Below are 55976 nucleotides of genomic sequence, written 5' to 3' on the forward strand. Positions count from 1 at the left end.
CCAGGGGTGGGCTCGACGCGTATCCGCACCCGGAAACAAAAACGGCGCCCCCAGGGGCGCCTTTTTTGTTACCCAAAATGCGGCAGCGGCATGGTTTCCTGACGAGGCGTGGCGGGCTCGATCAGCCATGGACCGGCAGCGCAGGAGCCACGCCGCGGCGACCAATCAGGTGGACGCAGGTCAGCAACTCGCGGCAATCGAGCTGTTTTAAGCTATTCACCCCCGAATATTCGATAAGGACCGACGGGTCGAAGACGTTGACGGAGTGGACGATGCCGGCGGTGACCGGCGTCCACGCAAGATCGCTAGCGTGCGGAGACTTCTCTTCCTTGCGTCTGCTCTGGTCGGTCTCGTGACCGTCGGTCTCGTCGTCGACTCTGTCCCCTCGGACGCCGCCGCCGGCACCGTCCCGCCCCCGGCGCGGATCGTGTGGCCGAGCGCGAGCGCCACGGCGTCGAACCCGGCCCCGGTGCGGGCGAACCCGACCGTGCCCAGGAACGGGGCCATCCCGACCCGGGGAACGGCGCCGGTGCAGAGGGCCTGGACCCCCAACGACCTCCGCCACCTGCCCAGGGACCGGCCGCTGCGCATCCTCGGCTGCTGCGACAGCATGACGCCGGGCTGCACCAACACCGACACCGACCAGGGGTACTGGACGGAGCTGGGGCGGCTGCTGGACGCCGCGGGTGTGCGGTACGAGTGCAGCAACGCCTCGATCGGCGGCCAGAGCACCGTCGACGTGGTCGGCTACATCCGCAACGTGGTGCGGGCCGCCCGGCCGGACGTCATCCTGATCAACGTCATGACCAACGACGCCGCCGGAGCTGAGTCCAAGGCGCGGTACCAGAGGATCCTCGACGACATCTTCGCGACCGACCCCAACGTGGTGGTGGCGCCGACGCTGATCGAGATCTCGCGCGTCCCACCCGCGCCCGCGTGGCTGGCGAACTCCGAACCGGCGAACAACGCCGCGATCAGGGACGTGTGCCTGGACGGGAACGGCGCCCCCAGGCACCCGCGCATCGTCGGACTGGGCAACATGTCGAAGATCCCCAACAACACGAAGTACGTGGACGGCGGCGGGATCCACTTCACCCCGGCGGGCCAGGTGATGGCCGCCCGCGAGTGGTACCGGACGATCACGCCTTGGTTCGGGCTGCCGCCCATCCCCCAGGACGTGTACTGACCCGCGGTCAGCCGGCGGCGGTGTCCGCGACCACGACGAGCATCTCGGCGGCGACGACCGAGCCGCCCCGGGTCCGGAAGTCCTTGGCGGTGAAGACGGCGCGAGCGGACCGGCGCGACCGGGTACTACTCCGGGGCCGGCTGGAGCTCGGCGGCCCGGCCGGCGAGGTCGGCGCAGGCGGTCCGGTCGAGGGCGCCACCGGCGACGAACGCGTCGTAGCGCAGGGTCAGCTCGTCGCCGTCGGCGAGCGGGTACTCGCGGCTGAAGAACGGGGCGGGGCAGACGCAGGCGAACGGCTGGCTGCGGACGAACCACCGGGTCGGGTACTCCAGGTTGGCCGGGTGGTCGACGAAGACCAGCGTCGAGCTGCGGCCGTGTCCGTCGTGCCGGCCGGTGAAGGCCAGCCAGGGACCGCGTACCCCCATCAGCTCGTCGCCGCCCTCGCCGTCGGGCATGAGTACCGCGCCGCCGGTGAACGAGCGTGGTCCACGCCAGAACAGCCCGCTGTAGCCGGCGTTGTCGCGGCCGGAGGTGGTCGGGCTGCCGAGCGGGATGGCGGCGCCGCTGACGTTGCGCATGGTGGTCCGGAAGGCGAGCTGCCACGCCCCGGCGCCGGGCAGGACCGCCACGCCCACCCGTCGCCGCTCCTCGATCCAGGCCGCGCCGGCCTGGGTGACCCAGGTCAGCCGCTCGTCGAAGCGCAGCACCCCGTCGTGGACGCCGAGCGCGTCGAACCCGTCGTGCCGCATGCGGCCGTTGTTGGGCAGTTGCCGGTACCCGTCGGCGCGGGTGTAGCTGACCCCGCCCCAGAAGTTCTCGGGGCCCACATTGGACAGCGACCAGGCGATGCCCTTGTGCCACACGTGATCGTGCGGCCGGTACAGGCTGACCACGTCGCCGTCGAGGGTACGCAGCGGGTGGAGGTACGGGCGGGGCGACTCGAGCTGCGGCTCCCAGGGCCGGTACACGTAGCGGAGGAGCTCGTTGCCGTGCCACGCCGCACGCAGCGACCGGCCCTCCTCGTGCACCAGGGCCAGCCCGTCCGGCGGGGGCTCCGCACCGGGGTACACGGCGCCTACCGAGTCCCGCGCCGGCGGCGCGGTACCCACGTTCGCCTGGGTTTCGTCCTGGCATGCTGCTGCGTCGTCGCGTCCCCGCCGGGCCGCTCCAGCTCCGCGAACGAGAACGTCGGGCTGCCGGCCGCGGCGGCCGAACCGGTGTCGTCCTCGCCGCTGAGGACCTTCTCCGCCTGCGAGCCGAGCTGGTTGAACAGCCGCTCGCTGAATCCGAGCAGCACCGCCAGTCCCAGGACGGCCGGTGCGGGAGCGTCGCGGAACGTCGTCTCCGGCCTGATCAGGGACGAGAGGTCGAGCACGTGCAGCGCCTGAAGCGTGGCGATGAACTGCAGCCCGGCCCACGCCGTCAGCGCGCCGAGCAGCGGAGCGAGGAACAGCGGCACCCACGAGATCCCGTACGCCGTGGGCCAGCCGGCGCCGTACACGACGCGCTGCACCCGGCTGATCAGGCCGCCCACCGAGCCGGCGATCAGCACGTAGCCGTACCCGGCGACGAGAAGCGCGATGACCGGAAGGTACGCGGCGAGCACCAGCCAGCCGGCCTTTCCGTAGAGGCTGACGAGCTGGTTGTAGGTGGCGTCGCGGGCGTTGAAGAGTTCCGCGAGCAACTGCGACAGCTCCGCCCGCCACCGGGTGTGAGCCGCCGCCTCGGCGCCCTCCACCCGGCGGGACGCCTCCTGTAGCTCCGCCCAACGGCGCTGCCACGCGTTCTGTCTGACCGGCGGCAGCTCGTCGATCTGGCCCATGGCGCGGGCGAACCGGGCCTGGACCGCGGCGTCCGGCAGCCGCCACACCTCGAGGCGCTGCGCCTCGTGCAGCCGTACCCACTGGGCAATCTCCGACGAACCGATCCAGTTGCGCAGGCTCCGCCCGCGCTCCGGGCCGTCGTTCAGGTTGTGGAAGTCCGGCACCAGGCGGTCGATGGCCTTGGCGAGCGCGTCTGCGTCGACGGGGGAGTCGGGCGCCGAGGGCCGTGCGTTCGGGCGCGTCCACCGGCGGGCGCGAACCGATGAGGCGATCTGCGGTAGCTGTACCTCGGCGCGTCCGCGAAAGGCGGCCTGGTGCGCCCGCAGCCATCGAAGATTGGCCAGCCGGATGTAGGAGCTCGTCACCAGGAACATGACGATCAGGTAGACGAACAGCAGGGTGCCGCCGAGCAGGAGCTGAGCGTGGTACGCCGACATCTGCACTCCTCACGTCGTCTCCCGGGGGGAGGAGACGGGTCATGACTTTGAGACTGCACACCCGCGCCGGGCTGACCTGTCGGGTTGCCGATCGTCCAGTGGCGCGAAGCCGACAGCGCGCGATCCCGCCGCCGACCGTTCGGCAGGGTTGACATGCAGCCGTTCGGCTGCCTAAGTTTAGGCAGCTAACCGGCTGCATGTTCGAGGTGACGCGGGATGGACGAGGTGTTCAAGGCGTTGGCCGATACCAGCCGACGCCGGCTGCTCGACAGTCTGAACGCCCGCAACGGGCAGAGCCTCCGCGAACTCTGCGCCGGCCTGGACATGGCGCGGCAGTCGGTCAGCAAGCACCTGGCGGTCCTGGAGGCGGCCAATCTGGTGACCACCGTGTGGCGCGGCCGGGAGAAGTTGCACTACCTCAACGCCGAGCCGATCAACGCCATCGCCGAGCGCTGGATCAACCGGTACGACCGCGAGCGGGTCAGCGCGCTCGCCGACCTGAAGAGAGCACTGGAGGAGAAGCCGATGGGCAACCACGAGTTCGTGTACACGACGTACATCAACACCACGCCGGAGCGGCTCTGGCAGGCGTTGACCGATCCCGCCTTCACCCGCCGGTACTGGGGGCTCGCCTTCGATACGGACTGGCGCGCGGGATCGCCGATGGCCTGGGAGATGGGCGGAATGAACCTGGCCGATCCCGAACAGGTCGTCGTCGAGTCCGAGCCCCACCGTCGGCTGGCCTACACCTGGCACAGCCTCACCCCCGAGTGGGCCGAGGCTTCCGGCGTGGGCGACGAGGTCTTCGCCAAGATTGCCGGCGAGCGCCGGTCGAAGGTGACCTTCGAGCTCGAGCCGGTCGGGCCGCTGGTGAAGCTGACCGTCGTGCACGGCGACTTCGACGCCGACAGCACCGTGCGGGAGATGGTCGGCCAGGGGTGGCCGGCGATCCTGTCCAACCTCAAGACGCTGCTGGAGACCGGCGCGACCCTGCCCCAGCCGGAGCCCGCCGGCCAGGGCGGCTGAGGTCACCCGGCCACGCAGCCCGTGGGCGAGAACGGCTGACCCTGCCGTCAGCCGTTCTCGGCGGCCAGCAGCATCCGGCGCAGGAGGTCGGCAAGCTGCTGCTGCTCCCGGCGGGTCAGGACGCCCATGAGGCGTTGCTCCTCGGTACCCTCCTCGCTCATCGCGGCGAGCCATGCCTGCCGGCCGGCGTCGGTCAGCTCGACCACGACCTTGCGCCGGTCGGTGGGCGACGGGGTGCGGCGGACGAAGCCGCGCTGTTCCAGCGCGTCGAGGCGGCCGGTCATGGCGGCAGGCGAGGTCCGGGTCTCCTCGGCCAGTTCGGTGGGTCCGGCGCGGTACGGGTCACCGCGGCCGGCGAGCGCGTGCAACGTCTCGAACTCGAAGTTCTGCAGCCCGTGTTCGGCCAGCAACGTCTGACGGACGCGCTTGAGGTGCTTCACCAGGAAGGACATCCGGGTGACCGCACCCTCGACGCACGGGTCGAGGGCGGGCAGCACCGCGCTCCACCGTTCGATGTGCCGGTCCACGGAATCCCGCGCGCCATTCTCCACGCGGACAGCGTACCTTCCGTACTTGATATTCCTTTGACGAATATTTCGATACCGAAATATCATCGCCGGATGGGTGCCAACTTCCGGCTCATCTGGCTCGGCCACACGCTGTCTGCGCTCGGTGACTACGTCGTACCCGCCGCGCTGACCCTGGCGATCGTGCGGGCCACCGGCTCCGCGAGCGCGCTCGCGCTCGTACTGGCCTGCGCCACCGTGCCGCGACTGGTACTGCTGCCGCTGGGCGGCGCGGTCGCGGATCGCTGGCAGCCGCGGCGGGTAGCGATCGCGGCCGACGTCGTGCGCTGCGTGGCGCAGGCGACGGTCGCGATCGAACTGATCGACGGCCGGTTCCGCCTGACCGACCTCGCCGTGGCCGCGGCGGTCAGCGGAGCGGCCTCGGCCTTCGCGCTGCCCACCGGCTCCCCGATGATCGCCGCGGCGGTCGACGCCCCGACCCGTCCACGGGCCAACGCCCTGCTCGGCGTGTCCAACAGCGTGGCCCGCGTACTCGGTCCGGCGCTGGGTGGCGGCCTCGTCCTCACCGCCGGGCCGGGGTGGGCGTTCGCGGCGGACGCCGCGACGTTCGCCGTCAGCACCGTGGTTCTCGCGCTGGTGCGACTTCCCGCCGCGACGCCTTCGGTTCAGCGCCGCCCGCTACACCGCGATCTCGTCGAGGGCTGGAGCGAGGTGCGTCGCCACGACTGGTTCTGGATCAGCCTCATCGGTCATGCCACCTGGAACATGGCCATGGCCGTCCTGCAGACTCTGGGCCCGCTGATCGCGGTCCGCCACCTCGGCGGCGAGATCGTCTGGGTGGCCTTCCTCCAGGCCGGGGCCGTCGGCCTGCTCGCCGGCTCGCTGCTGGCCACCCGGCTGGGCGCGGGCGGACGACTCGGGATCCGGGTGAGCCGGCCGGTGCTGGCGGCCAACCTCAGCCTGTCGCTGTTCGCCGTCCCGCTGGCGCTGCTCGCGCTGTCCGTACCCGCACCGGTGGCGATCGCGGCGTACGGGATCGCCCTGGCCGGGCTGGGCTTCCTCGTCCCGGTGTGGCACACCGCGGTCCAGCAGCAGGTACCGACCGACAAGCTCGCCCGGGTCACCGCGTACGACATCCTCGTCTCGCTCGCGGCGATGCCGCTCGGCTATGCCGTCGCGGCGCCCGCCGCCACGGCCTTCGGGAACGCGGTACCGCTGCTGACCGCGGCCGCGCTGGTGGCCGTGACCACCGCCGGCACCGCGTTGACGCCCGGTGTCCGCGGGCTCCGCACCGCCACCGCGGTCTAGGGAACGTCATACCGGCGGCGGTGGGAGGCCACCGCCTCGCCGGTATGCGTACGCCGCGCCGACGGCCGGTTCCGCTGGCTGCCTTCCGTTTTCCCCTAATGAGCGGCCCGTCGCCGCCGATGGCCGGGGTGGAGTCCGAGTCGTGGATTCCGCTGTCATAGGGGAGGTGAGTTCCAGTAATGGGACTTGGATTGACATCGGCGAGGGTGGGGAAGGCCCCGCCGCGACTGCGACGGACCGTGCTGGCCGCTACGGCCGCCGCGGCGATCGCGGTCACCGCGGCGCCCGCGTCCGCCGGAACGAGCCCGAGCGGGGCCGCGCCCGGCTGGCAGGACGTCGTCGTGACCGGTTCGAGCGCCGACGGCGCCGCCCAGGCCGTGTCGGCGGTGGGCGGTCGCATCCTGGCGTCCCTGCCCCTGGTGCACGGCGTTGCGGCGCAGTTGCCGCGAGGCGCCGCGCTTGACCCGCAGTGGCTGGTGGCGCCGCAGCGTGAGCTGCGGGTCGCGGCCGCGACCGTACCGGCCGGCGCCGGCTCCTCTTCCACCGTCCGCAAGACGCTGGGCCTGCCTGAGAACGGCGACGAAGGCCGTGGCATCACCGTCGCCGTGGTCGACACGGGCGTCGCCGACGTGCCGGATCTGGCGGGGAAGGTGTCGGACCGGGTCGACGTGACCGGTACCGGCCGTGGTGACGGGTTCGGTCACGGCACCTTCATGGCCGGTCTGATCGCCGGGTCCGGCGCCGCCTCGGGTGGCGCCTACCAGGGCGTGGCGCCGGGGGCGAAGCTGGTCGACGTCAAGGTCGCCGACGCGCAGGGCCGCACCGACCTCATCACCGTGCTGCGTGGCCTGCAGTGGGTCAGCGAGCACGCGCGTGACGTACAGGTGCTCAACCTGTCGCTGTCGTCGGGCAGCCCGTTGCCGTACCAGATCGACCCGCTGACCCAGGCGCTGGAGTCGCTGTGGCACCGGGGCGTGACGGTCGTCGTGCCGTCGGGCAACGACGGGCCGGGAGCGGGCACGGTGACGTCGCCGGGTAACGACCCGGTGCTGCTCACCGCGGGTGGCCTCGACGAGTCGGGTACCGCCGGCCGAGGTGACGACACGGTCGGCACGTGGTCGGGTCGGGGACCGACGTGGCAGGGAGACGCCAAGCCGGACCTTGTCGCCCCGGGCGGTCACGTCGTCAGCCTGCGGTCGCCGGGAAGCGTCGTGGACACGTCGAATCCGCAGGCGCGGATCGGCAGTGACTACTTTCGCGGTTCGGGTACCTCGATGGCCACCGCGGTGACCGCGGGCATCGTCGCCGACGCGCTCGCGGTGGCGCCGAAGCTCCGGCCGGACTCGGTGAAGAGCCTGTTCACCGGTACCGCCTACACCGCTGCGGGCCTCACCCGGGCGGCCGGTGCCGGAGCGGGCGGCCTCGACGCGGCACGCGTCCTCGCGGCTGCGCCGGATTGGCGTAGCAAGCCGTCCCAGTCGCAGTCCGACAAGGACAACCAGGTCGTCGGCCGGGACGCCAAGCGCTGGGCGGCGTTCGAGAAGGCCGTCCTGGACGGCGACGGCGTCGCCGCCGAGGCCGCGTGGAAGGCGCTGAGCCCCGCCTCCCGGGACTGGGCGGCCCGTGCCTGGGCGCAGCTGGACCCGGCGGCTCGGGCCTGGGCGGCGCGGGCGTGGGCGGCTCGGGCCTGGGCCGGCGCCGGCGACGAGTGGGCGGCGCGGGCGTGGGCTGCTCGGGCGTGGGCGGCGCGTGCGTGGGCGTCCGACGACTGGGCCGCTCGGGCCTGGGCGTCCGACGACTGGGCCGCTCGGGCGTGGGCTGCCCGTGCCTGGGCCGATGTCGACTGGGCCGCTCGTGCCTGGGCGTCTGAGGACTGGGCCGCTCGGGCCTGGGCTGCTCGTGCCTGGGCGTCTGACATCTGGGGGGCCCGAGCGTGGGCCTGGCTGCCTGAGGCGTGAGCAGCGACGTGTCGAGTGCCGGCCGCCCGGGTGTCACCCGGGCGGCCGGCGCCCTGCGCGCCCGGTTCCGGGATCCGATCCTGCGCCGGGTCGTGGCCGTCGGCCTGCTCGGCGCCGCTCTCACCACCGCCGTGGTCGTCCTGCTGCGCGACCACGGCAGCGTCCTGCACGGCGTCGGGCCGTCCGGCGCCTGGCTGCTGCCGGGCCTGGCCGTGCTGACCTGCCTGGCCGAGCTGGCGACCGTCCGGCTGCGCCACGGCGACGCCGTCGAGGAGCTCACCCTCTACGAGGCGGCCGTCATCATCGACGTCCTGCTGCTGCCGCCCCAGCAGGCCATGGCCGCGGCCGGGCTCGGCCTCGTCGCCGCGAGCGTCCTCCAGCGGAGGCCGCCGGTGAAGACCGCGTTCAACCTCGGCATGTACCTGGCGGCCGTGTCGCCGCTGATCGGAGTCGTCCACCTCGTCGGCGGCACTCCAGGTGCCCTCACGATCGGCGTACTCGTCGGCGTACTGCTGGGTACCGTCGTCTTCACCGCCGTCAACCTGTGCTGCCTGGCCCAGATCATCGGCGTCGTCAACAGCACGTCGCCCTGGAGTGTCATCCGTTCAGAGGCGCGACTCTCCGCGTACATGGCGGTCGGTACCGTCGCCACCGGGCTCACCACCGCCGCGATCGGCCTGCACGCGCCGCTGCTGCTGCCGTTCATGGCGATGCCCGCGCTCGCCATCACCTACGCCTACCGGGCGGCGGCCCAGGAGGCCGACGAGCGGGCCCGGTCGGTGTACCTGCTCCAGCTCTCGAACGCCCTCGCCGAGCGGGACGACGTGGTACGGCGATTCCTCCGCCTCGCCCGTGAGGCCTTCGACGCCGACCTCGCCGTGGTCGTGCTGGACGGCGCCGACCTGGCCCTGTCGGTGGACGCGGTGGCGTCCGGCGAGCTGTCCGTCGACCCGGTCCCCGATTATCTGGCCGACCTCCGCGGTACCGATCGCCCGATGCTCGCCGGCGAAGATCTGCCGCAGGATCTGCGGCGGATGCTGGTCGTACCGTTGGAGAGCGGCGGCCGCCGGTTCGGGATCATGGTTCTGGCCATCCGCGGGCGCCGCCACGGGCGGCTGTCAACCCGCGACCTCACGGTGCTGACGCCACTGGCCAATGCCCTGGCCGCGGCCATGCGCGGCGCCGAGCACCTCGACCGGCTCGTCGAGGAGACCAGCAAGCTGCAGGCGATCGTGGAGCAGTCCACCGAGGGCATCCTCATCGTCGACGGCGATGGCCTGGTACAGATGTGGAGCCGCGCGATCGCCGAGCTCGCCGGCGTGCCGGCCGTGGACGCGGCCGGCCGTCGGCTCGCCGACCTCCTCGACGTACCCGATCCGGAGCAACGTCGGCTCCTACTGCCTGTGACGGCCGACCAGCCCACGTCGGCGGTCGAACTCACCATCCGGCGACCCGACGGGGAGCCGCGCCGGCTGCGGCTCGCCCACTCGGCCCTCTTCGCCGGCGGGAGTCTCGTCCGCGACGTCGTCGTCGTCCACGACCTGACCCGCGAGCATCGCACCGAGCGGCTCAAGGCCGACTTCATCGCCACGGTCTCCCACGAACTGCGCACACCGCTGACCCCGATCATCGGCTACCTCGGCCTCCTGCGTACGCGCGGCGACCGGATGCCGGCCCAGAAGCGCCAGGACTGCCTGGACCTCATCGCCGACCGGGCGGCGCACATGTCGCGGCTCGTCGAGGACCTGCTGCTCGCCTCCCGGATCGGTGACGCCGACGACGACCTGGGCCTGCATGTGTCCGTCGGAACGCACGACCTCACCGCGATTGTCCGCCAGGTCGCCGACGACCTCGACACGAGCCGAATCAAGATCGACGTTCCCGGCCACCCCGTACCCGTCGTCTGCGACGAGGGTCGGACGCTCCAGGTCCTGACCAACCTCATCGGCAACGCGCTCAAGTACTCGCCGTCCACCGAGGACGTACGGGTACGCCTGCGCGTCGACGCCGACCGCGTGCACGTCGACGTGTCCGACCACGGCCGTGGCATTCCGGCCGACCAGTTGGAGAAGGTGTTCGAGAAGTTCCACCGGGTCGAAGACCCGATGACGATGAGCACCAGCGGTACCGGGCTGGGTCTGTTCATCGCACGCCGGCTGGCGCAGGCCATGGGCGGCGACATCGCCGTCACGTCGACGCTGAACGTCGGTTCCGTCTTCACGCTCACCCTGCGGCACGCCGGCCGACCCGTGTCCGGCGCGGACCGGACGCCGGTGGCAGCGCCGGGATAGGTGTCCCAAGACACTAAGGACCGCTGTGCCCTGTCCGATGAAATGGGCAATCCGCAGTGCATGAGGCGCGCGGCTCAGCGAGACAGGAAGCGTCCATGGCGGACAGGCCCCGAATTCTGTGTCTGGACGACGAGGCGTACGTCCTGGACGGACTGCGGCGGTACCTGCGCGTCAACTACGACGTCGTGACCACGACGCAGCCGCAGGAGGCTCTCGACCTGCTCGGTGCCGACGAAGACGGCTCGGTCGCGGTGGTCGTGTCGGACATGCGGATGCCGCAGATGAACGGCGTCGCGGTCCTGGAGCAGGCCCGGCGTATCTCACCCGACACCACGCGGGTGCTGCTGACCGGAGACGCCGACCTCCATAGCGCCGTCGCGGCGATCAACCAGGGCAACGTCTTCCGGTTCATGCTCAAGCCGTGCCCACCCGACGACCTCAAGGCCACCGTCGCCGCAGCCACCGAGCAGCACCGGCTCGTACGCGCCGAGCGGGAACTGCTCGAGGCGACGCTCAAGGGCTGCGTGGACGCGCTCATGGACACCCTGGGAATGGCGCAGCCCGCGCTGTTCAGCCGGGCCGGACGGCTGCACCGCCTGGTCGAGCGGCTCTGCGCCAAGCTGGGCGTTGCCGACGCGTGGCAGATCGAGATGGCCGCCCAGATGGGCGAGATCGGGGCCATCACGCTCCCGCCCACCGCGATCCCGGTACTGGAGGGCGGGACACCCAAGAGCGACGCCGAGGCCGAGATGCTGGCGAGGCTGCCTCATCTCGCCGACAGTGTGCTGGCGCGGATCCCACGGCTGGAGGCGGTACGCGAGATCGTGCGTCATCAGCTGCCGACCGACCGCAACCCCATGACGCCGCTGCCCGAGGACGCCCCGGAGGGCGCTCGGCTCTTACAGGCGGTACGCGAGTACGACGCGCTCGTGTGGCGCGGCATGCCGCCGGACCTCGCGGTGGCCACCCTGTCGTCGCGGAAGATCCACGACCGGGAGACGCTGCGCGTCATAGCCGAGGTGGGTGGCCTGCGCCTGCCCAATGAAGCGGTACGTGAGGTCACGATCGACGACCTGACCATCGGCCACGAACTGGCCGGCGACGTGTACAGCGCCAAGGGGATGCTGCTGGTGGCACGGGGCCAGGTCATCACCGAGCGACTGCTGATCCGGCTGCGCAACTACGAGATGACCACCGGTCTGCAGGGCCGCATCCTCGTCGTCGACCTGTAAGTTTCTTGATCGTTACAACGTCCCGGGCGTGGCAGGAAGTGGTGGACGCGGCGCAGTCAGGGTGATGAGCCGCCGGAGGGAGACGTGCCGCACCGCCGGCGAACCCGGGCGGCATGACGGCCTCAGATCTCCAGGCGGGACTCCTCCAGGTCGAGGTCGCGCTGGACGCGATTCAGGACGTCGGTGCTGATCTGTCCCCGGTCGCGGAGATCGACGATGGTACGGCGCTGCGCCTCGATCAGTTCGCCCACCAGCTGCCGGTACGCGAGCGAACGGCACTCGACGTCGGTGTCGTTGATCATGCCGACCTGTGCCGCGAGTCGCCCACGCCGCAACTGGAGCAGGCGCCTCAGCCGCTGGGCGGTACCTTCGTCGCGGGAACGAGCCTCGGTGAGCAGTTCGTCCAGCCGGGTCAGTGCCGCGTCGGTGGCGGCGAGCCGGGCCAGCGTCTCCTCGCGCGCCGCCGCGCCCTCGTCCCGCACCCCGAGGCGGCGGATCAGCACGGGCAGCGTCACCCCGGGCAGTACCAGCGTCGTGAAGATCACGACGTAGGTCACGAAGACGATGAGGTCCCGCTCGGGGAACGGCCTTCCCGTCTCCGTGCCGGTGGGCAGCGCCAGCGCCACGGTGAGGGAGACGGCCCCCCGCATCCCGCTCCAGGCGACGACCAGCCGCTGTCTCGCGTCGAGACCCGGGCCACCGCGGAGCCGGCGCGGGACGAGCGCGCTTGAAAGGTACGGAACCGTGAAGTGCCAGGCGACTCGTACCGCGATCACGACCGCGGAGACCAGCAGCGCCAAGCCGAGCAGCTTGGTGGCCGGCCGCCGGGCCACCCCGGTCAGGATGGGGTGGAGTTGGAGCCCGACGAGAATGAACAGAACGGCGTTGAGCAGGTAGTCGAGTACCTCCCAGAACGCCATCCCGATCAGCCGGGTGGACGGGGACATGACGGTCGGGGCATGCCAGCCGACGTAGAGGCCGGCGGTCACGGCGGCGAGCACCCCGGAGACACCCAGCCACTGGGCGGGCAGATAGGCGGCGTACGCGGTGGCCAGCGCCAGTGAGGTTTCGACGAGTGGGTCGTCGACGCGGCGGCGTACCTGTTTGGCCAGCCAGCCGACGACGAGGCCGATCACCACGCCGCCGGCGAAGCCGAGCACGAACTCGGTGACGACCTGCCATGCCGTCACGGTGGCGCCGAGGGCGACGCCCACGGCGATGCGGTACGCGACCAGCGCGGTCGCGTCGTTGGCCAGGCCCTCGCCCTCGATCACCGTGACGACGCGGCGCGGCGCCCCGAGCCGACGGGCGATGGCCGTCGCGGCGAGCGGGTCGGTCGGGGAGACGATCGCCCCCAACGTCAAGGCCACCGGCCAGGGCATGTCGGGTACGAGCGCGTGCGCGGTCACTGCGACCGCGCCCATGGTGGCCAGGGTCAAACCGACCGCCAACCGCGTGATCGGGATCGCTTCGGCGCGCAGGTCGTGCGGCGAGGACAGGAAACCCGCCGAGTACAACAGCGGCGGCAGAAAGAGCAGAAGTACCAGGTCGGGCGGCATCTGTACCGGCGGCATCCCCGGTACGAAGCCGAGCATCAGACCGCCGAGCACCAGCAGGATGGAGTACGGGAGGCCGATCCGGCGGGCCAGCACGCCCAGGCCCGCGACCGCCACCATCAGCGCCAGCAGGGCCAGATCAGCGTTACCCATACCGGCCACACCTGCCCAGTCGGTGCGACGAGGAACGGGAGTTCCGCGGCTCGCGCCGCGCCGGGTCAAATCTGGTTGCTCAGCCAAAATGGGTGTGCCACGGTCTGGCGGTGACGGACTACCGTACGGTCAACCGCGCCACCTGGGACGAGCGGGCGCCCGCGCACGCGGCCTCGCCCGACTACGCCTTCGCCCGTTTCGTCGACGACCCGGCGTTCCTCAGCGACGTGGTGCGCTTCGACGCGCCGCGGCTCGGTGACCTCACCGGTCTGCGAGCCGTACACCTGCAGTGCCACATCGGCACCGACACGATCTCGCTGGACCGCCTCGGCGCCCGGATCACCGGCCTCGACTTCTCCGGCGCGTCCCTGGCGCAGGCCCGAAGCCTGGCGACCAAGGTCGACGCCGAGGTCGACTTCGTCGAGTCGGACGTGTACGACGCGCCCGGTGTCCTCGAGCCGGGCGGCTTCGACCTCGTCTACACCGGGGTGGGCGCGCTGTGCTGGCTGCCGGACATCCGGCGCTGGGCGCAGGTGGTCAGCGCGCTGCTGCGGCCCGGCGGCCGGCTGTTTCTCCGCGACGGGCATCCGATGCTGGGTACGCTCGCCGACGCCCGCGACGACGGCCTGCTGGTCGTGGAGTACCCGTACTTCGAGCGCCCGGAGCCGCTCGTGTGGGACCAGGACGGCACGTACGTCGAGACCGACGTGACGTTCACGCACACGGTGACGCACAGCTGGAACCACGGCCTCGGCGAGATCGTCACCGCGTTGCTCGACGCCGGCCTCGAGCTCACCATGCTCGAGGAGCACGACAGCGCCCCGTGGGACGCGATGCCCGGCTGGACGGTTCGCGACGAGCACGGCGAGTGGCGCCTGCGGGACAGTCCCTGGCGGCTGGCGCAGACCTTCACCCTGCAGGCGCGCAAGCGGGCCTGATCGACCTACCGGGCGGCGTCCTCGGGTGCGGCGTCGACGAGTTCGGCGTCGGCGAGTTCGGCGATGACCTCCGCGTGGCACGGCTCGGGTACGCACCAGCAGCCCAGTCGCCGGCCGCGCAGGTCCGGGAGCAGGGCCAGCAGGTCGGGCCGGTCGAGCAGCCACCCGCGGTACGCCTCGAGCACCTGCTCCCGGGTGCCGTCGCGGCCGGGGCGGAACGGGCTGGCCAGCGGCGAGCCGTCCAGGTTCCAGCCGCCGCGGCGCATGGTCCGCCCCACGTACACCACGTCGGCGTAGTCGGGATCGCCGAGGTGACCCTTCAGGTTCACGACAGTCGTCCGGTTCATGACGCGATTCTCCCAGCGCGGCCCTGTCGCTGTTGGTGTACCGGTCGAGCGGCTCGGCGGTGCGGACCGCCTCGGTGGTCGGCCCGGATAGCGTGGGCGGATGGACGCGCTCGAACTTGCCGACTACCGCGAAGCGGTCGCGCGGCTGTACCTGTCGCCGGGTGGGCTGACCGAGTTCCGCGCCGGTCGCGACCGTCTGTTCACCACCCACCCGCAGTCGCCCATCCCGCCCGCCGAGCGGGCGACGTTCTCCGGGGTGCGGTACTTCCCGCCTTCGGACGAGGCTGTCGTGGAGGTCGCGCTGCGCGAGAAGCCGGGACGGCTGGACCTCGACACCGGCGGACCGGACGGGGTGGTGCGCTACGAGCGGGTCGGCGTACTCGACACCGCATGGGGCCCACTCTCGCTGTGGTGGATCGCCGCGTACGGAGGCGGGCTGTTCCTACCGGTACGCGACGGCACGAGCGGACGCGAGACGTACGGCGGCGGCAGGTATCTCACCGACACCGTGAAGGGTACGCACGGCAGAGGCGTCGTGCTGCTGGACGGCGGGCGGGTACGGCTGGACTTCAACTATCTGTACAACCCGTCGTGCGCGTACGACAGCCGATGGACCTGCCCGCTCGCGCCGCCGGAAAACCGGCTGGAAGCTCCCATTCGGGCCGGTGAGCTGAGCTACCACACCGCTGGGCAGTCAGTCGCCTTCCACCAGGGTGCTGTAGAGGCCGGTCTGGTGTAGCTGGGTCGTGATGAACGGGCTCGGGTTGCGCACCCTGAAGCCGATGCCGAGGGATCGGGCCGTGTTGCGGCCGGCCACCAGTGCGCCGATGCCGGTGGAGTCGATGAACGTGAGGTGCCGCAGCTCCACCATGACCTGGGTCGGGCGCGTCTCGGCGACGTCGACCAGGATCTGCCAGAGCTCGGGGGCACAGCTGATGTCGACCTCGCCGTGAATTTCGACCACAGCAGTGCCATCGCCGGTCCGGCGAGTGTTGATCAATGTGCCCGCCACGCTGCTTCTCGACTCTCCGCTCGACATCGATGTCGTGAAACAAACGGTACGGCGGCGGCCCGTCATAGGACGAATCGCCCGTGTGTATCCGGTCGGCCGGTTGGGGGACCACCGGTGCCGAAGGGTGAGGCGGGTCACTGGCCCGTCGGTGGCCGGGGCGCCGCTCACGGGTGCCCCGGCCGGTACCGGTGTCGCGCCGCGGCCCGGAGCGGGTCAGGCGGGTGGGTTCGTCACCGGGGTGAGGGCTTCCGCATCGTCGCTTCGGCGAGGGCCGGGCAGGCGGGGGTGCGGCGCGCCGGTCGGTGCCTGCGTCAGGTGTTCGTAGACGCCGCTGAGCTCGAGCGCGCGCCGCACCTCGGCGCCGCAGCTGACGATCGTCACAGCGACGCCGTGCCGCTGGGCCTGTTCGGGGGCGGCGGCGAGCGCGGCGACGCCGGAGGAGTCGACGGAGGTCAGAGCGCCGAAATCAAGGAGGACTCGGGTGAGTCCGGGTTGGGTGAGGACGACCTGGAACGCCTCGGTGAGGTCGTCGACCGTGTCCGCGTCGAGACGGCCGTGCGCGGTCAGCGTGAGTTCCGTGTCCGCGGTCTCGGTCAGGGCCAGGTCCAGCGGTGGCGCCGGCCGGCGGTGACGCCCGATGGTCATCGAAGCAGCTCCTTGTCTCGGGTTGGGCAGGGTGGTCGGGCAATGTGGCGGTCCCGGCGGCCGGAGGCCGCGCCGTGAACTCTTATCTTCGATGTGGCGTCGAGAATCTTGTATGTGTCACATCGTGACGGTGGCCACAGCGTTGCCCGGCCGCGACCCCCCACCGCCGACGCTCGGCCCGCCCGCATCGGCACTGATACACCCGTACGTGTCACTGCTCCACCCGTTCGTCGGATTTCCCACCTAGGGCGTACGGTGGAGGCGCTGGGACGGCGCGTACGGAGGATGACGAATACAGCGCATGGCAGACGCGATGATCTACACCCGCCGTGCTCCTGACGGCAGCGTATTGGTCGAAGTCCGTGGCGAGGTCGACGTCCAGTCCTCCACCCGGCTGCGTGACATCCTCGTCGATACCGCCACCCGGCTGATGCCGACGAGGATCATGGTCGACCTGCTGCACGTGACGTTCATCGACTCCACCGGCATCGGGGCGCTGGCCGCCGGCCGTAACGTGGCCCACCGGCGCCGTCTGGGGTTCGCCGTGCGCAACGCCACAGGCATGGTCGCCGCTCAGCTTCGCCAGACCGGCCTGTACGACGAGCTGGTCGCCGGCCAGGACTACGGATCCGGCCCCACCGGGCCGACCGCCCCGACCACTCCCTAGCCCGGATCCCCCGCCCGCTTGCACGCCGGCAACGGCCGTCGTCACCCTCGCGTGCGCATCGGTCCTGGCGGGCGTGGGCGCGCGGCCGAGGGGGCCGGACGGGCTTGCATGGTCATCCAATCGCCTCGATTTCCGTCGTGACGCTTGTCTATGGCTGTGACGGCCGGCAACATGCGCGTCACAGGCGGCAGTACATCCACTGTCGCAAGAGGAAGAGGAGATATCGTTGCTCCGATTCAAGATGACGTCCCGGCAGGTAGCCGCGCTGGTGGCCGGCGGTGCGTTGGCGGTGGCCGCCGTCTCGCCGGCGTACGGCGCTCCCGCCGCGAAGGGTCCGGACCCGGCCAAGCTCGCCGGCAAGCTGGCCAAGGACGTCACGGTCGACAACATCAACCGTCATCTCATCGCCCTGCAGCGCATCGCGACCAACAACGGCGGTACGCGAGCGGCCAGTACACCCGGGCACCTGGCCTCGGCGCAGTACATCGCGGACAAGCTGACCGCCGCCGGTTACGTCGTGCGGATCCAGGAGTTCCAGTTCCCGTTCGAGCAGACGCTCGCCGAGCGCGCCCGCGAGGTGAGCCCGACGGCGCGGACGTTGAGCCCGGTCGTCATGCAGTACTCGCCGAACACACCGGTCGGTGGCATCACCGCGCCGCTGTCGGCGGTGCCCGGCCTGGCCGCCGACCCCACGCCCGGCTGTGAGCCGGGCGACTTCGCCGGCTCGCATCGTGGCACGATCGTGCTCGTCCAGCGGGGTGGCTGCACCTTCCAGGTCAAGCACGACAACGCCGTGGCGGCCGGCGCGGTCGCGGCCCTGGTCTACAACAACGCGGCGGACCCGGCCGAGCCGGTCAACGGGCGGCTAACCGACGAGACCAGCGGGCGTATCCCGACCGCCGGCCTGCCGCGCGGCGAGGGCGAGGCGCTCGCCGCCGAGGTGGCCGCCGGGCCGGTGACCGTCGGGCTGGAGCTGCAGGTACTCAAGGAGACCCGTACGACCCGCAACGTCATCGCCGAGACGCGCGGCGGGCGCGCCGACAATGTGGTGATGTCCGGCGCGCACCTCGACAGCGTGGTCGAAGGACCGGGTATCAACGACAACGGTTCCGGCTCCGCGGCGCAGCTCGAGGTGGCGTTGCAGCTGGCCAAGCAGAAGGTGACCAACAAGGTCCGCTTCGCGTGGTGGTCGGCGGAGGAGTTCGGGCTGCTCGGCTCTGAGCACTACGTGTCGCAGTTGACCTTCGAGCAGCAGCTCGACGTCGCGCTGTACCTCAACTTCGACATGGTGGCCTCGCCGAACTTCGCCAGGTTCATCTACGACGGCGACGACTCCGACGCCACCGGGGCCGGCCCCGGACCGTACGGCTCGGCGCAGGTCGAGGACGTCTTCGAGGCGTACTTCGACAGCAGGGGCCTGGTCCACGAGGGCACCGACTTCACCGGCCGCTCCGACTACGGCCCGTTCATCGCGGTGGCCATCCCGTCCGGTGGGCTGTTCACCGGCGCCGAGGGGCGTAAGACCGCCGAGCAGGCCGCCCGCTACGGCGGTACGGCCGGCGCGGCGTACGACGCCTGCTACCACCAGGCCTGCGACAACCTGGGCAACATCAACCGTACGGCGCTGGACCAGAACGCCGACGCGATGGCCTGGGCCGTCGGGGTCTTCGCGACGGACACGTCCACGGTCAACGGCAACGGCAGTGGCGCCGCCAAGCAGGCGCGTCGCCAGGCCGCGGCCAAGAAGTTCAGTGTCGAGCAGGCGCCGTTCGAGGCGCACGGCCACGAGTACGCCCCGGTCTGACGACCGCGACACGGCGAAGGGTGCCGGCGATCGTCGCCGGCACCCTTCGCCGTCGTCAGCCGCGTCGCGACGGGATCGTCGGCACGACCGGCATCTTCGGGACGGCACGCACGCCGTTCGCCGGGGGTTGCACCGTCCGGCGATCCTTCGGCGTGTCGTCCCGACGAGGTGATGTTCCTTTTCGTCGAATGTTGTGATGCTTGGCAGTACCGATCAGCTGGAGGTGCTGCAGTGGACGTCGAGCGCGGTGAAGCCGCTCTGCCGCGACAGGTGCGGATCCCCGATGAGGATCCGCGGTTCATCGCCGGGCCCGCCGAGCCCAGCGACCTGGTGATTTCGATCCGGCGTCCCACCGCCGACGGCGAGATCGTGGTCTCGCTCGACGGCGAGCTCGACCTCAACGCGGCGGACCGGGTCCGGGTGGCCCTCACCGACGCGGTGCGTACGGCCGGGTGCCGCAGCCTTCGGGTCGACCTCGCGGCGGTGCCGTTCGTCGACTCGATCGGGCTGGGTGCGCTCGTCGCGGGCTGTCGAGAGGCCGGCGTCGCCGACATCACCTTCACCATGACCAACGCCCAGCCCCCGGTACGGCGAGTCCTGGACGTCACCAGCCTTGCCGGCCCCTTGGGCCTGGTCTCGGCCGCCGTGCCGCCCGCTCCATCGCAGTGACGTCGGACGGCGTAACCGCACCGACCGTTTCGAGGTCGGCGACCACCTTCGTGGTGGCGCCGACCTCGAACGGTTCCGGGCCTCGTTGCGAACCGGTCGTTCGGTTGACCGCAGCGGGGCTGACGCGGGTGGTCGCAGCACGTTCCGGATGAACTATCCGCGTTCCGGAACCGATTTGTGTTTTTTGAAGTAACTTGCCCGTTGTAGTGCCCCGGTATGGGGGGCGCCAAGACGGGGGACATGGTTGATGATCAATAAGACACGGTCGGTGGGTTTCCTGGCGAGCCGTAGGTGGGCCCGCGTGGGGGCGGTCGCGCTTGCGGCGGCGGTGTCAGGTGCGGCGACCGGCGCACTGCCGGCCCTGGCCGCCGGCGACACTCCGCAGACGATCACCTTCACGAAGCCGGCGGACACGCCGGTCACGGCGGGCACGCTCAGCATCTCCGCGAGCGCGACGTCGGGGTTGCCGGTGGAGTTCACCAGCGCCACGCCGGGCGTGTGCGAGGTCGCGGTACCCGTCACCGGCAAGGTGGGGGTCACGACGGCGAACACCACGGCCGACGTCACGCTGCTCCAGCGCGGTACCTGCACCATCAATGCCGATCAACCCGGCGATGACATGGTGTACCTGCCCGCCGAGCGGGTGGTCCGGTCGTTCGAGGTGCTCGGCGTCGCGCAGACGATCAACTTCCCGCAGCCCCCGGACGCGGCGCTGGCCGCCGGTACGACGACCGTCGCCGCCACCGCCTCGTCGGGGATGCCGGTGACGTACACCAGTGCCACGCCGGCCGTCTGCACCGTTCCGGCGCCGGTCCTGAACGCCGCCGCCGCCTCTCCGGTTGCGGCGGTCACCCTGCGCGGCGCGGGCGTCTGTACGATCCACGCCGACCAGACCGGTAGCGACACCTACCTGCCGGCGCCGCGGGTGAGCCGCTCGTTCAACGTCACCGTGCCCGCCGCGCCGGTACCGAACCCTGGTGACATCACCGCCACCGCCGGCGTCTCGTCGATCACCGTGAGCTGGCAGGCACCCGACGTCGACGGCGTCACCATCACCGGGTACACCGCCGTCGCCAACCCCGGTCCGGCCACCTGCACCACCACCGACGCTACGACCTGTGTCCTCGGCGCCACCGCCGGCGTCAAGTACACCGTCACGGTCATCGCGCACACGGACGGCGACGGCGACCTGGAGTCCGACCCGTCCAACGAGGTCACGCCCATCGCGCCGCCGGTGCCGACGGAGCCGCCGGCCACCAGCCTCGTGCTGACCACGGACAAGGGCCAGATCACCACCGCCACGCAGGGGCAGGAGATCACCTTCATCGGTACCGGGTTCGCGGCACACTCGACAGTCACCATCACGATGTACTCGACGCCCACCTCGCTGGGCAGCGTGGTCACCGACGCCAGCGGCGCGTTCAGCAAGGCGGTCACGATCCCGACCAACCTGGCCACCGGTACGCACACGGCGGTCGCCCAGGGGGTCGCCCCGGACGGCACGGCCCGCGCCATGGCGCTGGCCATCACGGTTGCCGCGCCTTCCAGCGCGCTCCCCGTCACCGGCGTCGCGCTCACCACGCTCGTGCTCTTCGCCGTCGCCCTCACGGCCGGAGGTGTGGTGCTGGTCCGCCTAGGTCGCCGGCGCCGCGTGGCCGGCACGGAGTCCGCGGCCTGACACATGGGTACCTCCGGCGGCGCCGGTCGAGCTTTCCGCTCGGCCGGCGCCGCTTTTTCGTGCGGTACGCCAGGGCCGGCGCGGTGTGCTCGTAACGGAATCGGTGGAGCCGACGCCTCACTCCGTCGGCTCCGAGAACGTCACGCCCGGCGTTGGGCTGCTCCGGTCATCGGACGCGCCTGTCCGATGCGGACGCCGTCGGCACCGAGTCGGGATGAGGGATGGCGGGGGAGTGCTGGTCCGGTTCGCGATGTCGAGTGGGTGGTACCGAACGGCGTGTCGTTGGCCGTACAGGTGTCCCACCAACTTTCCGGCGGTGTAGACCACCGTGAGATCGCCCACAACGCGACCGAAGCCGCGGGGTGGCCGCGACCGCGATGGTGGCCAGCCTGGGTGAGTCGTGGTGGAGATCGGCAACGTGGTCAAGGTGATCACGTCGATCGCCGAGCGGACCAACCTGCTGGCCCTCAACGCCACGATCGAGGCCGCCCGGGCCGCCGAGGCGGACAAGGGGTTCGCGGTGGTGGCCAGCGAGGTCAAGGACCTGGCCCAGGAGACGGCGAAGGCGACCGAGGACATCTCGCGTCGGGTCCAGCCGATCCAGACCGACTCGACCGCGGCGGTGGAGTCGATCGGCCACATCGCCGAGGTCATCGGGCAGATCAGCGGCTTCCGGTCCACGATCGCGTCGGCGGTCGAGGAGCAGACCGTCACCACCGACGAGATGAGCCGCGACGTAGTCGAAGCGGCGACCGGCGGCGAGATCGCCTCGAACATCACCGGCGTGGCCAACGCGGCGCAGACCACCAGTGCGGGCGTCACCGACGCCCTCACCACGGCCGAGGAGCTGGCCCACATGAGCGGCGAGCTCCAGCCGGGTGGTCGGGCGCTTCACCATCTGACATCTGAGGCCGGTCGTGTTCTGGCGTCCGCAGGAAATCTGGCCACCGGCTGGGAGTCGAGCGTGGCGGCGGTCAGTGGTTGGGGTAGGGCTTGGCTTGAAAATCCCCGAGATTTTGCTAGCGTGGATGAGGTTTGTTTTTTTGGGGTCGGTGGGTTGCTGTATCTGAGCCAGCCGACGGCTCGTATGGGTTTATTGATGCCGTCGGCGGGGTTGGGTGACAGGGCTCGCGTGACCAGGACGGCTGCGGATCTGCGTTCGCAGATTTTCGCGCCTTATCAAGGAGTTGTAGTGGCTCAGGGCACTGTGAAGTGGTTCAACGGCGACAAGGGTTTCGGCTTCATCGCCCAGGACGGGGGCGGTGACGACGTGTTCGTTCACTTCTCCGCCATTCAGGCCGGCGGCTTCCGTTCGCTGGAGGAGAACCAGCGGGTCGAATTCGACGTCACCCAGGGCCAGAAGGGCCCGCAGGCGGAGAACGTCCGCGTCATCTGACTTAACTTCTGGCCGCCGCGAGGTCTCGACGTGTTCGTCGATATGGTCAAGCGGCACCGGTGAGCGACCCGGGTGCTAGGGCGGTCGACCTAGCAGTACCGGGCGGTACTCGATCCCCGCACTCTTTGGGTGCGGGGATCGATGCTGTCCGGGCTGCTTTAGTTACCGATGGTTCGGCAGCAGTGCGGTTCGCACGACTTTGCTGGTTTCGAGGGTGCCAGAAAATACTGATGGGCCATTGGGAAGAGCAATCCGGATTTCCTGCATCGGAGACTGGCTCGCCATATTTTTGCGTGGCTCGAGACTGCCAGGCTATTGTTGCCGGACGGTCGGTGCAATTGCGGGAAGGAACGATTCTGATGGCGAAGCGGACGATCCATATGCTGGTCGATGACATCGACGGCGGCGATGCGGACGAGACCGTTACGTTTGCCGTTGACGGCGTTCAGTACGAGATTGATCTGTCGAAGAAGAATGCCGCGAAAATGCGGGAGGTACTGGCCCGTTACATCAAGGCCGGATCGAAGATCGGCGGTGCGGGTGGCGGGGTGGCCCGCGCTGTGCCTCGAGGACGTGGACCGGCCATTGTGGATCGTGACCAGAGTCGGGCCATCCGCCAATGGGCACAGGGTAAGGGAATTGTGGTGTCCGACCGGGGACGCATCAAGCAGGAGATCGTCGACCGGTACCAGGCCGAGGCGGGCCGCTGACCGACCGGGCCTCGGTCCGTCTGTCACCGAACCGGTGTCGCGCACTCCTCGGCGTCGCCGCCTTGCGGTATGGAAAGGATGTGCCGAATGACCTCGCGATTCGCGGAGCTTGCCTGGCACGAGACGCCGATGGGCGCCATCAGTCTGCGGCGAAGGTACGATCCATTGCTCAAGGTCGAGGTGTACGAGGTCAAGCTCGACGACGAGTTCCTCATGTCCAGTCTGTTCACCGTGGCCGAGGTCGAGCTCGCCCGACTTGGCCTGGCCGAAGCGGTAGGAACTGATCTCGACGTCGTCGTTGGTGGCCTTGGCCTCGGCTACACCGCCCGGACGGTGCTGAATGACCCGCGCGTGCGCTCGCTGGCCGTGGTGGAAGTCGTCGACGAGGTGATCGAGTGGCACCGACAGGGGCTGCTGCCGTTCGCCGCCGATCTGACATCGGATCCGCGAACCCACCTTATTCAGGGCGACTTCTTCGCCATGGTCGACAGCGCTGAGGGATTCGACCGCGACGAGCCGGGGCGGCGATTCCACGTCATCCTGGTGGACATCGACCATACGCCGCGTCACCTGCTGCATTCGGGCCACGCCGCGTTCTACACGCCGCAGGGCCTGCGTGCTCTCACCGACCACCTGCATCCCGGTGGAGTCCTCGCTCTCTGGTCGAACGAGCCGCCCGACGAGGACTTCACCGCCGTGCTCGCGGAGGTATTCGCCGCCACACAGGCCCACGTCGTCAGCTTCCACAACCCGCTGCAGCAGTGCCGGGCAGCCAACACCGTCTACGTCGCCAGGATGGCGTAACCACCGCGTCGGCATCCGTCGGCGATGCCGCCAGGCCGCTCGCCAGCCGTCGCCACCGGCGCTCGAAGTGCTCGAAGTGCTCGACCAGGATGGGGGCCGGCACCCGGACCGCCGGAGGGCGCCGGACGGCAACGACCGGTCCGGGTCGCCGTCCCCTGGTGCCTTTCGGGACTCGCCGGGGCCGGGGGAGCGTCAATGCCTTCTCGGTGGGGACGGGCGAGTGGCGTAGTCCCCTCCGACGGCCGGCGCTACCCTTCCACCGCGGTGACCGATCGGTCGCGATATGCCACGGGGCAAAGCGGAGAGGACACCACAATGAGCAAGCCGATCGACTACGACGCACCGCGCCGACCCCCGATTGAGGCTGACGACGACGGACTCGAGGAACTCAGGGCACGTAGCACCGCGGAGCGGTCACCGGGAGTCGACCTCGACGAGGCCGAGACGGCCGAGACCTTCGAGTTGCCCGGCGCCGACCTATCCGGCGAGGAACTGACCGTGGCGGTCGTGCCGATGCAGCCGGACGAGTTTCGATGCACACGCTGCTTCCTGGTGCACCATCGCAGTCAGCTCGTCGCGAAGCCCGATGGTCAGGAAGTCTGCGGGGAGTGCTCCTGACGTTCACCGTCAGGGCGCCAGTTCCCGCCACTCCGGGCGACCACCCATCCATGCCTCAGCGAGGATCTCCGCCGACGCCCGACTCGGACAGGGGTGTACCTTCGACCGGCCCGCGTCGCCGCCGGTCTGCGCCTGGACTTCCCACCGCTGGCCGTCAGTGCGGATGTAGACGTCACGACGCCCTCGCGAACTACGGTTCCCGTTCCACCAGTGGCGCTCGATTCTCACTGGCTGACCGTATAGCACCGACGGGGTAACAGGCCAACCCAAAATGATCTTGGGAAGGCGGTCGGGCGCGACCGGACGACCACGGATCGCGGTCGCGCCGGCGATCCAGCCGGCCGGTCGAACCACCCGAGCGTGCGCCGAGCGCCGCGTGGATATGTGCCGCACGCCAGGGCCAGGTCGTCGAACGCCGGCGGGGTACGTCTCCACCTGCCGTCCCAAAAAATGTGTCTCGGAGGGACTAGAAATCGTGTCTCAGGTCAGCTAACTTATCTGAAGTTGATGAAGGGGTTCGACGGTGAACGCCGAACGGGAAGCCGGTCGCGCGAGAGGTGCGCCGGTTGGCCCGTCGGGTCGGCAGCGTTGGCTTTGTCGCATCGATGTGACGGGGTCGCTGGCCCGGTGGCGGAAAGGTCTGATCTCAGGGCCGGACCGCCGGAGATGAGCACTGCCGAGTTAGAGCATCGGATGGGTTTGAGGAAGGAGGTCAGACATCGATATTGCTGCGGTGCGGCCTCGACCGTTTCGGTCGGCGCGACTGTGCATTCGGCAGACGCGCCTTTGACCGCGCGGAAGGCGCCCGCAAGCGCTCCGTCTCACCGTCACTTCTGTGGTGAGGCGTGTCGTGAGCGCATCGTGAAGTCAATAGATGGTGTTTTTCCTCCGTTGGGCCCCGGCGCTGTCCATATCGCGCCGGGGCCCCCGTTCGTGTTGATGAAGGTGGTACTTGGCTGACATCGCCCCGGCTTTGGCCGGCAAGTTCGATGACGTACACCACCCTGCCTACGGCATGGGTGCCGCTGCCGAGATGCTCGGCGTCACGCCCAGCTTCCTGCGCGGTCTGGGCGAGGCGGGACTGGTCACACCGCACCGCTCCGACGGCGGGCACCGGCGCTACTCCCGTCACCAGCTGGAGCTGGCGGGCAGGGCCCGAGAGCTGGTCGACCAGGGCATGACCCTCGCCGCGGCCTGTCGGGTGGTACGCGCCGAAGACCAGCTCGAGGCGGCCCGCAGGCGCATCACCCAACTCGAGGACGCCGCCGCCACCCGGACGGTCGCGCAGCCTTCGGCCGGGGACCATGCCGAGCCGGACGTGCGATGACAGTGCACGCCGGCCACCTGCCCTGAACGGGAGCCGGGCTGTGGGCGACCAGCAGCATCCTGTCGCCGTGGCGCGGTACAGGCGCAACGCCCTGGCCGACACGGTGCTGCGTTGACCTCGTCCGGCGGGGAAGCGCGTTCGGCCGCGCTGCCGCGGGTGGGTGGCAACGGTTTCCTGCGGTTTCTCGTTCTTGTGCCTCGATTTTCCAGGAAAGCCGCCGTATGACAGGCGCTGAAGTGTCCCGGCCGGGGATGGCCAGGGCTTGACTTGGGGCTCAGGAAGTGGGTTGGTGCAGGCATGCGCGCCGCTGATCGGACGACGCGGCGGCGAGGTCACTCGTATTACTCAAGGGGGCGTGGCGCCAGAGGTTCGGTGGCGGGGCCGTGCAGGACGCTCCCGTCGGGGGTGAAGCGGGAGCCGTGGCAGGGGCAGTCCCAGGTCTGTTCGGCGTCGTTGAACGCCACGGTGCAGCCCAGGTGGGTGCAGGTGGCCGAGACGGCGTGCAGGTCGCCGGAGGCGTCGCGGTAGACCGCGCACCGTTGTCCATCGATACGCATGACGGCGCCGGCACCGGCGGGCAGGTCGTCGGGCGAGTCGAGGTGGGACGGGCGGAGCCGGTCACCGATGAAGTGCCCGGCGACTTTGAAATTGGTCTTCAGGAACGTGCCGGCCTCCACGGTCGGGTGGATGCGCCGCGGGTCGTAGATGTCGGCCCACGGCAGAGTCTCACCGCAGATCGATGCGGCGAGCAGGCGGCCGGCCATCACCCCGCTGCTCATGCCCCAGGCGTTGAAGCCGGTGGCGACCCACACGTGGTCGGCGCCGGGGTGGAATCGGCCGACGTAGGGCATGTTGTCGGCGGTGGTGTTGTCCTGCGCCGCCCAGTGATAGGCGAGGCCGTCGGTGTTGAAGTGGCCGAGGGTCCATTCGGCCAGCCGCCGCCAGCGCTCGTCCACGCCGTCGGTACCGGGTGTGAAATGTTCCCCGGTGATGATGAGTAGCCGCTGCCCGTCACGCCACGGGGCGGTACGAACCGACCGTGTGTTGTCCTCGGTGGTGAGGTACATGCCGCCCGGGTCGTCTGCGGCTGCGATGGGCGCGGCGACCACGAGTTCGCGGCGCGGTACCAGACGGGTGAACAGCGCGGCCCGATCGAAGATCGGGTAGTGGGTGGCGATGACGACCTCGCGGGCGGTGACGGTCGCACCGGCCTCGGTGCTCAGCCGGCAGGGTTCACCCTCGTCGAACCCGGTGATCCGGGTGCGCTCGAAGACGCGTCCGCCGCGACGGGTCAGGTCTTCGGCCAGCGTCAGCAGATAGCGGCGAGGATGGAACTGGGCCTGATCATCCACGCGGATCGCCGCGGCGACCTCGAAGGGCAGGGCCGTGTCGGTGACCAGCGACGCGGGCAGGCCCGCCGCGATTGCGGCGTCGACCTCGGCGCGGATCTGCTCGACCTTTCCCGCGGAGGTGACGTAGGTGTAGGCGGGCAGCCGTTCCAGGTCGCAGTCGATGCCCAGCTCGGCCGTCACCGCGGTGACCCGGTCGATCGCATCGAGCTGTGAGGCCGCATACCGCCGCGCCGTTTCGGCGTTGAACGTCGACCGCAGCCGGTCATAGATCAGGCCGTGTTGGGCGGTCAGCTTCGCCGTGGTGTATCCCGTTGTTCCCGCCACGATGCGGTCGGCTTCCACGACAGCCACCTGCCGGCCCGCCCGGGTCAGCTCCCACGCCGTGCAGATACCCGCGATCCCGCCGCCGATCACGGCCACGTCCACCTCGACGTCATCCGTAACCGGCGGGTACGCCGTCGGGGACGTCGAATCCATCCAGTACGACTCGGCAGTTCCAGAAACCGTCGTCATGACTCTGGCATACCCACATTCGGATCCATCATTACCACCAACACCCGTTGCCGTCGCGAACGATGTAGGTGAACCGGCGACAGTTCGATATCGAAGCCTTTACGGATATCTATGAAGGGTATTGGCGTGCGTGGCCGCCGGGCGCCGGCGGTCACATCTGGACGGCGCAGCGCCGTCCGTATTCGTAAGGAGGTGCCGCGCGAGTGGTCAGTGTTCCCCAGTCAAGGGCCGACGCACGCCCGCTGGTCAACCGGCTCGCTCTGGCCGTCGGTGTGGTGTTCCTACTGGTCGGCATCGCCGGGTTCATCCCCGGCATCACGACGAACTACGACACGCTCGGCTTCGCCGGCCACCACTCCGACGCCAAGCTGCTCGGCGTTTTCCAGGTCTCGATCCTGCACAACATCGTGCACCTGCTGTTCGGCATCGCCGGCATCGTGCTGGCCCGCAGGGCCGGCACGGCCCGGCTGTACCTCATCGGAGGCGGCGCCATCTACCTGGTGCTGTGGCTCTACGGCCTGGTCACCAGCGACACCAGCGCCGCGAACTTCGTGCCGGTGAACAACGCCGACGACTGGCTGCACTTCGTCCTCGGGATCGGCATGATCGGCCTCGGGTTGCTGGCGACCCGTCGACCCGACACGGGGCGCCCGTAGCCGCCCAGGGTTGGACAGGGCGCGAGCCGACCGGGTTGATCTCGTCGGACTTTCCGAAGAGATCAACCCGGTCGACCGGAGGCTGCTGCCCTGACAGGCGGATGCGCCTCGGTCGGACCGGAAAGCGGCGTCAACGCGGGTCGCCGCTGTGCGGCGTGGACTGGCCGTCGACGCCGATGAGGGCGGTGACGGTCGGACCATGGCCGTCGTCGGCGTTGGTGATGATGAGGTCGTCGCACAGCTGCCGGCAGATCCACAGGCCATGCCCGCCGGTGTCGGGTTGGGCGGGCGGTGTGGCGCCGGCGTTCGGGTCGGCGATGCCCGGGCCGTGGTCGCTGACCCGGCAGTACAGCGTGGTCGCGTCGCGCCACAGTCGTAGCCGTCCGGTGCCGCCGCCGTGGCGGATCGCGTTGGTGGCCAGTTCGTTGGCCACGATGAGCAGATGGTCGACCTTTTCCTCCGGCAGGTCGAGTCGGGCGGCGTGCGCGACCAGCGTGGCGCGCAGCGCGTACAGCCCGTCAGCGTCGAATAGCTGGTCGACCGTGATCACCTCCGGCGCCTCGACCGGCGGCCGGAGCCCAGGGCCGGTGACCGGTAGCTCAGGCCTGGTCATGCTCACGCGCCCGTCGTACCCGAAGCTGTGGCACGCCAACCGTGCCGACGAGATCCAGCATCGTGCCCACCAGCCGCCGGCACGTCACGGTCATCCGTCGTGACGCAGGCAGTGTCGACGCGGTCGACACGATAACCGCGGCGCAGGTGGCGTCGATGAAATCCAGGCCGGTCAGGTTGAGGTGCATGTGCCGGTCCAGTCGCCGGGACTCGGCGAGGGCCTGCTCGAGGATGTCGCGGTGGCGGTAGTCCAGTTCCCCGGCCATGCGGACCCCGGGCGGGCTGTACTGGCGGCAGATGCGCAGCAGCGGATGGTCGTGGTAGACCTGCGCGGCGATGGTCTTGGGATGGGTCTTGGCGGCGAAGGCGAGGGTGACCGCGTCGAAGCGGTCCCGGTCGTACTGGCAGATCAGACACAGCCGCCCGTCGGCGAATAGATCGGCCACCTTCGTCTCGAATCCGAGCAGGTCATCGGCCGCCGCCAGGGGCCGGATGGCCCAGCACATGTCGGCGGTCACCCGAAGCCCCGGATAGCCCTCCCTGCCGGCCCGCTCCAACTCCCCGGCTAAGACCTCCACCATCCCCGCCGCGCCAGCCCGGCTGGCCAGCAGGGACTGCCCGGCCGTCGCGATGCGCAGTTGCCCACGCCGCAGCGCCGCACCGGGACGGACCGAACGGGCCGCGAGCTGGTCGGCCAACGCCTGCGGGTCGACCGAGTCGGTCCAGCACACCACCTTCTGCCCGGTGCGCAGACCGTCGCGTACGAAACCGGCGAGCAGGTCCAGCCGCTCCTCAGCATCGGAGAAGGTCAGGCACGCGTGGTCACCCGCGACCGCCTTGTCCACTACCGCCGTGTCCACCATCGCCAGGCCGCCTGTTCATCCTCGAAGGTCGACTCACGGTAGAGCACACCACCGCGACGCAGATACGGCCTCCCGTCGGTTTCTCCAGCCACCCCACGAACCCCAGCATCGGGACAGGCCACAGATTCAGCGGGCCCCACGCGAATACGACAGCTGAGCCGGTGCACTGACGGTGCCCCGTTCACGGCGTCGCCACCGAGCGGGTGGCCGGCGTGGCCGTGAACGTGCGACCGGGCCTCGCCGGAGTGACAGCTCGGGCGGTTGCGGAAGGGGCCGAGTAGTCTTACCCGACGTGCACGCTTGCCATTTGATCGGAGAGTGCCGCCGGCCATGACCTCTGACCATGGATCGGTTGAGCCCGTCGACGCCAGTGAACCGACCGCGCAGCATGACGATCTTGAGCATTGGCTGCACGGTATCCGCACCGACCTGACCGACGACCGGCCCGACTGGGTGACCCCCGTCGGTGCCGGTGGTGGCGCCGAAGTACCGGGCGACGCCGAGGCGTCGCCCGCCGTCGACAACGACGCCCGAGGGCCCGAGCCGCGTGGGCCGCACACCATCGGACGGCACCGTGCGGAGGACTGAGCCGGCAGCCTGAGCTGGTCAGGTGGCCTAGCCGAAGCGGCGACAGCCTCGACGCCGGGAACACGTCGGATCAACGCCGTCAGCTCACGGAATCGGCCGCGACCCGGCCACGCACGGCGCCGCCGCCGTGGAATGAGGAGCTCGACGCTGCGCCTGCCCCATCAATTCGTATCGGTGCTGCTCAGCCCTGCGCGAAGCCGATCGCCGAGGTCGTCGGGTAGGTGCGGATCAGTTTCCGGTTGACGAACTCCTTGATCCCCAGGTGGGACAGCTCCCGCCCGTACCCGGAGCACTTGATCCCGCCGAAGGGCAGTTCCGGGCGGGACGAGGTGGGGTGGTTGATCCAGACCATGCCGGTGTCGAGCCGCTCGGCGACCCGGCCGGCCCGGTCGAGATCCCGGCACATGACGACGCCTCCCAGCCCGTACGGGTTGTCGTTGGCCAGGCTGACGGCCTCGTCGTCGTTGGCGACCTGGTACACCACGGCCGCCGGCCCGAACAGCTCCTCGTGGTAGGCGCGCATGCCGGGGCGTACGTCGGTGAGGATCGTCGGCTCGACGAAGGCGCCGGGCCGGTCGATGCGCCTGCCGCCGGTCACCAGGGTGGCGCCCTGCGCGACGGTGTCGCGGATCTGACTCACGAGGTTCTCGGCGGCCCCCTCGGACGACAGGGGGCCGAGGGTCGTCGCCGGGTCCAGGGGATCACCCGGGGTGAGCGCCTCGAACCGCTGGCGCAGCCGGTCGACGAACTCGTAGTAGATGTCGGACAGCACGATCATCCGTTTGGCGCTCACGCAGCTCTGGCCCATGTTGCCCAGGCGGCCGACGACGGCGGCGTCGATGGTCCGGTCGAAGTCCTTGCCGTCGAGCACGATGAACGGGTCGCTGCCGCCGAGCTCCAGTACGGTCTTGTCGATGTTGCGCCCGGCCCGTTCGGCCGCGCTCGCACCGGCCCGGTCGCTGCCGGTCAGCGAGACACCCTGTACCAGCGGATTGTCGATGATCCGCCCGACCTTGGATCCCCGTACGAACAGGTTCGTGTAGGCGCCGGGGGGAGCGCCGGCGTCCCGGAACAACTGCTCGAGCGCGAGTGCCGACTGCGGGCAGTTGCTCGCGTGCTTGAGCAGGATCGTGTTCCCCGCAACCAGGTTGGGCGCGGCGAAGCGGGCCACCTGGTAGAGCGGATAGTTCCAGGGCATGATGCCCAGGAGCACGCCGAGCGGCCGGTTCGCCACGACGGCCGTGCCCTCGTCCACGGCTATCGGCTCGTCGGCGAGGAGTTCCGGCCCCTGCTCTCCGTAGTACCGGAGGATGTCGACCACGAGATCCACTTCGCCGTAGCTCTCCTCGATGAGCTTGCCCATCTCCAAGGTCACGGTACGGGCGAGCTCGTCACGGCGCTGCTGCATCAGGTCAGCAGCCCGGCGTACGACCTCCGCGCGCTCCCCGGCGGGCCGCCACCGCCACTCCTGGAACCGCTGGTGAGCCTGGTCGACCGCTCGGTCGGCCTCCTCGTCGGTCATCGCGGGGAACTCGCGCAGTACCTCGTTGTTGTACGGATTGACGCTCTTGATCGACGTGCGCGTGACTGATGGCGTGGCGGTCATGATGTCTCCTCGGGGGTGCTCCTGACCCACTGCCCAGCGGAGGTGGCATCGAACGCGCGGGTGGCGCTTCGTCGTCAGCTCTGCTTGTCGCTCAGCTCAGAAGCGCGGCCACCACCGCCGCGGCCGGTCGGTCATCGGGTACCTACCGGCGGCCTGCCGCCGGCTCGGGCTGCTTCCGGAGCCCCACCTGGGCGCCTGTTCCGGTTCAGCCGCTACGACGCGGGCTCGTACATCGACAAGGCGGCCGCCCGTCAGCCGGGACCCCGACGACCCGGAGAACTTCGGCAAGCAGACCGTCGCCGACGGTGCCGCCTCGTCGGGCCTAACCCGGCACCCGCTGGCGGGCCTTCGCGAACTGCTCGACGATCGCCGCGCAGAAGGCGGGCAGGTCGGCGGGCGACCGGCTCGTGGTGAACTGGCCGTCGATGCACACCTCCTCGTCGACGACCTTCGCCCCGGCGTTGCGCAGGTCCGTCCGCACGCTCGGCCACGAGGTGAGCCGTCGCCCGCGTACGACGTCCGCCTCGACGAGCATCCAGGGACCGTGGCAGATCGCGGCGACCGGCTTGCCGGTGGCCACGAAGTCCTTGACGAATTTGACGGCGGCCTGGTTGATGCGCATGTTGTCCGGGTTCACCGTGCCGCCCGGGATGAACAGCGCGTCGTAGTCGTCGACCTTCGCGTCGGTGACCACCCGGTCGACCGCCAGGGTACCGGCGGAGATCAGGTCGAACTGGCGCGCCTGGATCTCGCCCGGGTGCAGCGAGATCACATCGCTCTGCGCGCCGGCGCCGTAGAGCGCTCCGCGCGGCATCACGAGCTCCACCCGCTCCACGCCGTCCGCGGCCAGGATCGCGACCTTCCGGCCCTGCAGTTCCCGTGCCATGTCGTGCCTCCTGCGGTTGAAGGTTGGGTCACGGGCCCGCTACCCCGGCCCGTGTCGTCCATACCGGTCAGCGACCGCCGTCCGGATGCATGACGACCTTGGTCCAGCCCTGCTCGCGCTTGTCGAAGTGCTCGTATCCGGTCGGCGCCTGCTCCAGCGAAAGCTCGTGCGAGACGACGAACGACGGACGCGCCCTGCCCGCCACGATCAGGGCGAGCAGTTGCCGGTTGTAGTTCTTGACGTTGCACTGGCCGGTCCCCATGGTCTGGCCCCGGATCCAGAACTCGCCGAAGTCGAAGGCGACCTCGCCGTCATGCTGCTTGTACAGCGGGTCGGGGTGCTTCGGGTCCTGCCTCACGAACACGCCGACGACGCCGATGGTCCCGGCGAACTTCACCGAGTTCACGAGGTTGTTCAACGTGATGTTCGGGTGCTCGGAGCCCTGTGCGTCGGTCGCCTGGTACCCGACGCACTCGCATCCCCGGTCGGCGCCCTTGCCGCCGGTGTCCTCCATGATCTTGTCGATCGGGTTGGTCTGCTCGAAGTTGATCGGGATCGCACCGGCCCGCTCCGCGAGCGCGAGCCGGTCGGGGTGGCAGTCGACCTGCCAAACCTTGCTGGCGCCCTGGATCATCGCCGAGTGGCAGGCCATCAGCCCGACCGGTCCCGACCCGTAGATGACGACGGTCTCACCGGGGTTCAGGCAGGCCAACCGGGTGGCGTGCCAGCCGGTCGGGAAGATGTCCGCGAGCATGACGTAGTCGCGCTGCCGCTCCTTGTCCCGGGCGTCCTCGGGCAGGACGAGGCAGTTGAAGTCGGCGTAGGGCACCCGCAGCAGCTCGGCCTGGCCGCCGTTGTACGGGCCCATGTCGGCGAACCCGTACGCCGCACCGGCCATCCGCGGATCAGGGTTGGTGTTGAGGCAGAAGGCGGTGAGGCCTCGCTCGCAGTTCTCGCAGAACCCGCACGAGATGTTGAACGGCAGGACGACCATGTCGCCGACGCGCACCTTGTCGACGGCGTCGCCGACGGCGACCACCTCGCCGAGGTTCTCGTGGCCGAAGATCCGGCCGGGTTCGAAGTCGGTACGACCCTCGTACATGTGCAGGTCCGAACCGCAGATGTTCGTCGTGGTGATCTTCACGAGAGCATCGGTCGGACGTTCGATCCGGGCGTCCGGCACGTCCTTGACGTTGACGTTACGCGGCCCGTCGTAGACGACAGCCTTCATTTGGCCCTCCGGGGTTTGAGTGCTGTCCTCCGGTCAGCCGATGAGCTACCCACGCTCAGGGCATCCACTCGTGTCCGGGCTGCCCGGCGGGGCTCCGACGTCCGACCAGCGGCAGATCAGTGCACGCAAACGGCGGTGAGCAGCGCGTCGAGCGGCCGCGGTAAGGTGTCTCGGCCAACTGCCGCCTCGACGAGCAACCGGGCGTAGCGCAACTTGCGGCGCGAACCGCTGCCCAAGAACCGCCGTATCTGCACTTCGGGCTGCCGGCCGCGCCAGGCGGGCTGGCTCTGCAACGAGTGGAACGACCCGAGGTCGCCCTGTGAGTCGAGGAGTGCTTCGACCCCTGCGGTGCCCACGGCGCGGATCAGCTCGTCCTCCAGATCGTCAACGCAGACGTAGAACCCGAGGTCCTCCAGGTCGGCCCGCGTACGGGGTGAGCCGACATTGGCGAGGACCAGTCCCCGCCGGAATATCTCTGCCTCATGCAGGTCGCACAGACCGGCAAGTCGCGCCTGGGTACGCAGGGGGCCGAACCTGGTCAGGAAACGGCCAATCGCGTGCGCTCCGCCGATCGGCACGATCACCACCCGCTCCGCCTCGAGATCCCGGCCACGGCACACCGCAGCCGTTTCCAACGCGATCTGGTCGCTGATGCCCTCGACAAGCACCACGGCCACGGCGTCATCGACCTTTGCCAGGGCGCGCGCCGTTGCCCGGATCGGAGCGGCAGGGCCACTCACGTAGCCATCGAGTGTTCTGCGGGCAAGCTCACGGCGATGGGCGACATCCATGGTCGTCTCCCGGTCCAGTGGCTGTTCGAAGACGTCATCCAACGTGGCCCGGCCTCACGCGGCTCGTTCTTGACGATCGAGAAACATACGGGCCCGTCGGGTCGTGGCCATGGCCGCCATCGTCGGCGAAGCGCAAGGCAGCCCACAAGCGATTAACCACACCCGCGCTCACCGCCGCCACGGCGTTACACACTCATCCGCATGAACCCAGAGCCGGCCGGACAGCCCACCGTGACGGCAAGTGCCGACGGGCCGTCCGCGACTACGAACGGCTACCCGACCACCACGCCACGATGGTCCAACGGACCATGATCATCTTGATGACCCGCCGCCTTGCCCGCCACCAAACACCTGAAACCCTTATTTGCCAGGCTCTTAGGCCTCCGGTGCCGCAATCTGGATGAGGTTGCCGCACGTGTCGTCGAACACTGCGGTCATTGTGCCGCCCATGCTCAGCGGCTCCTGAGTGAAGATCACGCCGAGCCCTTTCAATCGCTCGTACTCAGCGGGCACGTCCTTCACGCTGAACATCGTGAAGGGAATCCCGTCTGCTACAAGTGCTCTCTTGAACGTTGCCGCCGCCGGATGCTGGTCGGGCTCGAGGACGAGTTCCACACCGTCGGGGTCTTCCGGAGCCACCACGGTCAGCCACCGGAACTCTCCCAGTGGGATCTCGGTCTTCTTCACAAAGCCGAGCACGCCGGTATAGAAGGCCAATGCCTTGTCCTGGTCGTCGACCAAGATGCTCATGTGTCCGATGCGCATGGTCCTACCCTCCATCGCTGGTAGATCTGTTGAAGGGGGGACGTGTCAAGGTCGATAAATATGTACCTGCCCTCGCGGCGCACCACTACCAGCCCAGCGTCCACCAGGACGGCGAGGTGCTGGGAGATGGCCTGCCGCGACGAGGTGAACCCTTTGCCAATCAGGCGGGTGCACAGCTCGAACAGGGTCTGGCCACTGCGATCCTGCAACTCGTCGAGGATGGCGCGCCGGGTGGGATCCGCAAGTGCCTTGTACACGTCGCCCACGCCGGAACGGTATGCAAGCAACTACTTGCATGTCAAGGTTGCGGATGAGGTCATCCGTGTCTGGCGGAGGAGTTGGCCCCAACCGGCGCCCCCTTCCTGCGGCGCGGTCGGAGCATCCACATCTCGGCACGACATGCCGCCGCGCCCGGCGGTCCAGTGCGCGGACAGCGGCTTTCTGCAGGATCGATGTCCGGCCAGACTCGGTCTAGATGCCCGGCGGGCCGCTCCCACGTTGCGGCTGCCCACCAACCACTGGACATGCCCGTTGGCGCATTCAACCGACGACTGGGTGTGCGGCTTCACGCGGCAAGGTGGGTGATGAACCAGGCGGTGATCGCGTCGTCGACTAGCTTCGCTTCCGGCGTCTGTGGGGCCGGTTCCTCGCCCGGACGTTCGGCGAGCGGGTGCGCGAGGCCGGGCACCGTAATCAGGCTCGCCCCCGGCACCGTATCCGCCAGGGCGGCGGCGTCGATGCGAAACATCGGGAAGTCCTCGTCGCCGCTGACCACCAGCAGCGCCGTACCGTCGAGGTCTGCGGCGCGTGCGATGAAGTCCAGCCGGTCGGCGGCCGCCCGGGAGGCATCGTCCCACGGGTAGGGCGTGTCGGTCACGCCGGAGATGAGTGCGACGACGGACGACGCGCGGATGGCGGCGTTTACCACGGCCAGCGCCGCCACCGGCACCACACCGCTCGCGGTCACGGTTAGGGCTACCGCCCCGCCCAGCGAAGCGCCGACGAGTCCGATCGGTGCGTCGGTGATCGGGAACCGCGCGCGTAGGTCGACGAGGGCGGCCGGGAACTCGTCGACGGCCTGGCGCACCACCGGATCCACGTAGAGCATCATCGGATCGCGGCTAGACAGTTCGTATCCCTCGGGATAGGCGCGGGCGCCACACCATGGCATGCCCAGATGGACTCGCCATGCGTCGACGCCGGCCAACGGCAACGCGGCGGCAAACGCGGCATCGGTGCATGGCGCGTCCATCATGTGCCAGGTCACGACGAGCGGGGCGGGCCCGCCGCCGACTGGCGGCAGCGCGGTGAACGGAACGCCCGCAGCGGTACCGGTGACGATCATGCGCCTACGTTAGGCGCCCGACCACGCTCGCACCTCCCCGTCCGGATCCGCTGACAGCGAACGGGCGTCGGCCGTCGTACGCCCCGGCGGGAGTCAAGGGTTGGGTCCGCTTCGGGCTCCGGGGCGGTGGGACCGCGGAGGAGACGACCGGCGTGATGCAGGCGCGGGATGGTCACGGGTTGCGCGCACTGGTCGGCGTCCCGATGCAGCTCCGAGTCTTCTACCGGTGCCACCGGACGTCACGAGGTGTTGGGCCGGTCCCACGACACAAGTCCGCCCGCCTTCAGCTCGCGGATGGCGCTGCTGGCAATCCGGCGCGGTACTGGTCAGCGCGGCCGATGGGTTCGCTTCGCTGGTGGGTGGGGCGGTGGCGGGGGGATGGTGGCCAGGTCTGGTGGCCGGTCGGGCCAGACCAGCAGTACCTGGCAGGGGGCGTGGTCGATGACGAACCGGGTGGCGTGGCCGAGGCTGCGTGGTCCGAGACTGGTGTGGTCTCCGTCGCGGGCCAGGACGAGGATGTCGGTGTCCGCGCTGGCGGCGACGGCTTCGCGTTCGGGGCGGCCGCGCCGGCCGAGTCGGGCGGTGGGCCGGCCGAGCCGGGCGGCGGCCGCGTCCAGTAGTGCGTGCTGGGCATCGGCGAGCGTGTCAGGCGCGGCGAGGGGTTTGCCCCGGCCCAGGAGGGCGGTGGGCGGTACGGCGAGCACTTCGGCGATGGCCGGGTCGATGATGTGCAGGAGTGTGATCTGGCCGTCGAGGAGGTCGCGGGCGGCGTCCACGCAGGCCTCCCAGGTACCTTCGGTGAGCCAGACCAGGATCTTCACCGCGGCCTCCTTATGACACCCCAAAGACTCGCAGACCGAGCCACAGCGCCGCCACTGCTACGGCCAGGCCGGCCGGCACGGTCAACGCGCCGAGGCGCAGGAACTCGCCGGTGGCGGGGGAGTGGTCGTGGGCGTGCAGGACCTGGCGCCACAGCAGGGTGGCCAGCGACCCGACGTAGGTCAGGTTCGGGCCGATGTTGACCCCGAGCAGGACCGCGAGCACCAGACCGGGTGTGTGCGCCACCGGTGGGACCAGCATCAGGGTGGCGGGCAGGTTGTTGAGCAGGTTGGCCAGGATCGCGGCGAGCGCGGCCATGGCGAGCAGGCCGGGCAGGTCGGCGTGGTGCGGGGTGAGCCGGTCGACCAGGGCGCCGAAGCCGGTGCGGCTGACTGCGAGCACCACAATGCCGAGAGCGAACACGAACGCGCAGAACGCCGGGTTGGCCGCGACGACCAGCGACCAGATTTCACGCAGCCGGGTGGGATGGTTGGTCACGCGGTCACTCCCGCCGGGTGTGCCCGAGCGGCGCAGCGCCCGTCGCCCGCCGAGGATCAGCGCGCCGGCCAGCGCAATCCAGGCCGGATGGATGCCGAGGGGCTCGGAGGCGGCGAAGCCGGCAAGGGTGGCGGTGAGCACGGTGAGTGCGAAGCGGGGAGCGCGTACCGGCGCTGCGGGTTGAGGGTGGGCCGGGGTGGCGAGGTCGTCGGCGAAGAACCACCGGAAGATCAGGTATTCGACGGCGATGACGGCCAGCCAGGGCAGTGCCATCAGCTTGGCGAACGTCAGGAAGCCCAGGCCGCTGGCGGCGACGGCGAGCAGGTTGGTCAGGTTCGATACGGGCAGCAGCAGCGACGCCGAGTTGGCCAGGTGGGTGCAGGCGTAGACGTGCGGCTTGGGGCGTGCCCCTACGCCTGCGGCGGTGGCGAACACGATCGGGGTGAGCAGCACGATGGTGGCGTCCAGGCTCAAGACCGCGGTGACCGCGGCGGCGATCGCGAACACGACGGCAAGCAGGCGGCGCGGGGATCCGCCGCTGTATCGGGCTGCGGCGGCCCCGGCGTAGCGGAACACGCCCTCGGTGTCGGCGAGGTGGGCCAGTACCAGGATCGCGGCCAGGAACCCGACGGTCGGGCCGAGCAGCATCAACTCGTGCACCGCAGCCGGCCAGGGCACCAGACCCGAGGCGATGACCAGCACTGCGGCCGGTACCGCAGCCGCCGCCTCCGGCAGCCGCCACGGCCGCGCCACCGCGAAGGCGAGCACGCCCAACAGCAGCGCCACCGTGACAGCGGTGCTCACCACCCGCCCCTTACGCGCATCCAGCCACTCACGCTTGAGCAGGCTACGCCCAACTCGAACCCGTTCAGAGAAACACGTCTCGGGTGGTGAACGCGTTCGCGGTGCTGCGCCTGCTGCCGATGAGCAATCGGGACAAGTTCCGTTGGCTGCCTGCCCGCACGAGGTGCGGCAGATGGGAGCCTGCGTAAGCCTGGACTCACCGTCGTAGCTCGGCCACCTTGCCCAGCCGCTCGAGCAGTCCGGGCAGGTCGCCGGTGGTCAGCGCGGCGAGGAACCGCTCGACCACCTGCTGCTGTTCGGTGCGGCTCACCGACATCCGCGGCCGGCGCGCCGCCACGTGCTTGCGGGCCCGTGTCGCGATCTGGCGCACCGCCGCTGGCGACTTGTCCAGCGCCTCGGCGATCTCGTCGTAGGGCACGTCGAAGACCTCGCGGAGCACGAAGACCGCGCGCTCCGTCGGAAGCAGCGTCTGGAGTACCGCCAGCATGGCGATCGACACGCTCTCGGCGAGCTCGACGTCCTCGGCGACGTCCGGGCTGGTCAGCACGGGCTCGGGCAGCCACTCGCCCACGTACTCCTCGCGCTGCCGCGCGAGCGTGCGCAGCCGGTTGAGGCAGAGTCGGGTCTCTGTTCGTCGTTGACGGCGTCGCTGCACTCGATCCTGGTCCAGGCGTCCTGGGGAATCGAGGCGATCGCGGTCTTGACCTTGGCGTCCAAGCGCACGAGGACCGGGCCCGTCGACCGGCCACGCGCGCCACCCGGGTACATCGGTGATCTTCCGCGTGTGAGCGATGTGCGAGCAACAGTCGGTGAGCTACCGTGCGCGATGGTGCGTACCCGTGATCGTCGAGCGAGATCACGACGGCCCGTGTGATCGGACTTTCCGGCACCCACAGGCCCGGGATCCGGGTCAGGCGGGTTCGATTCCCTTCCACCTCCGCCACCAGTACGTGGGGTTCGTCGCGCACGGCTGGCGCCCGCCCTTGCCCGGGCGATCTACGCCTGCGGGGCAGGAAGAATGCTCTCCTCGTGGTCAAGTTCGCGTTCCAGAATGCGCATGTCAGCGTCGGAGAGCCGGCCCGCGTCGCGCCAGGCGAGCAGTTCCTCCCGCTCGGCGGCGATCATCTCGCGTCGTGCGTGGAGCGCGGCGTGGTAGTGGCCGTTCACGGGTAGGGTCTCGTCCTCGATCGAGGACAACAGCGCCACCCGGTCGGTGTATCGCTTGTGGCGGGCCTCCGCGGCGCGGCGCAGTGGCGTGATCACCGGTTGCAGCTCGGGGTCGGCGTCGGACAGCTCCGTCAGCCGCTCCAGGGCAGCTCGCACCGCGGCTGCTCGGGCCTGGTTGCGTGTCAGCGCCCGGATCACCTGGGTTCCGGGCAGGTTCAGGCGGCGTACCAGCGGAGCGAAGGTCAGGCCCTGGCCGATCAGGGTGACCAGAACGACCAGGTAGGCGCAGAACAGCAGCAGGTCGCGGGCAGGGGTGGTGGCGGGCAGCGTGAACGCCGCGGCCAGGGTGATCACACCTCGGGTACCGGCCCAGCTCAGCGCGAGCAGTTCACGTCCGGACAGCGGTGGGTTGCCGCCTTGTGGATCGCCACCGAGTCGGGCGTGCATCCTGGCGGGCAGGTGTGCGCTGACCAGCAGCCACAGCGGTCGTACGAGCAGCACGGTGCCGACGGTCACCGCGGCCGCGGAGACGATGGTGCCGGTCGAGTAGGCGCCCAGGCCGCGAATCACCGCTGGCAGTTGCTGGCCGATGAGTACGAACACGTAGCCCTCGAGCAGGAACTCCACCAGGTGCCAGACGGCGCGCGTCTGCAGTCGGGCGCGGCTGGACTGCAGTGACGGGCTACGGTGGCCAAGCCACAGGCCAGCCACGACGACGGCCAGTACGCCCGAGGTGTGCAGCTCCTCGGCAACCAGGTAGACGGCGAACGGGGTGGCCAGCGACATCACGTTGTCGATCAGTGGATCCGTGATCAGGGCCCGGACGCGGGCGATGAGGAGCGCCGCGATCGCGCCACAGGCCAGCCCGCCGGCCGCGACGAGCAGGAACTGGCCGACCGCATGGCCCACGGAGAAGGAACCACTCACTGCCGCGGCAACCGCGACCTGCAGGATGGTCAGGGCGGTGGCGTCATTGAGCAGCCCTTCCCCTTCCACCAGGGTGATCAGCCGTGGGGACAGGCCAGCGCGCCGGCCGATCGACAGCGCCGCCACCGGGTCCGGTGGGGCGACCGCAGCGCCGATCGCGATCCCCACCGCCAATGGAATGGTGGCCACGACTGCGTTGAGCCCGGCTCCGACAATGAGCGCGGTGGCCAGCACCAGGCCCACCGACAGGCCGATGACCGTGCGCGCGTTGTTGCGCAGTGCGGTCAGGCTCGACTCCAGGGCAGCGGCGTACAGCAGCGGGGGAATGACGACGTAGAGCACGACGTGCGGGTCGAGCGGGAGATTCGTACCCGGCAGGAAGCCGTAGGCGATGCCGGCGACGACCAGCAGTACCGAAGCCGGTAGGCCGCTGCGCTGCGCCACGGCGTTGGCCGCCATCACCACGACCAGCCCGCCGAGTACCAGCGCTATCGTCTCGACCATCAAACTATCCTTCCGATCGAACTTCAGCACTGGCATGCACCGAACTGGCACGTCGGCGTGCTGCGGGGGTCGGGTTCTGCGTCCGTGAGGCACGGCAGGCGCCGGCCGCGCTCCGCGCGCTGGCCCGGGCCGGCGTGAGAGCGCACGTGGCTCTGCCCACCGCCCGCAGCGGTGAGCCGGCGAAGATGTTCAGACCAGACGTGGCGGGGCGCGCCCGCGCGCCGCCGCCCACGACGCGGCGGGCAGCAGCCACGGCGATGACGCCGTCTTTGGCCAGACCCGGGAGAGCAACGCGGCCAACAGCGCCGACAGGACGGCCATGAACAGCAGTACCGGGCCGTTGTCGCGGCTCGTCGTCAGTCGAGGTTGACCGTCTCCCATGCCGGCGCCTGAGGAGGCGCTGACCGCATCGGCGAGCATGACGGCTGACAGCGACCGAGAGGTGTCACCGGGCCCGGTTCGGCCGCCGCCAGTCGGGCGGCATACGGCGGTGACGAAGGCCAGCAGCAGCACCAACAGTACGGCGGACAACCTCCACCGTACCTGCGTGCGCCGCACCAACGGCTCCCTTCGTCTATGTCGCTGTTGATCCCAACCCTACCGAGTCGTTGACGGGATCGATGGCGTCAACACCGATCCTGTCGGCTGCGACCGCCGTGCCAGGGGCGCATCGGGGGTGTACCGGCAGCCCGGTCCAGTACCGTTTGGGGTTCGAGGTGGAGGTGGGGACGGTGGCGGAGCGGGTGGCCCCGTAGCGTCGGCGGGCGGGTTGTCTGCCGACGCTGTTTTTGGCTCTGCTGCTCGCGATGCTGTCCGCGACCGTCAACCCCAAGATGGTGGACGCGCAGTCCGCCGCCCCGGCGGGTGTGGCGCTCAGCGGCGTGGTGGCTCCCGTCCAGCCCACCGGCGACCGGCGGCCGACCGGACGTCCGGCTGGTGGCCAAGCGCGGCGGTACCTGGATCTCGGTGGCCTTCGCGGCCGCCGGATGCGTGGCCGCCTACCAGCCGTCGCCGCCCAAGGGCCGGTGGTCCGCCCCAGCCACCGAACATCACCGGTGCAATGCCGGCCGAAGCGACACGTACCGGGGTCGGGGCCCGCCCGCGGTGGGTGACTCCCGCGTCCTGACCTGATCCGGGCACCTTCCCGACGCGCGGGGCGGCGCCCGCCTGTTCTCTTCGAGGAGACCATTTTCGTGTCGCGCGCTACTGCCGTGCGCGCATTTCTCGCCCTTGTCATACCCGCCGTGTCCGGGTGGCTGGTCGCCGCCAGACCGGCGCGGCTGGGGCTGGATCTGCGTGGCGGAACTCAGATCGTGTTGGAAACCCGTGACGTCGTCTTCGACCGGGTCCGCGAACTCGTCGGCGCGGCGAAAAAGGAGCGGCGCGACCGCCGACCGACGTTCGCGCAGCTGGCCAACACCGCCTGCCTGCAGACCGTGCCCCCGTACGGTGAACACCGGCATGGGTGCGCTGTTCATCCTGATCGCGCTGGCCGTCCTCGGCGGCGAGTCGCTGCTCGACTTCGCCCTCGCCCTGCTGATCGGCGTGATCGCTGGTACCTACTCGCCGGTGTTCGTGGCCACCCCGCTGGCCGTCACTTTCGAAAACCGCCCCGGCGGTCTCGGTGCAGTCCTGGGCCGCCCCGGCACCACGAGAGGGCGGACGTCGACGCGGACGCCGGACGCGACCTCCGAGCCTGCGGCGGCGGAGACGGCGGAGACCGCGGCGACGGTGGTGGAGAGCCCGACCGGGGCTAGTGGGACTGTGGATCTAACGGTGTTTCCGGCCCGACCCGCGGGGAGTGGTGCCCGGCCGAGCCGCAAACTGCATCGGTGAAGGGTCTTCAGACAGTGAACTGGGCGACGACCTGTCGCAGCTCGCCGGCCATCCGGGCGACCTCGTTGGCCGCCTGGCGCGACTCGCTGACGCCGTTGCTGGTGAGCTGGGAGGCGGTGGCGACGCCGGTGATGTTCTCGGCGATCTGGGTGGAGCCGGTGGCGGCCTCGTTGACGCTACGGGCGATCTCGCTCGTGGTTGAGGTCTGCTCCTCGACCGAGGTGGCGATCGTGGTGGAGTAGCCGTTGATCTTTTCGATCACGTCGGCGATCTCCGCTATGGCCGCGCCGGCGGCCTCGGTGTCGGCCTGGATGGCCTTGACGCGCTCCGAAATGTCGCCGGTGGCCTTGGCGGTGGCCTGGGCCAGGTCCTTGACCTCGCTGGCGACGACGGCGAAGCCCTTGCCTGCCTCGCCGGCCCGGGCCGCCTCGATAGTGGCGTTGAGGGCCAGCAGGTTGGTCTGCTCGGCGATCGTGGTGATCAGTTTGACGACGTCGCCGATCTCGGCGCTGGAGGCGGCGAGCTTGGCGACGGTGCCGTTGACGTTGCCGGCCACGGTGACGGCGTCGGTGGCGACCTGGGCGGCCTCGCTGGCGTTAGTGGCAATCTCGCGGATGGAGGCGCTCATCTCCTCGGTTCCGGCGGAGACGGTCTGTACGTTGCGGGAGATCTGCTCGGCGGCGGCGGAGACAGTCTCGGCCTGAGCGTTGGTTTCGTCGGCCGAAGCGGCAATCTGGTCGCTGACCGCCGACAGCTGCTCGGACGCGCCGGCGAGCGCCTGGCTGCTGCCGGACACAACCCCCATCGACCGGCGCAGCCGCGCGGCGGCGTCGTCGAGTTCGGCAGCCATCCGGCCGATCTCGTCCCGGCTGGTAATACCCGCCGACCGGGTCAGGTCGCCCTTGCCGAGCGCGGCGACCACCGCGCCGACCTTCTTGACCGCGTTGACGACCATCCGGGCCAGGAACAGACCGGTCAGCAGGTCGATCAGCAGGCCGATGAGCAGGAACAGGACGACCTTGGTACGGGCGGACGAGTAGCTGGTGCCTGATGCCTTGTTGGCCGCAGCGGCGTCGGTGGTCTCGAGCCGGGTCAGCTCGGCCAGCGAATTATTGATCTTGTCCATCGCCGGCTGGGCCTCGTCCCGGGCCTGCCGGTACGCGGCGGTGTCACCGCGGCGAGCGGCCGGTGCCATCTTGTTGTCGCGGATCTGCCGGTAGTCGGTCAGGCTCTGGCGCAGCGTCGCCACGCTGGTCTCCCGCCCGGGACGGTTGGCGCTCGAATACTCCTGAAACGCCTTCTCGATGGCTGCTTCCTGGGCCGGGATCTTGTTCAGGTAGTTCTCGACGGCTTTGGGATCGGTACTGACGGATGCGTTGAGCACAGCGATGCGGGCGTTGAGGAAGTTGCTCTGGATGGCGGCCAGGGTGTTGATCGGGACGAGGTTCTGCGTGTACATCTGGTCCGACTTGGCTTGCATCGATGACATGCCGCTCAGGGCGGTCGTCCCATCACCGACCGCAACGACCGCCCCAATCGCGATGACCAGGAGGAACTTGGCTCGCATGGACCGGTTCGCAAACCAGCCGACCAGTCCCTTCGCCGAACGCACCTGGCCGCTCGGAACAGCCTCCGCTCCCGGTTGCGCCATCGCTGCCACCCGTACCCCTCGCCCGTTCCGACATTCATGCAGGTCCAGAAGGGTTATCGGCACGGTGGTGCCAGTTTTGATACGAATGATCGGCAAAGTTCGACCACCGCACGGCACCACGCGGTCGAGGCGCAACGGTATGGGCCCGTAAAGTCGGCTCGGCTACGCTGCCTTCGAATATTCGTTGATCAGCCCACCCAGGATTGGACGCCGTCGGACCCGGGCAGTGGCCAAGTCAACGACTTCCGACTGCCGTTTCGGTGCCTGCTGACCGAGCGAACGATGTGGACGATGGCCGTTGTAGTGAGCCACGTACTCGCTGAGGACTGCCGCCAGGTGACGTTCGCCGACGATGAGCATCCGGTCGGTGCACTCGCGGCGGACGGTGCCCACCCAGCGCTGGGCGAACGAGTTCGCCCAGGTGCCTGCGGCGGCGTCCTGATCACCTCGATGCCTTCGGCGGTGAACGCCGCGTCGAAAGGCGCCGTGAATTTCGCGTCGCGGTCGCGCGTCGTCGCTGCTGATCGGCGGTGAGCGTCCCTGACGCACGCTGATAGCCGCTGGCAGGTACCCTAGTGCCCGTCGCCCTCGTAGCTCAGGGGATAGAGCAACGGTTTCCTAAACCGTGTGTCGCAGGTTCGAATCCTGCCGGGGGCACCAGACAAATCAACCGAGTTGACCGTAGCCGGTGTGAAACGCGACGGCGGCCCGCCTGCGACGCCGCTAGCGCGCGGGGTGGACATCGCGGGCGAGCCGCCGACCCTGGGCTCAGTTGGTGGAGCTGCTGCTGGGAGTGGAATCGCGGTTCCCGCCGCGGTGACCCCCGTCTGCGCCGCCCGGGGTGATGGTCTTCAGGTCGGCGCTGACGTCGTACCTGATCTGGCTGCCGGACTTGGTGCCGAAGACGTCGTAGGAGCCGTCGGGGTCTTTTTGTACCTTGGCGACGGTGATCGAGGAGTCCTTGGCCTTGATCGCGTCGGTGACCTTAGTCAGCTCGTCCCCGGTCACCGGAGTGTCGGCGGACCCGCCGTTGCCGGAGCCGGTAGCTGCGGATGAGGCGCTGGGAGCGGATGTTCCCGTGGCGGCGTTCGCGAGGGCGGGGAAGCCGAGAACAAGTGCTGCCGCCGCCGCGGCGAGTCCAATCTTCGTGCGAGACAAGTTTCGTTTCTTTCGGAGGGCGTACCGGCGGTTTCACCGGCCTTGCTTGTCTCCGGAGCGTCGCTGTCCCGCTTGTGCGTCCGCTGTCAAGGACCTGACTTCTGCCTACGATCTACGTCCCACCCCGGGCGCAACCGGTTGAGGGGCAAGGTGAGTCATCCGTTCCGGTCACGCTGGTGTCCGAGAAGGTGCGCGAGCCGTTCCGTCGCAGAGCCGTTCCCGGTCCCGGCGACAGGGGCGTCGTACATGACGCCGCGTAGCCGGTCCGGAATCACCGACGCGGCGTACGTGAGGCAGCGGTCGGCGATGCCCGCGGGCGCATCGTGCGGTTGCCCGGTCGCCACGGCCAGGTCCCATCCGTGTGTGACGGTTTCCACGGTGAAGCCGCGTGCCGCCTCCAACGCCGAGCACGGTCCCCACGGCGCGTTGACCTGGTCATCGGTGACCAGCTGCGACCAGGCACGACGGACCGAGGTCGCCAAGGCCGCGTACGTCATGGCCAGTTCGTCGTCGGGCACCTCGGTGACCACGTGTGGAATGCCCTTCGTGGAGACGCGTTGTGCGGTGCCCAGCCCGCGTTGTGCGGTGCCCAGGAGGTGTCCCATGAGGTGGCGGACCGTGAAGTCCTTACACGGAGTCCGGGCGTCGAGTTGCCCAGTCCGGGTCGCCGCCATCAACTCGCTCACCCAGGCGAGAGCGTCGAAGTAGTCCTGTCGTTGCTGTGTGAAGGTCACGATCACGAGGGTAGGAGTGATCGATGACAGTGCATCGAGGTGACCCGGGTATGACGACTACACGTGCCTGGCCGTCTTCGGGTCAGGTGGCCCTTCGTACCTGGCCGGTGCGTCCGACGGCCTCGATGTCCCAGCGGGTACCGAACGCCTTCAGGCCGAGGAGCTCGGTGTGGCCCCACGACTCCGGGATGTCGGGGTCGACGGTGAGCTGACCGTCGCGCGGTTCGACTCCGAGCATCGTGCGTTTGAACAGCAGCGCCGCGCAGGAAGACCAGGCCTGCGGGCTGCAGGCGGTCGGGTAGGCGACGGGCACGCCGGTGTCCGCGCGGGGGTACCCGCAGATCGCCTCGGGTAGGCGTTCGTCGAAGTAGGTCGCGGCGTCGGTCATGGCCTGCGCCAGGAGGCGCGCGTGGTCACGGTAGCCGTAGCGGGTCATGCCGGCCGCGATGATCGAGTTGTCGTGCGGCCAGACCGTGCCGCGGTGGTAGCCGATCGGGTTGTATCCGGCGTCGGTGGTGGCCATGGTCCGGACGCCCCAGCCGGAGAACAGCTGATCGGACATGAGCTGGTCGACCACGACTCCGGCGCGGTCCTCGGGGACGATGCCCGACCACAGCAGGTGCCCCATGTCTGAGGTCATGGCGTCGATCGGCCGTTTGTCGCCGTCGAGACCGAGGGCGTAGTAGCCACCGCGGGCGTCGAGCCAGAACCGTTCGTTGAACCGCTCCCGGAGGTGCTCGGCCTCGCCGCGAAGCCGGCGTGCGAGCGCCGGGTTGTCGAGCGGCCCGTCGGCGAGTTCGGCCATACGGATCTTGGCGTCGTAGACGTAGCCCTGGATCTCGCAGGTGGCGATCGGCAGCGGCGGCATCCCGCCGTCGGCGTACAGCACACCGTCCCACGAGTCACGCCAGCACTGGTTGCCCAGCCCTTCCCGGGAGCGGGTCTGGTACTCCACGAAGCCGTCGCCGTCGCGGTCGCCGTAGTGGTCGATCCAGTCCAGCGCGGCCATGGCGTTGCCGTACAGCTGGCGTACCAGCTCGTCGTCGAGGGTCCAGCGCCAGTACTCCGACAGGAGGATCAGCCACAGCGGGGTGGCGTCGGCCGTGCCGTAATACGGGTTGTGCGGGCGCAGGCCGAGCTGCGTCAGCTCGCCGGTGCGCACCTCGTGCAGGATCTTGCCTGGCTCCTCGTCGTGGAGATCGCTGCAACCGGTGCCCTGGTAGTCCGCCAGGGTGATCAACGCGCCCTTGGCGAGTGCGGGACCGAACAGCAGCGTCTGGTAGGCGGTGATGATGGTGTCGCGGCCGAACAGGGTGAGGAACCACGGCAGTCCGGCGGCCGGCAGCATCACGTCCTTGTCGCCGACCCGCATCATGATCCGCAGCGCCGTCAGGTCCCGCGCCGTCTGCTCCATGACCCGCTCGATGTGGTGGGAGTCGCTGCGGCACCGAGCCAGGTTGTCGCGCCACTCGATCACCGGGTCCCGTGACCCGCCCGTCGCCGAGCCCGGCCGGCGCTGCGGCGGGGCGATCTCGTCGTCGCCCGACGGCAGCGGCACCCACAGGTCACACTTCCACTTCCCGTGTACCGGTAGATCAAGGTCCCAGACCAGGACGTCGCCGTCGAGCCGGTCGGCCGCCGGCACGGCCTGTACCTCGGTGCGAACGGCGAAGATGTCGTTGCGGTAGCGCAGGCACAGCCCTGACCCGTCGGGGGCGTGCTCGTGCCTGATCTGCGCCGACCGGTCCCGTACCCGTTCCTTGATCTCGAACAGATCGGCGAAGTCGCTGCCGACCGCCAGCCGTACGGTCAGGCGAATCGCCTGGTCGGTGTGGTTGGTCACCTCGACGCACTCGCCGACGCCGTGGCCGATGGCCCGCTCACGGCGGACGTCGATCGCGTCGGCTGGTAGCCCTGGCAGCGGGGGATTGGTCAGGAAGAAAAGGGCGTGGAAGTGCTCGGCGAGGTGGGATCCCATTCCGAGCAGGCGGGCGTCGTTGATGGTCAGCACCCACTCGTCCAGATATCGGGTGTCGGCGTGCACCAGACCGCCCACCGACCCCTTCGGTATGTCGCCGACCGCGTCGGAGTACATGAAGGTCCGGCCTTCCATCACGGCCAGCGCGCCGCAGCCCAGTTCCGGCGGCAGGGTTCGCAGTTCGGACTCCAGCCGGCCGAACTCGTCCACGATGCCCGGGTGCGGATCGGCCGGCGTTGGCCGGTGTCGATCCGCGACAAACGAGATCAACCTGTGCTCCTGCGACGAATCGTTGACTATTACCTTGTCTGAGACGCTTATCAACGATTCGGCCGCCGCCCTCACCCGTTGCGGGTGGTTCCCCAGTTGCGCGATCACCACCCGCCCCGACGGGCAGTCCGCCCGGGTGGCCGCACCGGACCCGAATTCGCGCGACGCCCACTGTCGCCAGGTGCCGGACGGGTGCCAACCGGGCGGGCTCGGGTCTACCACTTGAGCGCAGCGCTTGTCCTCCGATCGGAGGACGCGGAACAACCGCGTCATCTCGGGGGGCATCCGCGTGCGACCGATGTTCGGAGCGCTGCGTCAGTACAACTACCGGCTGTGGGCAACGGCCGACCTGATCTCCATCACGGGTACCTGGATGCAGGTTCTGGGCGTCAACTGGTACCTGCTGCAGACGACCGGGTCGGCGGCGAAGATGGGCCTCGGCATCCTGCTCCAGTCGTTGCCGGTGCTGCTGCTGGGCCCGTACGCGGGGGCGCTGGCCGACCGGATCCGTCCGCGCCCGCTGCTGGTGGTCAGCCAACTCGTACACGCGGGGCTGGGCGCCGCGCTCGCGGTCGTCGTCCTCGCCGGCTCCCACGCCATCTGGCCGGTGTACCTGATCTCGTTCCTCGGCGGCGTCGTCTCCGCCATCGACGGGCCGGCGCTCGGCCGGTTCGGGTCGATGGTCGTCGGGCCGGAGTCGCTGGGCAACGCGCTCGCGCTCGGTTCGCTGATCAATTCGACCGGTCGCATCGTCGGCATGAGCATCGGCGGAGTACTTGTCGCCGCCGCCGGGGCGGGACCTCTGTTCGCCGCCAACGCCGTGAGCTTCCTCGCCGTCGTCGCGGCCCTGCTGCTGATGCGTCCGCGTGAGTGGCACAGGCTCGCCGGTTCGTCGGACGCTCCCGCCACCGAACGCGGCGTACGCGCCGGCTTCGCCTACCTGCTGCGCCAGCCGGTCGTCCTGGTCACGCTCGCGCTGTCGCGGGTACTCGGCATGCTAGGCCGGAACTACCAGGTCACGATGGCCGCCATGAGCGCGGGACCCCTGCACGCCGGAGGGGCCGGGTACGGACTGCTGTCGACGGTGTTCGCCGTCGGGACCGTACTCGGGGCGCTCGTCGCCGCCCAGCGTCCGAGGCTGTCCCACCGGCTGCTGCTCGGGGCGGGGGCGCTCGCCAGCGCACTGCAGGTGGTCTCCGGGCTGGCCCCGAGCCTGATGACTTTCGCCGCCGTGCTCCTGCCGATCGCCTCGGCCGCGGTCGTCATCGACACGACCGTCGCGGCGCGGGTCCAACTCGACACCCGCGAGGATATGCGTGGCCGGGTGGTGGCGGCGATGGGAAGCGTCGGGTCGCTGTCCGGCATGGCTGGTGCACCCCTGCTCGGCTGGGTGTCGGAGAGCATGGGGCCGCGTACGGCGCTGGTCCTCGCCGGCGCCGCGTGCCTGGTCGCCTGCGCCGTCGCGGGCGCGCTGCTGGTACGCCTCACCACCCCGGGCCGAGCCGTGAAAACGGCGTCGGCGTTCAGCGCGGCGTGACCACGGTCGCTCGCATCCGCCCATCCCCGGCGCCGGATGCGAGCGCTCCGCCGTTCCCTTCAGATACCCACGCCCCCGGTCGATGTAACACCGGGCGACAAACCCGGAAAGAGGTAGCCAGGACCGTGGACGACACTGTGCGCCGGGAGCGTCCGGCGACCTACGACGTCGATGTCGACCAGACGCAGGTGATTCCCCGCGTCACGACCGGTATCGGGCCCAAGCGCCGTCGCGGTTGGCGCCTGCCCGGCGCGCTGCTGCTGGTTGCGGGTACCGCGATGGTGGCCACCGTCCTGGGGGTGGCGGCGGTGCACTCGACGTCCGCCGCGTCCGCTGCCAGGTTCGTCACGCCGCCGGCGGAAGCCGGTGCCACGGTGGACCCGGAGCAGGCCGCCGACCAGGCCGTGCAACCTGACCCGGCGCCGAGCGCTGAGCCGGCCACGGTACCGGCACCGGCCGTCGACGCCCACACGCCCGAACCGACGGCGGATCCGGGCGTACACCTCAACGACGGGCTGAGCGAGCACGACCCCGGCCAGCCCAAGCAGCCGACGCACTCGCCGGAGCCGGCCTCGAACGGATGACCGGTCACCCCGCTCGGCGACGCCATCCACAACTTGACCCCGATGGGCGGTACCGGCGCCGACACCGCCCTGCGTGACGCCGAGCGGGCCGCGTCCGCCAACCCGGTCACCAGGGGCGATGTTCCGCGCCGCGTCCTGCGTACGGCCGATGCGGTACCCGCCGTCAAGCGACGGATGTTCGCCGACCTGGGTAGCTGAGCCGACCCCGGTTGTCCTCACGTCCGCCGGGTACGGGCCGATGGCAGAACGTGGGCTCTGTCATGCGGAGCCGGTTGATCACCGGCTGCTACGTTGTCGCGTCGCTGTTCGCGACCGTGGCGTACCCCGCGCTGCCCGTAACGGCCCGTCCGACCGTGTACCTCCTGGCCGCGTTGTGTCCGCTGCTACCGGTCGCCGGCTGCCTCCCGCGCACCCCGAGACCGTACCGCCGGGCGCTGTGGTTGATCGTGTCCGCGCTGAGTGTGATCGGCGCCGGAAACCTGATCAACGCCGTTGCGATCGCGAACACCGGTGCCCGCAGCGGAGTGGCCCAGTTGATCGTCACCGTCGGGCACGTCCTCATGCTGCTCAGCGCCTTGCAGTTGGTGAGGCAGCGGGGGCGCGACGACGTGGGCGGGATCATCGACATGACCGTGGTCGCGATCGCCACCGTCGGCGTGCTGTGGGCCATCGCGCTCCAACCGCGCCTGGAGTCGGTCGGCGCGCGGGTCGGTGGTCAGGCGTCGCTGATGGTTATCACCCTGTCTCTCGGCGGGATCCTCGGTGCGCTGGTGCGACTGGAGGTCAGGAGCCGGCGACCGCTCCTGGCACTGCGGCTGTTCATGGTCGTGCTGCTGCTGGCCGTCGTGGGCAACCTCGGTCTCGCGCTGACCGGCAGCTTCGTGGCCGTCTACCGGCCCGCCTGGCTCGACATGGTCTTCCTGCTGTCGTACCTGACCCTCGGCGCCGCGGCGTCGCACCGGTCGATGGTGACGCTGCTGTCTCCCGGGCCGACCTCGCAGGACCGGCTCAGCCGGCTGCACCTGGTCTTCCTCGGCCTGGCGCTGGGGATCAACCCGGTGGTGGCCGGCGTGCAGCAGGTACTGGGCCGGCCGGTGGACGCGCTGGTACCGGCCATCGGTACGACCGCCATCGTGCCGCTGGTGATGGTGCGGATCGGCTGGCTGTCGGCGCAGCGACTGCGGGCCGAGCGGGCGCTCAGTCATCAGGCGACCCACGACCCGCTGACCGGCCTGCCCAATCGCGCGGAGTTCCTGACCCGGTTGACCGCCGCGCTGAGCGCCGAACCCGGCGCGACGCGGCCGCCCGTACTGCTCTTCTGCGACCTCGACGGGTTCAAGGCGGTCAACGACCGGTTCGGCCACGTCGTCGGCGACGAACTGCTCCACCAGGTCGGAAGCCGCCTGGCCCGGTGTCTGCGCGAGGGGGACACGCTGGCCCGGTACGGCGGGGACGAGTTCGTCATCCTGTGCCCGGCGGCCGCCACCCCGGCCGTGGTCGACCGGATCTGCCAGCGAATCGAGCAGGCGCTCTCCGCGCCGTTCGAACTCGGCGGCGAGGCGGTCACCATCGGCGTCAGCGTGGGGGCGGTGACGGCCGTACCCGGTATGGACGCGGACGCGATCATCCGGCGCGCCGACGAGGCGATGTACCTCGCGAAGCGCAACCGGGCCGCCGGGGCCCACCTCTCGCTCCGGGTCGCGTGACCTTCAGGATCATGGGAAGGGCGCTCAGCGGCTCGCGCAGGCGATGCAGGTCCGTGCCGCCGGGCGCGCCGCCAGTCGCTCGGGCGCGATCGGCTGCCCGCAGCGCTCGCAGCGGCCGTACGTACCCTCACCGAGCCGCTCGATCGCCCGGTCCAGATCGTCGAGGCGCTGCCGGGCGCGGGTGAGCAGGGCCGCGACCTGGGCCCGCTCGAACGCGATCGTCGCTCCCTCGGGGTCGTGCTCGTCGTCCGTGGCCACCGAGGTCGACGCCTCGATGATCCCGCGCAGGTCCCCGGTCAGCGCCTCGATCTGGGCCGCGGTGCTCGCCCGCTCCGAGGCGAGCAGGCTGTGGAGGTCCGTTGTCGTCATCGCTTCCCTTCCGGTGTCTGGCCACGGACCACCATCACCGGGCAGGGCGCCCGGCGGATGACGTCCTGCGACGTGCTTCCCAACAGCAGCTCGCTCAGGGCGCGGTGGCCGTGGGTACCGATGACGATCGCCGGGCTGTCGTACTCACGGGCCAGGCGGATGAGGGTGTCCGCCACGGTCACGTCGTCGGCGACGACCAGGCTCTCCGCATCGAGACCCACCTGTCTGGCCAGGGCCTTGCCGTGCTGGGCCGTGCGCTGCGCGGCCTCGTACATCGCCCGGTCGAGCTCGAACCCGGTACGGATGTCGAGGACGGCCGGCGGCGGCTCGAAACCCCGGATGGGCAGGGTCGCCAACTCGAAGGCGCGGCCCGCCTCCCAGACCACGACGACGAGCACCGGGTGCGGGGCGAGGACGGGGGCCGCTTCGCGCAGGGCACGCTCGGAGGCGGGCGTACCGTCGAAGCCGACGATGATCGGGCGAGCGTTCATGGCAATTGTCACGTTACGCCTGATCACTCCGGCCCACCCTGGACGCCGCTCCTCCCTCCGCTATTGTTGAGGCTTCAACAACTTGGAGTGCCTTGCATGATCACCGTTCAGATCTGGTCCGACGTCGTCTGCCCGTGGTGCTACATCGGCAAGCGCCGCATCGAGCGCGCCCTGGCCGACTTCGAGCAGCCCGTCGACATCGTGTGGCGCAGTTTCCAGCTCGACCCCGAGGCGCCGGTGCGCGAGGACGGCGGCTTCGCCGAGTCGTTCGCGGCGCGCAAGGGGCTGGAGGTCGGACAGGTCCGGTCGATGTTCGGGCACGTCACCGAGGTGGCCGCGGGCGAGGGGCTGGCGTACGACTTCGACCGGGTCCACGGCGCCAACACGTTCGACGCGCACCGGTTGCTGCACCTGGCCGCAGCCCGGGGTAAGCAGGGTGAGCTCAAGGAGCGGCTGCTGCGGGCGTACTTCACCGAGGGCGAGTGGATCGGTGACCAGGCGGTGCTGGCGCGGCTCGCGTCCGACGTGGGCCTCGACGAGGCCGAGGCCCGGCGCGCCCTGGAGGACGGGGAGTACGCCGACGAGGTGCGCGCCGACATCCAGTCCGCGCGATCGCTCGGCATCAGCGGCGTGCCGTTCTTCGTCTTCGACCGGACGTTCGGGGTGTCGGGCGCCCAGCCGGTGGAGGTGTTCACCCGCGCGCTGGAGGCGGCGCGGGACGCGTCCACAGTGGACTCCTCCGGCGCCGCCGGCCAGGCGTGCGACGACGACAGCTGCGCCGTCTGACCGGTGCCATGTCGGACGCTGCCGGACAGCATCGGACGATCTCGGTCATTCATGCGCGCATGAATGACCTATTCGTTCGCGCATAACGCCGGATTCCCCAGATACCGCTCGACGTCCGAGGCCAGCGACCGGAGGTATCGAACCGACTCGACGTCGGGGAGCGCGACATCGCGCAGCGCCGTGAACAGGGTCGCATACCGCTGGAGATCCTCCGGCGTCGCGAAGTACGACTCCGCGGTCGGGGACTCGACGCACACCACGGAGGGGCTGTCCGGCGCCCGGAAGTCGTACAGCGTGAAGCCGACCGGTGAGAACGTGGCGGACGGCCTGCCGAGCGGTATGACGCGCAGGTCGAGCCGCGGCAGCCGCTGCGCCCGGATCGCCAGCGAGAGGATCTGGTCGCGGATCAGGTCCACCGGCGCGGCGGCGAGCAGCAGGGCCCGGGCGTCGAGGACGACGTCGTACTGCGGCCCGTTCGCGGTCGTGAGGATCTCCTGGTGGCGCATCCGGCCTTCCGCGACGGCGTCGGGGTCGTCCCCGCCGGCCGCATTGATGACCGACCGGGCGTACTCGCGGGTCTGCAGCAGGTCGGGCAGCACGACCGGTTGGTGGTGACGGATCCGGGCCGTCACCGGCTGCGGCGCCGCAGCCGTCGACCGGGGAGACGGTGCGCCGCCGGTACGGACGATCCAGGCGCCCTCGCCGCTGTCGGCCGCCGTCGCGGCCAGCAGTTCGGCCCGGACATCGCCGCCCACGCCGTACAGGTCGATCAGGCCGGCGACGTCGTTCACGGTGATGCGGTGCACGCCGCCCTCGATCCGGGACACCTTGGACTGG

General features: G+C 69.9%; 56 protein-coding genes, 1 tRNA gene and 4 pseudogenes (1 of these 61 running past the window's edge). 31 read left to right on the forward strand and 30 right to left on the reverse strand.

The features are described from left to right. Together Pme01_RS27015 and Pme01_RS27020 are read left to right on the forward strand one after the other, a co-directional pair. Positions 1-211 (forward strand): hypothetical protein (locus Pme01_RS27015; RefSeq protein WP_203935896.1); only part of this gene is annotated, 211 nt, incomplete at its 5' end. A gap of 141 nt (positions 212-352) precedes the next feature. Continuing rightward, positions 353-1186, forward strand: a complete 834-nt coding sequence (locus tag Pme01_RS27020) for an SGNH/GDSL hydrolase family protein (RefSeq protein WP_168117821.1) — start codon at positions 353-355, stop codon at positions 1184-1186. 125 nt (positions 1187-1311) lie between these two features. On the opposite strand, the gene Pme01_RS27025 is transcribed toward Pme01_RS27020, so the two are convergent. Beyond that, positions 1312-2295 carry a DUF6807 domain-containing protein gene (locus tag Pme01_RS27025; RefSeq protein ID WP_203935897.1) on the reverse strand — a complete coding sequence of 328 codons (984 nt, stop codon included), beginning with the start codon at positions 2293-2295 and terminating at the stop codon, positions 1312-1314. Beyond that, a complete protein-coding gene (locus Pme01_RS27030; RefSeq protein WP_168117820.1) occupies positions 2262-3446 on the reverse strand; it encodes a hypothetical protein in 1185 nt (394 codons plus the stop codon). The genes Pme01_RS27025 and Pme01_RS27030 overlap by 34 nt, the downstream gene beginning before the upstream one ends. 216 nt (positions 3447-3662) lie before the next feature. Between Pme01_RS27030 and Pme01_RS27035 the strand changes: the two genes are divergently transcribed. Next, the gene (locus tag Pme01_RS27035) at positions 3663-4472 is read left to right on the forward strand and encodes an ArsR/SmtB family transcription factor (RefSeq protein WP_168117819.1); all 810 of its coding nucleotides are present in this window, start codon (positions 3663-3665) and stop codon (positions 4470-4472) included. Positions 4473-4519: 47 nt separating this feature from the next. Here the strand turns inward: Pme01_RS27035 and Pme01_RS27040 are convergent, their stop codons facing one another. Then, a complete protein-coding gene (locus Pme01_RS27040; protein ID WP_203935898.1) occupies positions 4520-5023 on the reverse strand; it encodes a MarR family winged helix-turn-helix transcriptional regulator in 504 nt (167 codons plus the stop codon). Positions 5024-5092: 69 nt separating this feature from the next. Between Pme01_RS27040 and Pme01_RS27045 the strand changes: the two genes are divergently transcribed. The 4 genes from Pme01_RS27045 (at position 5093) to Pme01_RS27060 (ending at position 11788) form a co-directional block, all read left to right on the forward strand. Further along, a complete protein-coding gene (locus Pme01_RS27045) occupies positions 5093-6307 on the forward strand; it encodes an MFS transporter (RefSeq protein WP_168117817.1) in 1215 nt (404 codons plus the stop codon). Between the two features lie 179 nt (positions 6308-6486). Beyond that, positions 6487-8265 (forward strand): S8 family peptidase, encoded by a 1779-nt coding sequence (locus Pme01_RS27050; RefSeq protein WP_168117816.1) that lies wholly within the window; start codon positions 6487-6489, stop codon positions 8263-8265. After that, a complete protein-coding gene (locus Pme01_RS27055) occupies positions 8262-10556 on the forward strand; it encodes an ATP-binding protein (protein WP_168117815.1) in 2295 nt (764 codons plus the stop codon). The genes Pme01_RS27050 and Pme01_RS27055 overlap by 4 nt, the downstream gene beginning before the upstream one ends. A 95-nt stretch (positions 10557-10651) precedes the next feature. Further along, on the forward strand, positions 10652-11788 hold the full coding sequence (locus Pme01_RS27060; RefSeq protein WP_168117814.1) for a response regulator: 1137 nt from the start codon (positions 10652-10654) through the stop codon (positions 11786-11788). A 122-nt stretch (positions 11789-11910) separates the two neighbouring features. Here Pme01_RS27060 and Pme01_RS27065 read toward each other — a convergent pair whose 3' ends face one another. Further along, on the reverse strand, positions 11911-13497 hold the full coding sequence (locus tag Pme01_RS27065) for a Na+/H+ antiporter (RefSeq protein WP_168117813.1): 1587 nt from the start codon (positions 13495-13497) through the stop codon (positions 11911-11913). A gap of 110 nt (positions 13498-13607) precedes the next feature. Here Pme01_RS27065 and Pme01_RS27070 point away from each other — a divergent pair, with 110 nt between their 5' ends. Continuing rightward, entirely contained in the window at positions 13608-14435 is an 828-nt protein-coding gene (locus Pme01_RS27070; RefSeq protein ID WP_168117812.1) for a class I SAM-dependent methyltransferase, read from the forward strand. A 5-nt stretch (positions 14436-14440) separates the two neighbouring features. Here the strand turns inward: Pme01_RS27070 and Pme01_RS27075 are convergent, their stop codons facing one another. Further along, a complete protein-coding gene (locus Pme01_RS27075; RefSeq protein ID WP_168117811.1) occupies positions 14441-14782 on the reverse strand; it encodes a DUF4326 domain-containing protein in 342 nt (113 codons plus the stop codon). Positions 14783-14882: 100 nt separating this feature from the next. Between Pme01_RS27075 and Pme01_RS27080 the strand changes: the two genes are divergently transcribed. Then, the gene (locus tag Pme01_RS27080; protein ID WP_168117810.1) at positions 14883-15521 is read left to right on the forward strand and encodes a DUF1684 domain-containing protein; all 639 of its coding nucleotides are present in this window, start codon (positions 14883-14885) and stop codon (positions 15519-15521) included. Here the strand turns inward: Pme01_RS27080 and Pme01_RS27085 are convergent. After that, positions 15477-15746: an STAS domain-containing protein gene (locus tag Pme01_RS27085; RefSeq protein WP_168117809.1), complete on the reverse strand. Its 270-nt coding sequence runs from the start codon at positions 15744-15746 to the stop codon at positions 15477-15479. The genes Pme01_RS27080 and Pme01_RS27085 overlap by 45 nt on opposite strands. A gap of 261 nt (positions 15747-16007) precedes the next feature. Further along, complete coding sequence (locus Pme01_RS27090) at positions 16008-16439, reverse strand: STAS domain-containing protein (RefSeq protein WP_168117808.1); 432 nt, start codon at positions 16437-16439, stop codon at positions 16008-16010. 301 nt (positions 16440-16740) lie between these two features. Here Pme01_RS27090 and Pme01_RS27095 point away from each other — a divergent pair, with 301 nt between their 5' ends. The 11 genes and pseudogenes from Pme01_RS27095 (at position 16741) to Pme01_RS27140 (ending at position 26112) form a co-directional block, all read left to right on the forward strand. Beyond that, positions 16741-17106 (forward strand): STAS domain-containing protein, encoded by a 366-nt coding sequence (locus Pme01_RS27095; RefSeq protein WP_168117807.1) that lies wholly within the window; start codon positions 16741-16743, stop codon positions 17104-17106. Positions 17107-17719: 613 nt separating this feature from the next. Continuing rightward, positions 17720-18025, forward strand: a pseudogene (locus tag Pme01_RS31265) (PA domain-containing protein); the annotation flags it as partial. Between the two features lie 78 nt (positions 18026-18103). Next, a pseudogene (locus Pme01_RS31270) lies at positions 18104-18766 on the forward strand (M28 family metallopeptidase); the annotation flags it as partial. Between the two features lie 375 nt (positions 18767-19141). Beyond that, entirely contained in the window at positions 19142-19579 is a 438-nt protein-coding gene (locus Pme01_RS27105; RefSeq protein ID WP_168117806.1) for an STAS domain-containing protein, read from the forward strand. Between the two features lie 301 nt (positions 19580-19880). Next, positions 19881-21257 carry a fibronectin type III domain-containing protein gene (locus Pme01_RS27110; RefSeq protein WP_168117805.1) on the forward strand — a complete coding sequence of 459 codons (1377 nt, stop codon included), beginning with the start codon at positions 19881-19883 and terminating at the stop codon, positions 21255-21257. Positions 21258-21681: 424 nt separating this feature from the next. Next, positions 21682-22159, forward strand: a pseudogene (locus tag Pme01_RS31885) (methyl-accepting chemotaxis protein); the annotation flags it as partial. 197 nt (positions 22160-22356) lie between these two features. Continuing rightward, positions 22357-22653, forward strand: coding sequence for a cold-shock protein (locus Pme01_RS31890; RefSeq protein WP_205864436.1), 297 nt, complete (start codon positions 22357-22359; stop codon positions 22651-22653). Positions 22654-23012: 359 nt separating this feature from the next. After that, on the forward strand, positions 23013-23363 hold the full coding sequence (locus Pme01_RS27125) for a histone-like nucleoid-structuring protein Lsr2 (RefSeq protein ID WP_168117804.1): 351 nt from the start codon (positions 23013-23015) through the stop codon (positions 23361-23363). Between the two features lie 87 nt (positions 23364-23450). Beyond that, positions 23451-24167, forward strand: coding sequence for a spermine/spermidine synthase domain-containing protein (locus tag Pme01_RS27130; RefSeq protein ID WP_168117803.1), 717 nt, complete (start codon positions 23451-23453; stop codon positions 24165-24167). A gap of 315 nt (positions 24168-24482) precedes the next feature. Then, positions 24483-24785, forward strand: coding sequence for a DUF4193 domain-containing protein (locus Pme01_RS27135; RefSeq protein WP_168117802.1), 303 nt, complete (start codon positions 24483-24485; stop codon positions 24783-24785). A 952-nt stretch (positions 24786-25737) separates the two neighbouring features. Further along, positions 25738-26112 (forward strand): MerR family transcriptional regulator, encoded by a 375-nt coding sequence (locus Pme01_RS27140; protein ID WP_308441115.1) that lies wholly within the window; start codon positions 25738-25740, stop codon positions 26110-26112. A 341-nt stretch (positions 26113-26453) separates the two neighbouring features. On the opposite strand, the gene Pme01_RS27145 is transcribed toward Pme01_RS27140, so the two are convergent. Continuing rightward, a complete protein-coding gene (locus Pme01_RS27145; RefSeq protein WP_168117800.1) occupies positions 26454-27977 on the reverse strand; it encodes an FAD-dependent oxidoreductase in 1524 nt (507 codons plus the stop codon). A gap of 203 nt (positions 27978-28180) precedes the next feature. Between Pme01_RS27145 and Pme01_RS27150 the strand changes: the two genes are divergently transcribed. Next, complete coding sequence (locus Pme01_RS27150; protein WP_168117799.1) at positions 28181-28633, forward strand: DUF4383 domain-containing protein; 453 nt, start codon at positions 28181-28183, stop codon at positions 28631-28633. 130 nt (positions 28634-28763) lie between these two features. Here Pme01_RS27150 and Pme01_RS27155 read toward each other — a convergent pair whose 3' ends face one another. Both Pme01_RS27155 and Pme01_RS27160 read right to left on the reverse strand, forming a co-directional pair. Beyond that, positions 28764-29246, reverse strand: coding sequence for an ATP-binding protein (locus tag Pme01_RS27155; protein ID WP_239088499.1), 483 nt, complete (start codon positions 29244-29246; stop codon positions 28764-28766). Beyond that, the gene (locus Pme01_RS27160) at positions 29233-30108 is read right to left on the reverse strand and encodes an MEDS and STAS domain-containing protein (protein WP_168117797.1); all 876 of its coding nucleotides are present in this window, start codon (positions 30106-30108) and stop codon (positions 29233-29235) included. Before Pme01_RS27160 ends, Pme01_RS27155 begins: the two co-directional genes overlap by 14 nt. A 318-nt stretch (positions 30109-30426) precedes the next feature. Here Pme01_RS27160 and Pme01_RS27165 point away from each other — a divergent pair, with 318 nt between their 5' ends. Continuing rightward, positions 30427-30696 carry a hypothetical protein gene (locus tag Pme01_RS27165; protein ID WP_168117796.1) on the forward strand — a complete coding sequence of 90 codons (270 nt, stop codon included), beginning with the start codon at positions 30427-30429 and terminating at the stop codon, positions 30694-30696. Positions 30697-30877: 181 nt separating this feature from the next. Here the strand turns inward: Pme01_RS27165 and Pme01_RS27170 are convergent, their stop codons facing one another. The 12 genes from Pme01_RS27170 to Pme01_RS27225 all read right to left on the reverse strand — a co-directional run bounded on the left by Pme01_RS27170 (position 30878) and on the right by Pme01_RS27225 (position 42570). Continuing rightward, complete coding sequence (locus Pme01_RS27170) at positions 30878-32302, reverse strand: NAD-dependent succinate-semialdehyde dehydrogenase (protein ID WP_168117795.1); 1425 nt, start codon at positions 32300-32302, stop codon at positions 30878-30880. Positions 32303-32624: 322 nt separating this feature from the next. Then, the gene (locus Pme01_RS27175; RefSeq protein ID WP_168117794.1) at positions 32625-33188 is read right to left on the reverse strand and encodes a type 1 glutamine amidotransferase domain-containing protein; all 564 of its coding nucleotides are present in this window, start codon (positions 33186-33188) and stop codon (positions 32625-32627) included. A 67-nt stretch (positions 33189-33255) separates the two neighbouring features. Continuing rightward, entirely contained in the window at positions 33256-34419 is a 1164-nt protein-coding gene (locus tag Pme01_RS27180; protein WP_168117793.1) for a glutathione-independent formaldehyde dehydrogenase, read from the reverse strand. A 116-nt stretch (positions 34420-34535) separates the two neighbouring features. Further along, positions 34536-35210 (reverse strand): TOPRIM nucleotidyl transferase/hydrolase domain-containing protein, encoded by a 675-nt coding sequence (locus Pme01_RS27185; protein WP_168117792.1) that lies wholly within the window; start codon positions 35208-35210, stop codon positions 34536-34538. A gap of 375 nt (positions 35211-35585) precedes the next feature. Continuing rightward, the gene (locus tag Pme01_RS27190; protein WP_168075992.1) at positions 35586-35975 is read right to left on the reverse strand and encodes a VOC family protein; all 390 of its coding nucleotides are present in this window, start codon (positions 35973-35975) and stop codon (positions 35586-35588) included. Further along, positions 35957-36241, reverse strand: coding sequence for an ArsR/SmtB family transcription factor (locus Pme01_RS27195; protein WP_168117791.1), 285 nt, complete (start codon positions 36239-36241; stop codon positions 35957-35959). The genes Pme01_RS27190 and Pme01_RS27195 overlap by 19 nt, the downstream gene beginning before the upstream one ends. 299 nt (positions 36242-36540) lie before the next feature. Continuing rightward, the gene (locus Pme01_RS27200; RefSeq protein ID WP_168117790.1) at positions 36541-37320 is read right to left on the reverse strand and encodes an alpha/beta fold hydrolase; all 780 of its coding nucleotides are present in this window, start codon (positions 37318-37320) and stop codon (positions 36541-36543) included. 326 nt (positions 37321-37646) lie between these two features. After that, positions 37647-38141, reverse strand: a complete 495-nt coding sequence (locus Pme01_RS27205) for a universal stress protein (RefSeq protein ID WP_168117789.1) — start codon at positions 38139-38141, stop codon at positions 37647-37649. A gap of 10 nt (positions 38142-38151) precedes the next feature. Next, complete coding sequence (locus Pme01_RS27210; protein WP_168117788.1) at positions 38152-39441, reverse strand: SLC13 family permease; 1290 nt, start codon at positions 39439-39441, stop codon at positions 38152-38154. A gap of 196 nt (positions 39442-39637) precedes the next feature. After that, positions 39638-40096 (reverse strand): sigma factor-like helix-turn-helix DNA-binding protein, encoded by a 459-nt coding sequence (locus Pme01_RS31895; RefSeq protein ID WP_373315533.1) that lies wholly within the window; start codon positions 40094-40096, stop codon positions 39638-39640. Positions 40097-40437: 341 nt separating this feature from the next. Further along, entirely contained in the window at positions 40438-42039 is a 1602-nt protein-coding gene (locus Pme01_RS27220) for a cation:proton antiporter (RefSeq protein WP_168117787.1), read from the reverse strand. Positions 42040-42228: 189 nt separating this feature from the next. Continuing rightward, entirely contained in the window at positions 42229-42570 is a 342-nt protein-coding gene (locus Pme01_RS27225) for a hypothetical protein (RefSeq protein WP_203935901.1), read from the reverse strand. A gap of 713 nt (positions 42571-43283) precedes the next feature. On the opposite strand from Pme01_RS27225, the pseudogene Pme01_RS31900 reads away from it, so the two are divergent. After that, a pseudogene (locus tag Pme01_RS31900) lies at positions 43284-43358 on the forward strand (hypothetical protein); the annotation flags it as partial. Positions 43359-43488: 130 nt separating this feature from the next. Continuing rightward, entirely contained in the window at positions 43489-43875 is a 387-nt protein-coding gene (locus Pme01_RS27235) for a hypothetical protein (RefSeq protein WP_275408573.1), read from the forward strand. A gap of 7 nt (positions 43876-43882) precedes the next feature. Here Pme01_RS27235 and Pme01_RS27240 read toward each other — a convergent pair whose 3' ends face one another. Both Pme01_RS27240 and Pme01_RS27245 read right to left on the reverse strand, forming a co-directional pair. Further along, complete coding sequence (locus Pme01_RS27240; RefSeq protein WP_308441116.1) at positions 43883-45526, reverse strand: methyl-accepting chemotaxis protein; 1644 nt, start codon at positions 45524-45526, stop codon at positions 43883-43885. Between the two features lie 162 nt (positions 45527-45688). Then, positions 45689-45886, reverse strand: a complete 198-nt coding sequence (locus Pme01_RS27245) for an integrase core domain-containing protein (RefSeq protein WP_203935906.1) — start codon at positions 45884-45886, stop codon at positions 45689-45691. Between Pme01_RS27245 and Pme01_RS27250 the strand changes: the two genes are divergently transcribed. Further along, positions 45863-46060, forward strand: coding sequence for a hypothetical protein (locus Pme01_RS27250; protein WP_203935908.1), 198 nt, complete (start codon positions 45863-45865; stop codon positions 46058-46060). The genes Pme01_RS27245 and Pme01_RS27250 overlap by 24 nt on opposite strands. Positions 46061-46110: 50 nt before the next feature. After that, positions 46111-46186: transfer RNA gene (locus tag Pme01_RS27255), tRNA-Arg, on the forward strand. A 108-nt stretch (positions 46187-46294) separates the two neighbouring features. Here Pme01_RS27255 and Pme01_RS27260 read toward each other — a convergent pair. The 3 genes from Pme01_RS27260 to Pme01_RS27270 form a co-directional block, all read right to left on the reverse strand. Continuing rightward, entirely contained in the window at positions 46295-46534 is a 240-nt protein-coding gene (locus Pme01_RS27260; RefSeq protein ID WP_203935902.1) for a hypothetical protein, read from the reverse strand. 305 nt (positions 46535-46839) lie between these two features. Beyond that, positions 46840-47418: a TIGR03086 family metal-binding protein gene (locus tag Pme01_RS27265; protein WP_168117784.1), complete on the reverse strand. Its 579-nt coding sequence runs from the start codon at positions 47416-47418 to the stop codon at positions 46840-46842. Between the two features lie 82 nt (positions 47419-47500). Beyond that, entirely contained in the window at positions 47501-49666 is a 2166-nt protein-coding gene (locus Pme01_RS27270; protein WP_239088498.1) for an amylo-alpha-1,6-glucosidase, read from the reverse strand. A gap of 298 nt (positions 49667-49964) precedes the next feature. Here Pme01_RS27270 and Pme01_RS27275 point away from each other — a divergent pair, with 298 nt between their 5' ends. The 4 genes from Pme01_RS27275 (at position 49965) to Pme01_RS27290 (ending at position 53493) form a co-directional block, all read left to right on the forward strand. Further along, positions 49965-51203 (forward strand): MFS transporter, encoded by a 1239-nt coding sequence (locus Pme01_RS27275; RefSeq protein WP_168117822.1) that lies wholly within the window; start codon positions 49965-49967, stop codon positions 51201-51203. Between the two features lie 125 nt (positions 51204-51328). After that, entirely contained in the window at positions 51329-51787 is a 459-nt protein-coding gene (locus Pme01_RS27280; protein WP_168117782.1) for a hypothetical protein, read from the forward strand. A 42-nt stretch (positions 51788-51829) separates the two neighbouring features. Beyond that, positions 51830-51985: a hypothetical protein gene (locus tag Pme01_RS27285; protein ID WP_168117781.1), complete on the forward strand. Its 156-nt coding sequence runs from the start codon at positions 51830-51832 to the stop codon at positions 51983-51985. Positions 51986-52047: 62 nt separating this feature from the next. Next, positions 52048-53493, forward strand: a complete 1446-nt coding sequence (locus Pme01_RS27290; RefSeq protein WP_168117780.1) for a GGDEF domain-containing protein — start codon at positions 52048-52050, stop codon at positions 53491-53493. A 24-nt stretch (positions 53494-53517) separates the two neighbouring features. Here Pme01_RS27290 and Pme01_RS27295 read toward each other — a convergent pair whose 3' ends face one another. After that, positions 53518-53862 (reverse strand): TraR/DksA family transcriptional regulator, encoded by a 345-nt coding sequence (locus Pme01_RS27295; protein ID WP_168117779.1) that lies wholly within the window; start codon positions 53860-53862, stop codon positions 53518-53520. After that, positions 53859-54353 carry a universal stress protein gene (locus Pme01_RS27300; protein WP_168117778.1) on the reverse strand — a complete coding sequence of 165 codons (495 nt, stop codon included), beginning with the start codon at positions 54351-54353 and terminating at the stop codon, positions 53859-53861. The genes Pme01_RS27295 and Pme01_RS27300 overlap by 4 nt, the downstream gene beginning before the upstream one ends. Before the next feature lie 96 nt (positions 54354-54449). Between Pme01_RS27300 and Pme01_RS27305 the strand changes: the two genes are divergently transcribed. Next, positions 54450-55139 (forward strand): DsbA family oxidoreductase, encoded by a 690-nt coding sequence (locus tag Pme01_RS27305; protein ID WP_168117777.1) that lies wholly within the window; start codon positions 54450-54452, stop codon positions 55137-55139. A gap of 68 nt (positions 55140-55207) precedes the next feature. On the opposite strand, the gene Pme01_RS27310 is transcribed toward Pme01_RS27305, so the two are convergent. Continuing rightward, positions 55208-55976: the 3' portion of a helix-turn-helix domain-containing protein gene (locus Pme01_RS27310; RefSeq protein WP_168117776.1), read on the reverse strand. 110 nt of this gene lie beyond the right edge of the window; only the last 769 of its 879 coding nucleotides appear in the window; its start codon lies off the right edge, out of view; the stop codon is at positions 55208-55210.

The organism is Planosporangium mesophilum (assembly GCF_016863255.1).
In the GTDB taxonomy this organism is placed as follows: domain Bacteria; phylum Actinomycetota; class Actinomycetes; order Mycobacteriales; family Micromonosporaceae; genus Planosporangium; species Planosporangium mesophilum.

Bases quoted from the DNA above. Each gene is read 5' to 3' on its own strand.
- Pme01_RS27190 (WP_168075992.1), bottom strand. From the start codon at position 35,975: ATGCGCATCGGACACATGAGCATCTTGGTCGACGACCAGGACAAGGCA.
- Pme01_RS27155 (WP_239088499.1), bottom strand. From the start codon at position 29,246: ATGACCAGGCCTGAGCTACCGGTCACCGGCCCTGGGCTCCGGCCGCCG.
- Pme01_RS27305 (WP_168117777.1), top strand. From the start codon at position 54,450: ATGATCACCGTTCAGATCTGGTCCGACGTCGTCTGCCCGTGGTGCTAC.
- Pme01_RS27170 (WP_168117795.1), bottom strand. From the start codon at position 32,302: ATGACCGCCACGCCATCAGTCACGCGCACGTCGATCAAGAGCGTCAAT.
- Pme01_RS27090 (WP_168117808.1), bottom strand. From the start codon at position 16,439: ATGACCATCGGGCGTCACCGCCGGCCGGCGCCACCGCTGGACCTGGCC.
- Pme01_RS27130 (WP_168117803.1), top strand. From the start codon at position 23,451: ATGACCTCGCGATTCGCGGAGCTTGCCTGGCACGAGACGCCGATGGGC.
- Pme01_RS27065 (WP_168117813.1), bottom strand. From the start codon at position 13,497: ATGGGTAACGCTGATCTGGCCCTGCTGGCGCTGATGGTGGCGGTCGCG.
- Pme01_RS27160 (WP_168117797.1), bottom strand. From the start codon at position 30,108: ATGGTGGACACGGCGGTAGTGGACAAGGCGGTCGCGGGTGACCACGCG.
- Pme01_RS27045 (WP_168117817.1), top strand. From the start codon at position 5,093: ATGGGTGCCAACTTCCGGCTCATCTGGCTCGGCCACACGCTGTCTGCG.
- Pme01_RS27295 (WP_168117779.1), bottom strand. From the start codon at position 53,862: ATGACGACAACGGACCTCCACAGCCTGCTCGCCTCGGAGCGGGCGAGC.
- Pme01_RS27275 (WP_168117822.1), top strand. From the start codon at position 49,965: ATGTTCGGAGCGCTGCGTCAGTACAACTACCGGCTGTGGGCAACGGCC.
- Pme01_RS27285 (WP_168117781.1), top strand. From the start codon at position 51,830: ATGGGCGGTACCGGCGCCGACACCGCCCTGCGTGACGCCGAGCGGGCC.
- Pme01_RS31890 (WP_205864436.1), top strand. From the start codon at position 22,357: ATGCCGTCGGCGGGGTTGGGTGACAGGGCTCGCGTGACCAGGACGGCT.
- Pme01_RS27125 (WP_168117804.1), top strand. From the start codon at position 23,013: ATGGCGAAGCGGACGATCCATATGCTGGTCGATGACATCGACGGCGGC.
- Pme01_RS27075 (WP_168117811.1), bottom strand. From the start codon at position 14,782: ATGAACCGGACGACTGTCGTGAACCTGAAGGGTCACCTCGGCGATCCC.
- Pme01_RS27060 (WP_168117814.1), top strand. From the start codon at position 10,652: ATGGCGGACAGGCCCCGAATTCTGTGTCTGGACGACGAGGCGTACGTC.
- Pme01_RS27220 (WP_168117787.1), bottom strand. From the start codon at position 42,039: ATGGTCGAGACGATAGCGCTGGTACTCGGCGGGCTGGTCGTGGTGATG.
- Pme01_RS27145 (WP_168117800.1), bottom strand. From the start codon at position 27,977: ATGACGACGGTTTCTGGAACTGCCGAGTCGTACTGGATGGATTCGACG.
- Pme01_RS27300 (WP_168117778.1), bottom strand. From the start codon at position 54,353: ATGAACGCTCGCCCGATCATCGTCGGCTTCGACGGTACGCCCGCCTCC.
- Pme01_RS27030 (WP_168117820.1), bottom strand. From the start codon at position 3,446: ATGTCGGCGTACCACGCTCAGCTCCTGCTCGGCGGCACCCTGCTGTTC.
- Pme01_RS27035 (WP_168117819.1), top strand. From the start codon at position 3,663: ATGGACGAGGTGTTCAAGGCGTTGGCCGATACCAGCCGACGCCGGCTG.
- Pme01_RS27200 (WP_168117790.1), bottom strand. From the start codon at position 37,320: ATGATCGTCACCGGTACCGCTGCGGGCGTTCCGTTCACCGCGCTGCCG.
- Pme01_RS27245 (WP_203935906.1), bottom strand. From the start codon at position 45,886: ATGCTCATCGTCGGCGAACGTCACCTGGCGGCAGTCCTCAGCGAGTAC.
- Pme01_RS27185 (WP_168117792.1), bottom strand. From the start codon at position 35,210: ATGGATGTCGCCCATCGCCGTGAGCTTGCCCGCAGAACACTCGATGGC.
- Pme01_RS27180 (WP_168117793.1), bottom strand. From the start codon at position 34,419: ATGAAGGCTGTCGTCTACGACGGGCCGCGTAACGTCAACGTCAAGGAC.
- Pme01_RS27290 (WP_168117780.1), top strand. From the start codon at position 52,048: ATGCGGAGCCGGTTGATCACCGGCTGCTACGTTGTCGCGTCGCTGTTC.
- Pme01_RS27095 (WP_168117807.1), top strand. From the start codon at position 16,741: ATGGCAGACGCGATGATCTACACCCGCCGTGCTCCTGACGGCAGCGTA.
- Pme01_RS27135 (WP_168117802.1), top strand. From the start codon at position 24,483: ATGAGCAAGCCGATCGACTACGACGCACCGCGCCGACCCCCGATTGAG.
- Pme01_RS27175 (WP_168117794.1), bottom strand. From the start codon at position 33,188: ATGGCACGGGAACTGCAGGGCCGGAAGGTCGCGATCCTGGCCGCGGAC.
- Pme01_RS27050 (WP_168117816.1), top strand. From the start codon at position 6,487: ATGGGACTTGGATTGACATCGGCGAGGGTGGGGAAGGCCCCGCCGCGA.
- Pme01_RS27080 (WP_168117810.1), top strand. From the start codon at position 14,883: ATGGACGCGCTCGAACTTGCCGACTACCGCGAAGCGGTCGCGCGGCTG.
- Pme01_RS27240 (WP_308441116.1), bottom strand. From the start codon at position 45,526: ATGGCGCAACCGGGAGCGGAGGCTGTTCCGAGCGGCCAGGTGCGTTCG.